The sequence below is a fragment of the Vineibacter terrae genome (assembly GCF_008039615.1).
GTDB lineage: Bacteria > Pseudomonadota > Alphaproteobacteria > Reyranellales > Reyranellaceae > Vineibacter > Vineibacter terrae.
The window spans coordinates 1-54,165 of sequence record NZ_VDUZ01000035.1 but is presented as its reverse complement, the minus strand read 5'-3'; the positions used below and the strand labels follow the sequence as shown (position 1 = coordinate 54,165).

60 protein-coding genes and 1 tRNA gene (1 of these 61 only partly in view) are annotated in these 54,165 nt (G+C 68.6%); 42 read left to right on the top strand and 19 right to left on the bottom strand.

Going from position 1 to position 54,165, the window contains the following annotated elements; genetic code table 11:
• The 3 genes from lipA to FHP25_RS26710 form a co-directional block, all read left to right on the top strand.
• Positions 1–106, top strand: partial view of a lipoyl synthase gene (lipA, locus tag FHP25_RS26720; RefSeq protein ID WP_147850032.1) — the end only. It extends 860 nt beyond the left edge of the window; only the last 106 of its 966 coding nucleotides appear in the window; its start codon lies off the left edge, out of view; the stop codon is at positions 104–106.
• A 59-nt stretch (positions 107–165) separates the two neighbouring features.
• On the top strand, positions 166–618 hold the full coding sequence (locus FHP25_RS26715; protein WP_147850031.1) for a type II toxin-antitoxin system RatA family toxin: 453 nt from the start codon (positions 166–168) through the stop codon (positions 616–618).
• A 95-nt stretch (positions 619–713) separates the two neighbouring features.
• Positions 714–1,505 (top strand): class I SAM-dependent methyltransferase, encoded by a 792-nt coding sequence (locus tag FHP25_RS26710; protein WP_147850030.1) that lies wholly within the window; start codon positions 714–716, stop codon positions 1,503–1,505.
• Positions 1,506–1,679: 174 nt separating this feature from the next.
• On the opposite strand, the gene FHP25_RS26705 is transcribed toward FHP25_RS26710, so the two are convergent.
• Positions 1,680–2,168: a CinA family protein gene (locus FHP25_RS26705; protein ID WP_147850029.1), complete on the bottom strand. Its 489-nt coding sequence runs from the start codon at positions 2,166–2,168 to the stop codon at positions 1,680–1,682.
• 80 nt (positions 2,169–2,248) lie between these two features.
• Between FHP25_RS26705 and FHP25_RS26700 the strand changes: the two genes are divergently transcribed.
• Positions 2,249–2,884 (top strand): glutathione S-transferase family protein, encoded by a 636-nt coding sequence (locus FHP25_RS26700; protein ID WP_147850028.1) that lies wholly within the window; start codon positions 2,249–2,251, stop codon positions 2,882–2,884.
• Between the two features lie 334 nt (positions 2,885–3,218).
• Here the strand turns inward: FHP25_RS26700 and FHP25_RS26695 are convergent, their stop codons facing one another.
• Positions 3,219–4,400: a bifunctional 2-C-methyl-D-erythritol 4-phosphate cytidylyltransferase/2-C-methyl-D-erythritol 2,4-cyclodiphosphate synthase gene (locus tag FHP25_RS26695; RefSeq protein WP_147850027.1), complete on the bottom strand. Its 1,182-nt coding sequence runs from the start codon at positions 4,398–4,400 to the stop codon at positions 3,219–3,221.
• A 212-nt stretch (positions 4,401–4,612) separates the two neighbouring features.
• Between FHP25_RS26695 and dusB the strand changes: the two genes are divergently transcribed.
• The 12 genes from dusB to FHP25_RS26635 all read left to right on the top strand — a co-directional run bounded on the left by dusB (position 4,613) and on the right by FHP25_RS26635 (position 17,126).
• On the top strand, positions 4,613–5,620 hold the full coding sequence (dusB, locus tag FHP25_RS26690) for a tRNA dihydrouridine synthase DusB (RefSeq protein ID WP_231712485.1): 1,008 nt from the start codon (positions 4,613–4,615) through the stop codon (positions 5,618–5,620).
• Complete coding sequence (locus FHP25_RS26685) at positions 5,620–6,762, top strand: two-component system sensor histidine kinase NtrB (RefSeq protein ID WP_147850025.1); 1,143 nt, start codon at positions 5,620–5,622, stop codon at positions 6,760–6,762. Before dusB ends, FHP25_RS26685 begins: the two co-directional genes overlap by 1 nt.
• Complete coding sequence (gene ntrC / locus FHP25_RS26680) at positions 6,759–8,219, top strand: nitrogen regulation protein NR(I) (protein WP_147850024.1); 1,461 nt, start codon at positions 6,759–6,761, stop codon at positions 8,217–8,219. The genes FHP25_RS26685 and ntrC overlap by 4 nt, the downstream gene beginning before the upstream one ends.
• Positions 8,220–8,330: 111 nt before the next feature.
• Positions 8,331–10,583, top strand: a complete 2,253-nt coding sequence (locus FHP25_RS26675; RefSeq protein ID WP_147850023.1) for a sensor histidine kinase — start codon at positions 8,331–8,333, stop codon at positions 10,581–10,583.
• Positions 10,584–10,621: 38 nt separating this feature from the next.
• Positions 10,622–12,010 carry a nitrogen assimilation response regulator NtrX gene (gene ntrX, locus FHP25_RS26670; RefSeq protein ID WP_147850022.1) on the top strand — a complete coding sequence of 463 codons (1,389 nt, stop codon included), beginning with the start codon at positions 10,622–10,624 and terminating at the stop codon, positions 12,008–12,010.
• A 158-nt stretch (positions 12,011–12,168) separates the two neighbouring features.
• Positions 12,169–13,029 carry a D-amino-acid transaminase gene (locus FHP25_RS26665; RefSeq protein WP_147850021.1) on the top strand — a complete coding sequence of 287 codons (861 nt, stop codon included), beginning with the start codon at positions 12,169–12,171 and terminating at the stop codon, positions 13,027–13,029.
• A complete protein-coding gene (locus FHP25_RS26660; protein WP_147850020.1) occupies positions 13,026–13,673 on the top strand; it encodes an HAD family hydrolase in 648 nt (215 codons plus the stop codon). The genes FHP25_RS26665 and FHP25_RS26660 overlap by 4 nt, the downstream gene beginning before the upstream one ends.
• Before the next feature lie 119 nt (positions 13,674–13,792).
• Positions 13,793–14,050 carry an RNA chaperone Hfq gene (gene hfq, locus FHP25_RS26655; RefSeq protein ID WP_146542625.1) on the top strand — a complete coding sequence of 86 codons (258 nt, stop codon included), beginning with the start codon at positions 13,793–13,795 and terminating at the stop codon, positions 14,048–14,050.
• Positions 14,051–15,448: a GTPase HflX gene (gene hflX, locus FHP25_RS26650; protein WP_231712484.1), complete on the top strand. Its 1,398-nt coding sequence runs from the start codon at positions 14,051–14,053 to the stop codon at positions 15,446–15,448.
• Between the two features lie 141 nt (positions 15,449–15,589).
• Positions 15,590–15,877 carry a co-chaperone GroES gene (gene groES, locus FHP25_RS26645; protein ID WP_147850019.1) on the top strand — a complete coding sequence of 96 codons (288 nt, stop codon included), beginning with the start codon at positions 15,590–15,592 and terminating at the stop codon, positions 15,875–15,877.
• The gene (locus FHP25_RS26640) at positions 15,877–16,725 is read left to right on the top strand and encodes an inositol monophosphatase family protein (protein WP_147850018.1); all 849 of its coding nucleotides are present in this window, start codon (positions 15,877–15,879) and stop codon (positions 16,723–16,725) included. Before groES ends, FHP25_RS26640 begins: the two co-directional genes overlap by 1 nt.
• A gap of 44 nt (positions 16,726–16,769) precedes the next feature.
• A complete protein-coding gene (locus FHP25_RS26635; RefSeq protein WP_147850017.1) occupies positions 16,770–17,126 on the top strand; it encodes a VOC family protein in 357 nt (118 codons plus the stop codon).
• Between the two features lie 3 nt (positions 17,127–17,129).
• Here FHP25_RS26635 and FHP25_RS26630 read toward each other — a convergent pair whose 3' ends face one another.
• A complete protein-coding gene (locus tag FHP25_RS26630) occupies positions 17,130–17,540 on the bottom strand; it encodes a RidA family protein (protein ID WP_178133801.1) in 411 nt (136 codons plus the stop codon).
• Between the two features lie 66 nt (positions 17,541–17,606).
• Between FHP25_RS26630 and FHP25_RS26625 the strand changes: the two genes are divergently transcribed.
• Both FHP25_RS26625 and FHP25_RS26620 read left to right on the top strand, forming a co-directional pair.
• Entirely contained in the window at positions 17,607–18,173 is a 567-nt protein-coding gene (locus FHP25_RS26625; RefSeq protein ID WP_218578618.1) for an AAA family ATPase, read from the top strand.
• 3 nt (positions 18,174–18,176) lie between these two features.
• Complete coding sequence (locus FHP25_RS26620) at positions 18,177–18,692, top strand: GNAT family N-acetyltransferase (protein ID WP_147850014.1); 516 nt, start codon at positions 18,177–18,179, stop codon at positions 18,690–18,692.
• Here the strand turns inward: FHP25_RS26620 and FHP25_RS26615 are convergent.
• Genes FHP25_RS26615 through FHP25_RS26605 form a run of 3 tightly spaced genes read right to left on the bottom strand, consistent with a single transcriptional unit; the run spans position 18,684 to position 20,466 of the window.
• Positions 18,684–19,085 (bottom strand): GNAT family N-acetyltransferase, encoded by a 402-nt coding sequence (locus FHP25_RS26615; RefSeq protein WP_147850013.1) that lies wholly within the window; start codon positions 19,083–19,085, stop codon positions 18,684–18,686. The genes FHP25_RS26620 and FHP25_RS26615 overlap by 9 nt on opposite strands.
• A gap of 22 nt (positions 19,086–19,107) precedes the next feature.
• Positions 19,108–19,569 (bottom strand): VOC family protein, encoded by a 462-nt coding sequence (locus FHP25_RS26610; RefSeq protein ID WP_147850012.1) that lies wholly within the window; start codon positions 19,567–19,569, stop codon positions 19,108–19,110.
• 60 nt (positions 19,570–19,629) lie between these two features.
• Entirely contained in the window at positions 19,630–20,466 is an 837-nt protein-coding gene (locus FHP25_RS26605; protein ID WP_147850011.1) for an alpha/beta fold hydrolase, read from the bottom strand.
• 267 nt (positions 20,467–20,733) lie between these two features.
• Between FHP25_RS26605 and FHP25_RS26600 the strand changes: the two genes are divergently transcribed.
• The 4 genes from FHP25_RS26600 (at position 20,734) to FHP25_RS42685 (ending at position 23,038) form a co-directional block, all read left to right on the top strand.
• Positions 20,734–20,982, top strand: a complete 249-nt coding sequence (locus FHP25_RS26600; RefSeq protein ID WP_147850010.1) for a type II toxin-antitoxin system VapB family antitoxin — start codon at positions 20,734–20,736, stop codon at positions 20,980–20,982.
• The gene (locus FHP25_RS26595) at positions 20,979–21,365 is read left to right on the top strand and encodes a type II toxin-antitoxin system VapC family toxin (RefSeq protein ID WP_147850009.1); all 387 of its coding nucleotides are present in this window, start codon (positions 20,979–20,981) and stop codon (positions 21,363–21,365) included. The genes FHP25_RS26600 and FHP25_RS26595 overlap by 4 nt, the downstream gene beginning before the upstream one ends.
• A 699-nt stretch (positions 21,366–22,064) precedes the next feature.
• Complete coding sequence (locus tag FHP25_RS26590; protein ID WP_178133800.1) at positions 22,065–22,511, top strand: Hint domain-containing protein; 447 nt, start codon at positions 22,065–22,067, stop codon at positions 22,509–22,511.
• A complete protein-coding gene (locus FHP25_RS42685; RefSeq protein ID WP_147850007.1) occupies positions 22,406–23,038 on the top strand; it encodes a Hint domain-containing protein in 633 nt (210 codons plus the stop codon). Before FHP25_RS26590 ends, FHP25_RS42685 begins: the two co-directional genes overlap by 106 nt.
• Before the next feature lie 23 nt (positions 23,039–23,061).
• Here FHP25_RS42685 and FHP25_RS26580 read toward each other — a convergent pair.
• Positions 23,062–23,151: transfer RNA gene (locus FHP25_RS26580), tRNA-Ser, on the bottom strand.
• A gap of 194 nt (positions 23,152–23,345) precedes the next feature.
• Positions 23,346–23,774 carry a hypothetical protein gene (locus FHP25_RS26575; protein ID WP_147850006.1) on the bottom strand — a complete coding sequence of 143 codons (429 nt, stop codon included), beginning with the start codon at positions 23,772–23,774 and terminating at the stop codon, positions 23,346–23,348.
• A gap of 214 nt (positions 23,775–23,988) precedes the next feature.
• On the opposite strand from FHP25_RS26575, the gene FHP25_RS26570 reads away from it, so the two are divergent.
• On the top strand, positions 23,989–24,870 hold the full coding sequence (locus FHP25_RS26570; protein ID WP_147850005.1) for a lytic murein transglycosylase: 882 nt from the start codon (positions 23,989–23,991) through the stop codon (positions 24,868–24,870).
• A 75-nt stretch (positions 24,871–24,945) separates the two neighbouring features.
• On the top strand, positions 24,946–25,935 hold the full coding sequence (locus FHP25_RS26565) for a L,D-transpeptidase family protein (protein ID WP_147850004.1): 990 nt from the start codon (positions 24,946–24,948) through the stop codon (positions 25,933–25,935).
• 27 nt (positions 25,936–25,962) lie between these two features.
• On the opposite strand, the gene fdxA is transcribed toward FHP25_RS26565, so the two are convergent.
• From fdxA to FHP25_RS26530, 7 genes are read right to left on the bottom strand one after another with little or no spacing between them, the layout of a single operon-like run.
• Positions 25,963–26,295: a ferredoxin gene (fdxA, locus tag FHP25_RS26560; RefSeq protein WP_147850003.1), complete on the bottom strand. Its 333-nt coding sequence runs from the start codon at positions 26,293–26,295 to the stop codon at positions 25,963–25,965.
• A gap of 11 nt (positions 26,296–26,306) precedes the next feature.
• The gene (locus tag FHP25_RS26555; protein WP_147850002.1) at positions 26,307–27,083 is read right to left on the bottom strand and encodes an enoyl-CoA hydratase-related protein; all 777 of its coding nucleotides are present in this window, start codon (positions 27,081–27,083) and stop codon (positions 26,307–26,309) included.
• On the bottom strand, positions 27,080–28,267 hold the full coding sequence (locus FHP25_RS26550) for a CaiB/BaiF CoA transferase family protein (protein ID WP_147850001.1): 1,188 nt from the start codon (positions 28,265–28,267) through the stop codon (positions 27,080–27,082). The genes FHP25_RS26555 and FHP25_RS26550 overlap by 4 nt, the downstream gene beginning before the upstream one ends.
• 15 nt (positions 28,268–28,282) lie before the next feature.
• Positions 28,283–29,632: an FAD-dependent oxidoreductase gene (locus tag FHP25_RS26545; RefSeq protein ID WP_147850000.1), complete on the bottom strand. Its 1,350-nt coding sequence runs from the start codon at positions 29,630–29,632 to the stop codon at positions 28,283–28,285.
• A 37-nt stretch (positions 29,633–29,669) separates the two neighbouring features.
• The gene (locus FHP25_RS26540) at positions 29,670–30,518 is read right to left on the bottom strand and encodes an ABC transporter permease (RefSeq protein WP_147849999.1); all 849 of its coding nucleotides are present in this window, start codon (positions 30,516–30,518) and stop codon (positions 29,670–29,672) included.
• Entirely contained in the window at positions 30,518–31,306 is a 789-nt protein-coding gene (locus tag FHP25_RS26535) for an ABC transporter ATP-binding protein (RefSeq protein ID WP_147850075.1), read from the bottom strand. The genes FHP25_RS26540 and FHP25_RS26535 overlap by 1 nt, the downstream gene beginning before the upstream one ends.
• 47 nt (positions 31,307–31,353) lie before the next feature.
• Positions 31,354–32,394, bottom strand: a complete 1,041-nt coding sequence (locus tag FHP25_RS26530) for an ABC transporter substrate-binding protein (RefSeq protein ID WP_178133799.1) — start codon at positions 32,392–32,394, stop codon at positions 31,354–31,356.
• A 199-nt stretch (positions 32,395–32,593) separates the two neighbouring features.
• Here FHP25_RS26530 and FHP25_RS26525 point away from each other — a divergent pair, with 199 nt between their 5' ends.
• From FHP25_RS26525 to mazG, 12 genes are all read left to right on the top strand, one after another.
• The gene (locus FHP25_RS26525) at positions 32,594–33,517 is read left to right on the top strand and encodes a LysR family transcriptional regulator (RefSeq protein WP_147849998.1); all 924 of its coding nucleotides are present in this window, start codon (positions 32,594–32,596) and stop codon (positions 33,515–33,517) included.
• 134 nt (positions 33,518–33,651) lie between these two features.
• Entirely contained in the window at positions 33,652–34,542 is an 891-nt protein-coding gene (locus FHP25_RS26520) for a septal ring lytic transglycosylase RlpA family protein (protein WP_231712487.1), read from the top strand.
• 17 nt (positions 34,543–34,559) lie between these two features.
• Positions 34,560–35,840 (top strand): D-alanyl-D-alanine carboxypeptidase family protein, encoded by a 1,281-nt coding sequence (locus FHP25_RS26515; protein ID WP_147849996.1) that lies wholly within the window; start codon positions 34,560–34,562, stop codon positions 35,838–35,840.
• The gene (gene tmk, locus FHP25_RS26510) at positions 35,837–36,490 is read left to right on the top strand and encodes a dTMP kinase (RefSeq protein ID WP_147849995.1); all 654 of its coding nucleotides are present in this window, start codon (positions 35,837–35,839) and stop codon (positions 36,488–36,490) included. Before FHP25_RS26515 ends, tmk begins: the two co-directional genes overlap by 4 nt.
• A gap of 217 nt (positions 36,491–36,707) precedes the next feature.
• Positions 36,708–37,811 carry a DNA polymerase III subunit delta' gene (locus FHP25_RS26505; RefSeq protein ID WP_147849994.1) on the top strand — a complete coding sequence of 368 codons (1,104 nt, stop codon included), beginning with the start codon at positions 36,708–36,710 and terminating at the stop codon, positions 37,809–37,811.
• Positions 37,812–37,853: 42 nt separating this feature from the next.
• Positions 37,854–39,428, top strand: coding sequence for a methionine--tRNA ligase (gene metG / locus FHP25_RS26500; RefSeq protein ID WP_147849993.1), 1,575 nt, complete (start codon positions 37,854–37,856; stop codon positions 39,426–39,428).
• A gap of 1 nt (position 39,429) precedes the next feature.
• The gene (locus FHP25_RS26495) at positions 39,430–40,275 is read left to right on the top strand and encodes a TatD family hydrolase (protein WP_147849992.1); all 846 of its coding nucleotides are present in this window, start codon (positions 39,430–39,432) and stop codon (positions 40,273–40,275) included.
• Between the two features lie 85 nt (positions 40,276–40,360).
• Positions 40,361–41,131, top strand: coding sequence for an MBL fold metallo-hydrolase (locus FHP25_RS26490; RefSeq protein WP_147849991.1), 771 nt, complete (start codon positions 40,361–40,363; stop codon positions 41,129–41,131).
• Between the two features lies 1 nt (position 41,132).
• Positions 41,133–41,840, top strand: a complete 708-nt coding sequence (locus FHP25_RS26485) for a hypothetical protein (RefSeq protein WP_147849990.1) — start codon at positions 41,133–41,135, stop codon at positions 41,838–41,840.
• Positions 41,841–41,942: 102 nt separating this feature from the next.
• Positions 41,943–42,803, top strand: coding sequence for a lysozyme inhibitor LprI family protein (locus tag FHP25_RS26480; RefSeq protein ID WP_147849989.1), 861 nt, complete (start codon positions 41,943–41,945; stop codon positions 42,801–42,803).
• A 106-nt stretch (positions 42,804–42,909) separates the two neighbouring features.
• The gene (locus FHP25_RS26475) at positions 42,910–44,448 is read left to right on the top strand and encodes a S10 family peptidase (protein ID WP_147849988.1); all 1,539 of its coding nucleotides are present in this window, start codon (positions 42,910–42,912) and stop codon (positions 44,446–44,448) included.
• 47 nt (positions 44,449–44,495) lie between these two features.
• On the top strand, positions 44,496–45,314 hold the full coding sequence (mazG, locus tag FHP25_RS26470; RefSeq protein ID WP_269434410.1) for a nucleoside triphosphate pyrophosphohydrolase: 819 nt from the start codon (positions 44,496–44,498) through the stop codon (positions 45,312–45,314).
• A gap of 49 nt (positions 45,315–45,363) precedes the next feature.
• On the opposite strand, the gene FHP25_RS26465 is transcribed toward mazG, so the two are convergent.
• Both FHP25_RS26465 and FHP25_RS26460 read right to left on the bottom strand, forming a co-directional pair.
• The gene (locus FHP25_RS26465; RefSeq protein WP_147849987.1) at positions 45,364–46,299 is read right to left on the bottom strand and encodes a diacylglycerol kinase catalytic domain-containing protein; all 936 of its coding nucleotides are present in this window, start codon (positions 46,297–46,299) and stop codon (positions 45,364–45,366) included.
• A 14-nt stretch (positions 46,300–46,313) separates the two neighbouring features.
• Positions 46,314–47,279 carry an SPFH domain-containing protein gene (locus FHP25_RS26460; RefSeq protein ID WP_147849986.1) on the bottom strand — a complete coding sequence of 322 codons (966 nt, stop codon included), beginning with the start codon at positions 47,277–47,279 and terminating at the stop codon, positions 46,314–46,316.
• Between the two features lie 121 nt (positions 47,280–47,400).
• On the opposite strand from FHP25_RS26460, the gene FHP25_RS26455 reads away from it, so the two are divergent.
• Positions 47,401–48,108: an NUDIX hydrolase gene (locus FHP25_RS26455; protein WP_147849985.1), complete on the top strand. Its 708-nt coding sequence runs from the start codon at positions 47,401–47,403 to the stop codon at positions 48,106–48,108.
• Between the two features lie 93 nt (positions 48,109–48,201).
• Here the strand turns inward: FHP25_RS26455 and FHP25_RS26450 are convergent, their stop codons facing one another.
• Positions 48,202–48,735 (bottom strand): CYTH domain-containing protein, encoded by a 534-nt coding sequence (locus FHP25_RS26450; RefSeq protein WP_147849984.1) that lies wholly within the window; start codon positions 48,733–48,735, stop codon positions 48,202–48,204.
• Between the two features lie 57 nt (positions 48,736–48,792).
• On the opposite strand from FHP25_RS26450, the gene FHP25_RS26445 reads away from it, so the two are divergent.
• The 4 genes from FHP25_RS26445 to FHP25_RS26430 all read left to right on the top strand — a co-directional run bounded on the left by FHP25_RS26445 (position 48,793) and on the right by FHP25_RS26430 (position 52,322).
• On the top strand, positions 48,793–49,929 hold the full coding sequence (locus FHP25_RS26445; RefSeq protein ID WP_147849983.1) for an alanine racemase: 1,137 nt from the start codon (positions 48,793–48,795) through the stop codon (positions 49,927–49,929).
• 3 nt (positions 49,930–49,932) lie between these two features.
• The gene (locus FHP25_RS26440) at positions 49,933–50,907 is read left to right on the top strand and encodes an alpha/beta hydrolase family protein (protein ID WP_147849982.1); all 975 of its coding nucleotides are present in this window, start codon (positions 49,933–49,935) and stop codon (positions 50,905–50,907) included.
• 29 nt (positions 50,908–50,936) lie between these two features.
• A complete protein-coding gene (locus FHP25_RS26435) occupies positions 50,937–51,941 on the top strand; it encodes an alpha/beta hydrolase family protein (RefSeq protein ID WP_147849981.1) in 1,005 nt (334 codons plus the stop codon).
• A gap of 141 nt (positions 51,942–52,082) precedes the next feature.
• A complete protein-coding gene (locus FHP25_RS26430) occupies positions 52,083–52,322 on the top strand; it encodes a YMGG-like glycine zipper-containing protein (protein ID WP_218578615.1) in 240 nt (79 codons plus the stop codon).
• 66 nt (positions 52,323–52,388) lie between these two features.
• Here FHP25_RS26430 and FHP25_RS26425 read toward each other — a convergent pair whose 3' ends face one another.
• Entirely contained in the window at positions 52,389–53,156 is a 768-nt protein-coding gene (locus tag FHP25_RS26425; RefSeq protein WP_147849980.1) for an SDR family NAD(P)-dependent oxidoreductase, read from the bottom strand.
• Positions 53,157–53,245: 89 nt separating this feature from the next.
• Here FHP25_RS26425 and FHP25_RS26420 point away from each other — a divergent pair, with 89 nt between their 5' ends.
• Positions 53,246–54,010 (top strand): SDR family NAD(P)-dependent oxidoreductase, encoded by a 765-nt coding sequence (locus tag FHP25_RS26420; RefSeq protein ID WP_178133797.1) that lies wholly within the window; start codon positions 53,246–53,248, stop codon positions 54,008–54,010.
• The last annotated feature ends 155 nt before the right edge of the window (positions 54,011–54,165 follow it).

The window sequence follows — 54,165 nt, the reverse complement described above, 5'->3', positions numbered from 1 at the left end:
CCTGATGGTCTCGGCGACCCCCCTGACACGGTCGAGCTACCACGCTGGCGATGATTTCGCGCGGCTGCGCGCCGCACGGCAGGCCAGGCTGGCGGCCTCGGCATGACGGGACGGCAGCACCAGGCACCGGCGCGCATGATCCGAAGCAGCTCGGCGCGCTGACCGATGCCGACCCACAGCGAGCGACGCGTGCTGCCGTACACGCCCCAGCAGCTTTACGACCTGGTGAGCGACGTCGAGAAGTATCCGGAGTTCCTGCCCTGGTGCATCGCGGCGCGGGTGCGTGAGCGCAGCGAGCGGCTGATCGTCGCCGACCTGGCGATCGGCTTCCGTGTCTTTCGCGAGCGCTTCACCTCGAGGGTGACGCTGTCGCCGGACGCTGCAGGCGGTCCGCGCATCGACACGGTCTATGCCGACGGCCCGTTCAAGCACCTGATGAACTATTGGATCTTCCATCCCCATGCCAAGGGATGCGAGGTCGACTTCCACGTCGAGTTCGAGTTCCGCTCGAAGCTGCTGCAGGCCACGATCGAGCTGCTCTTCCACGAGGCCGTGCGACGCATGGTGGCTGCCTTCGAAAGCCGCGCCGCCAAGCTCTACGGCAAGGTTGCCGCATAGGCGCCGGCAGCCTTTCACGCTGCGGCCGCTTGTCGCGGACCGCGGTCAGCCTCATCCTGGCCGGCCGCAGCACCCTTATTGCCGGAGGCCACGCGATGCCGACCCCGATTCCGTTCGAGCCGCATCGGTTCCAGTCGACGGCGGCATACTATCTTGCCGGGCGCCCGGCCTACGCGCCGCGCCTGATCAAGCGCGTGGTCGAGCTTTGCGGCCTGCGCGATGCCGACAGGGTGCTGGACCTGGGCTGCGGACCCGGCCAGCTTGCCGTCGCCTTCGCGTCCTTCGCCGGCAGCGTGACGGCCATGGACCCCGAGCCCGAGATGCTGCGCGTCGCGGCGGCGGCCGCGGCCGCGGCGAAGGTGGATGTGTCGTTCGTCAACGGCAGCTCGTACGATCTGGCGCCGTCGCTGGGCCCGATCCGCATCGTCACGATCGGCCGCGCCTTCCATTGGATGGATCGCGTCGACACCCTGCGGCGGCTCGACACCATGATCGTGCCCGACGGCGCCGTCGTGCTGTTCGGCGACAGCCATCCCCGGGTGCCGGACAATGCCTGGCTCGACGACTATCGGGCGCTGATCGATCGCTTCGCTGCCGACGACATGCACCGCAGCCTGCGTCGCTCGTCGGATTGGATCCGGCACGAGGCGGTGCTGCTCGATTCGGTCTTCAACCAGCTCGAGACCGTCGGCATCATCGAGCGGCGCCAGACCGCGGTCGAGAGCCTGGTCGAGCGGGCGCTCTCCATGTCGAGCACGTCGCGCGGCAAGATCGGCGAGAAGGCCGACGGGCTGGCCCAGGCGATCCGCGAGGTGATGACCGTGCACGCCCGCAACGGCGCCGTCGTCGAGGTCGTCGAATCCGATGCGCTGATCGCCCGCCGCTGAGCTTCTCTCATCCCAAGCGTCCTTCGAGGGCAGGGCGATTGCGCCCTTCCGTCATCCCGAGCGCAGCGAGGGATCTCCCGCGAATGGCGCACCGTGCGCCTTGCCGCAGGGGATCCCTCGCTGCGCTCGGGATGACGGAAAATGTAGCCGCGTGAGCTGAGGTCGACAGACGCCTCACCCCAGGCTGCGTCCCAGCAGGGCGAGGGCGGTGGCCAGGGCGGCGGCGCGCACGGCATCGCGATCGCCGGGGAACACGTGGCGCTCGACCAGGGTCGCATGGCCGCGCCGCGCGGCGCCGAAATGCACCAGCCCCACCGGCTTGTCGGCCGTCGCCCCGCCGGGGCCGGCGATGCCCGTCACCGACACCGCGACATCCGCCAGCGATTCGCGCAGCGCCCCTTCGGCCATGGCGCGTGCCACGGGCTCGCTCACCGCGCCGTAGGCGAGCAGAGCGAGGCGGGGCACGCCGAGCTGCTGCTCCTTGGCGTCGTTGGTGTAGGTCACGAAGCCGCGCTCGACCACGTCCGAGGAGCCGGCGATGGCCGTCAGCGCCGCGGCGACCAGGCCGCCGGTGCAGGATTCGGCGGTCGCGATCCTGAGGCCGGCGCGGCGGTAGCGCTCGAGCAGGTCGGTTGCGGTCTGGCGAATGGGCTGTGAAAACATGACATCCCCTGTCCAAGGCCTGTGTGTAAGCTCCCAGGGAGGGCTTGTCGAACCCGGGCACCGCCCGCAAGGAGGACTGCATGATCCTGGTCGGCCAGTACGACTCGCCGTTCGTACGCCGCGTCGCCATCTCCCTGCACAAGCTGGACCTGCCGTTCGAGCGTGACACGCGCAGCGTCTTCGCCGATGCCGCGGCGATGCGCCGGGTGAATCCGCTGGGGCGCATTCCGTCGCTGGTGCTCGATGACGGCGAGGTGCTGATCGATTCGGCGGCGATCCTGGATCACATCGATCAGGTCGTCGGCCCGGACCGTGCGCTGTTGCCGTCTGCCGGCGCCGCCCGGCGCCAGGCGCTGCGCATCAGCGCGCTGGGCGCCGGTGCCGTCGACAAGGCCGGCGCCATCGCCTACGAGCGCCTGCTGCGGCCGGCCGACAAGATCCACCAGCCCTGGCTCGACCGCTGCGCCGAGCAGCTGGCGAGCGCGCTGGGCGTGCTGGAGACGCTCGAGCCGGCGCCGTGGCTGCTGGGATCGCGCCTGATGCAGCCCGACATCATGGTCGGCGCCATGCTCGGCTATCTGAAGCTGCGCGTGCCCGACGCCTTTCCCACCGGCCGCTATCCCGCCCTGGAGCGCTTCTCCGATCGCTGCGAAAGCGAGGCCGAGCTCCAGAAGACACGGCCCGCTGCCGACGAGGTGATGCCCAGCGGGGTGTGACGGCATTTCTTCCTCCCCTGGCGCTTGCGCTGGGGGAGGTGGCCGAAGGCCGGAGGGGGAGCGCACGTGGTGTTTCGATTGAGAGACCACGTCGGCTCCCCTCCGCCCCTTCGGGGCACCTCCCCAACTTCGTTGGGGAGGGAAGATGTTCCACGCCGTAGCAGCTTCTGGCCGAAAAAAATCGGCGACGCCTGATTTCGTTCCGTTGTCCGCGGCCGCGGCGGCGCCATATAGGGCGCCTCGCGTGGTGGCATCGGCGGAGGCGGGGGTGGCGCAGCCGACTTTCTGTCGTTGTTGTCGTTTTCGTCACGCGTTTCTCGAACGCGCGACGCCGTCAGTCCTCGACCGGGACCTCGACCGTGGCGGCGGCCTGCACGGCGATGCCTTCGCCGCGGCCGGTGAAGCCGAGCTTCTCGGTGGTGGTGGCCTTGATGCCGACCCGGCCGGCGGCGATCCCCAGGATCTCCGCGACCCGCGCCCGCATGCGGTCGCGATGGGGGCCGACGCGGGGCGCCTCGCAGATCAGCGTGACATCGACGTTGACGATGCGCCCGCCGGAGCGCTCGACCACCTCGGCGGCGTGGCGCAGGAAGCGCTCCGAGGCCGCGTTGCGCCATTGCGGGTCGGAGGGCGGGAAGTACTGCCCGATATCGCCGGCCGCGACGGCGCCCAGCAGCGCGTCGGTCAGGGCGTGCAGCGCCACGTCGGCGTCCGAGTGGCCGACCAGGCCCTGCGTGTACGGGATCTCGACGCCGCACAGGGTGACCGCCGTGCCGGGGCCGAAGGCGTGGACGTCGAAGCCGGTGCCCATGCGGGTCTCGCGGCGCAGCGCCAGCTCGCGCCGGGCCCGGGCGAGGTCGTCCTCGGTGGTGATCTTGAAGTTGCGCTCTTCGCCTTCGACCATTGCGATTTCCAGTCCGGCACGCTCCGCCACCGCCACGTCATCGGTCAGCGCCGTGTCGTCGCTGTCGCCCAGCGCCGCCACGGCGCGGTGGGCCGCCAGCAGGGGCGCGAAGCGGAAGGATTGCGGCGTCTGCGCCCGCCACAGGCCCTGCCGGTCGACCGTGGCGGCGACTCGGCCACCTTCGACCCGCTTCAGCGTGTCGGCGACCGGCACCCCGGCCACCGCGCCGGCGATGCCGCTGGCGGCGACCGCCTCGATCGTGCGGCTGATGACGTCGGCCGACACCAGCGGGCGTGCCGCGTCATGGATGGTGACGATCTGCGGCGGCTCGTCGGTGAGCGCCTCCAGCCCGTTCAGCACCGAACGCTGGCGCGTCGGGCCGCCAATGCAGGCGGGGCGCAGCACCAGCCCTGCCGTCTGGGCGTCGTAGAGCACGCGGTCGCCCGCGGCGATCACGACCTGGACGGCTTCCACAGCGGGATGGCCCGAGAATTGCTCTAGCGTCTGACGCAGGACTGATCGGGCGCCGATCGCCTGATATTGCTTGGGCAGGGGGCCGCCGAGCCGGTGGCCACGGCCAGCGGCGACGATCAGGGCAACGGTGCGCGGCATTCCGGCGGGAATACTACCGGGCGGAAGCGATGTCGACGGTGTTGCGTCTGCGGATCAGTGAGAGTAGAAAGAGCGCACAAATTTTGTGCAAAATAACATATGCACAAAATTTGATCACAATGACCAAAGCCGCAGCACCCCTTTCGATGCCCCCATCGTGCTCGTCCCCTGACGTCGCAGCCCCTCGGATCGGCCCCATCCAGGTCGGTCCGGTGCGGATCGACGATCCCGTCATCCTGGCACCGATGTCCGGTGTCACCGACCTGCCGTTCCGTGCGCTGGTGAAGCGTGCGGGGGCTGGCCTGGTCGTGTCGGAGATGATCGCCAGCCAGGCGATGATCCGCGAGAACCGCAAGACGCTGCTGATGGCGTCGCGCAGCGCCGAGGAGGGCACCATGTCGGTGCAGCTCGCGGGCTGCGAGCCGCAGGTGATGGCCGAGGCCGCGAAGCTCAACGAGGACCGCGGCGCCGACATCATCGACATCAATTTCGGCTGCCCCGTGAAGAAGGTGGTCAACGGCCATGCCGGCTCGTCGCTGATGCGCGACGAGGCGCATGCCGCGCGCATCCTGGAGGCCACCGTCAAGGCGGTGAAGCTGCCGGTGACCCTGAAGATGCGCAAGGGCTGGGACGAGCGCAGCCAGAACGCGCCGAACCTGGCGCGCATCGCCGAGCAGTGCGGCATCCGCATGATCACGGTGCATGGCCGCACCCGCTGCCAGTTCTACGAGGGCCAGGCCGACTGGGCGTTCGTGCGCCAGGTCAAGGCGGCGACGACGCTGCCGGTCATCGTCAACGGCGACATCGTCACGCTCGACGACGCGGCGACGGCGCTGGCGCAGTCGGGCGCCGACGGCGTCATGATCGGACGCGGCGCCTATGGCCGGCCGTGGTTCCTCAACCAGGCCATCCATTTCCTGCGCACCGGCGAGCGCGTGCCCGAGCCGCCGCTTCATGAGCAGCACGCGATCCTGCTGCGCCATGTCGAGGCGATGCTGTCGCACTATGGCGAGCAGACCGGCGTGCGCATGGCCCGCAAGCATATCGGCTGGTATTCGAAGGGGTTGCCGGGGTCGGCCGAGTTCCGGTCCGCCATCAACCGGACCGGCGATGCCGCCGGCGTGCGCGCGCTGCTGGCGGACTTCTACGAGCCCCTGATCGCGCGTGGCGTGACGCGCGCGGTCGTCGCCGAGCTGGAGCCGGTGAGGGAGGCCGCTTGATGGTGAATGCGGCCGTCCGCTGTGACGATCGGCAGGGCGCGCCATCGGCCGCCGCCATCCTCGACGCGCTTGTCGAGGCCGTCATCGTGGTCGACCGGCATGCGCGCATCGCGCATGCCAACACCGCCGCCGAGCAGTTCTTTGGGCTCAGCGCCGCCATGCTGCTGGGCCGCTCGCTGGCCGATTTCCTGCCCACCGATTCACCGCTCTTCTCGCTGCTCGACCAGGTGATGAAGTCGGGCGCGGCGGTGTCCGAGAACGGCGTGACGCTGTCCTCGCCGCGGCTGGGCAACCGGTTCGTGGCGCTGCTCATGGCGCCGCTGCACGACGGCGGCGGCGGGGCCGTGGCGATCTCAGTGCTGGAGCAGTCGATCGCGCGCAAGATCGACAACCAGATGCTGCATCGCGGCGCGGCGCGCTCGGTCGGCGCCATGGGCTCGATGCTGGCGCACGAGGTGAAGAACCCGCTGTCCGGCATCCGCGGCGCCGCCCAGCTGCTGGAGCAGAATGTCGGCGATGCCGAGCGTGAGCTGACGCAGCTCATCTGCGAGGAGACCGACCGCATCGTGGCGCTGGTCGACCGCATGGAGGCGTTCGCCGACGGCCGGCCCGTCGAGCGTGCCGCGATCAACATCCATCAGGTGCTGGGCCATGTGCGCAAGGTGGCCGAGCACGGCTTCGGCCGCGGCGTGCGGTTCGTCGAGGTCTACGATCCGTCGCTGCCCGATGTGTGGGGCAATCGCGACCAGCTCATCCAGGTGTTCCTGAACCTGGCCAAGAACGCCTGCGAGGCGGCTTCGGGCGAGGGCGCGGAGGTGATCCTGTCGACCGCCTATCGCCAGGGCGTGCGGCTGGCCGTGCCGGGCACCCGCACCCGCGTCCACCTGCCGCTGGTCGTCTCGGTGCAGGACAACGGCCCGGGCATCTCCGAGGAGCTGCGCGAGAACCTGTTCGACGCGTTCGTCACAAACAAGGTCAACGGCACCGGTCTCGGACTCGCGCTGGTCGCCAAAATCGTCAATGACCACGGAGGGGTAGTCGAGTTCCAAAGCGAGCCAAGGCGTACCGTCTTCAATGTCATGCTGCCCATGCGGCCGCGGACAGCGGACGTCGCGGCACGGTCCCGGAGCCCCTCGTCATGAGCCGTTCGCCCGCCACCATCCTCGTCGCCGATGACGATCGCGCGATCCGCACCGTCTTGCAGCAGGCGCTGGGCCGCCTCGGCCACGACGTGCGCACCACCGGCACCGCCACCACGCTGTGGGAGTGGGTCAAGGACGGTGACGGCGACCTGATCATCACCGATGTCGTGATGCCCGACGAGAACGGGCTCGACCTCGTGCCGCGCATCAAGAAGCTGCGGCCGGAGATGCGCATCATCGTGATGAGCGCGCAGACCACGCTGCTGACGGCGGTGAAGGCGACGGAGCGGGGCGCGTTCGAGTACCTGCCCAAGCCGTTCGACCTCAAGGAGCTGGTGGCGGTCGTCAACCGCGCGCTGGCGGTGCAGTCCGAGCGGCCGCGCAGCGCCGCCGAGGCGGTGAACGGCGAGGAGCGGCTGCCGCTGATCGGCCGCTCGCCGTCGATGCAGGACATCTACCGCACGCTGGCGCGCCTGATGGCGACCGACCTGTCGGTGATGATCAACGGCGAGTCCGGCACCGGCAAGGAGCTGGTGGCGCGCGCGCTGCACGACTACGGCAAGCGCCGCAATGGGCCGTTCATCGCCGTCAACATGGCGGCGATCCCGCGCGAGCTGATCGAGAGCGAGCTGTTCGGCCACGAGCGCGGCGCCTTCACCGGCGCCACGCAGCGCTCGCCCGGCAAGTTCGAGCTGGCGGCCGGCGGCACGCTGTTCCTCGACGAGATCGGCGACATGCCGCTGGAGGCGCAGACCCGGCTGCTGCGCGTGCTGCAGGAGGGCGAGTACACCACTGTCGGCGGCCGCACGCCGATCCGGGCCAATGTGCGCATCGTGGCGGCGACGCACCAGGATCTGCGCCGCGCCATCAGCCAGGGCCTGTTCCGCGAGGATCTGTTCTACCGCCTCAACGTCGTGCCGATCCGCCTGCCGCCCTTGCGCGAGCGGCTCGACGACATCCCGGAGCTGGTCAACCATTTCCTGGCCAAGGCGGCGGCCGACGGGCTGCCCGACAAGGTGCTCGACCCCGGCGCCATCGCTCGCCTGAAGGACTATCGCTGGCCGGGCAATGTGCGCGAGCTGGAGAACCTGGTGCGGCGCCTGGCGGCGCTCTACGCCCAGGAGGTGATCACCGCCGAGGTGATCTCGGCCGAGCTGGCCGACATGCCGCCCAGCGACGCTGCCGCCGTGGCGCCAGCGGTGGTGGCAGGGGAGAACATGGCTGACGCGGTCGAGCGCCACCTGCGCGACTATTTCGGCACCTTCAAGGGCACGCTGCCGCCGCCCGGGCTCTATGACCGGATCCTGGCCGAGGTCGAGCGGCCGCTGCTGTCGCTGACCCTGGCCGCCACGCGCGGCAACCAGGTGAAGGCGGCGCAGCTTCTGGGCCTCAACCGCAACACGCTGCGCAAGAAGATTCGTGACCTGGATGTGCAGGTCGTGCGGGGCCTGCGCTGACGGCGCCCGGATCCCGGCTGTGGGCGACTGGCGGTAGCAGGCGGTTGTTGTTCCGGGCTAAGCTGGCGGCCTCGGCGTCCACCCCCGGTGCCGACAACGCATAGCTATGCAATGAGTTCCGGCCCCTCGCTCTCGCTACGGCTCTATCGCTGGTTCGGCCGCTTCCTGTCCAGCCGCGCCACGGCCTATGGACTGGCGATCCTCGCCATCGTCGCGGGCGCCCTGACCTACGCCGCCATCACGGGTTTGCTGCCGTCGCGCTTCTCGTCGCGCCACGCAACCCGGGTGATGCTGGCGATCGATCTGGCGATCCTGCTCGCGCTGGCGAGCGTGGTGGTCGGCCGGCTCACGCGGTCCTTCGTCGAGCGCCGCCGTGGGGTCGCCGGCGCCCGCCTGCATCTGCGGCTCGTCCTGCTGTTCGGCCTGTTCGCGGTGGCGCCAACGTTCGTCGTCGCCATGGTCTCGGGCTACTGGCTTTCCGTCAGCCTGCGCGAGTTCGTCAGCGCGCCGCTGAGCCAGGGCCTGGAGAGCGCCCACGCCATGGTCGACGCCATGCGCACGGGTGTGCTGAGCGATGTCGATGAAATTTCCAAAGCGCTGCAAGCGGAAGGGATCGACACCCTGGCGGACGGCGAGAAGGCAAAGGCGCTCCTTGGGCAGGCCGCGCAGGGGCGGAACCTGCTCGAGGTGTCGATCATAGATTCCGACCGCAAGATCGTGGCGTCGTCGGTCGCGTATGGACGCGGTCCGGCGGCCGGGATGATCCCGCCGCCCGAGACCTTCGCGAAGGCCGCAGCCGAAGCCCGGCCGGTGTTCGCGATCGCGCCGACCGGCGTCTACATCATCCTGCAGCTTTTCACGGACGGAAACCTGTTCCTGGTCACCGTCCCGGCGGTAGACCCGGTGCTGTGGCAGCACAGCGATCGCATCGAGCTTGCCCGCACGTTCTACACCAACGAGCTGGATACGAACTTCGACCGCAACCAGTTCAAGATCTTCGGGATCTACGCGTTGATCGCGCTGCTGATGCTGTTGTCCGCCGTATGGATGGCGGTCACCTTCGCGTCGCGGCTGACCGGGCCGATCGCCTCGCTGATGTCGGCGGCGGAGAGCGTGCGCCGCGGCAACCTGTCGGCGCGCGTGACCGAGACGCCCACCGACGACGAGCTCGGCCGCCTGGTGCGGGCCTTCAACCGCATGGCGGCGCAGATCGACGAGCAGCGCCGTGAGCTGATCGACACCAACCGGCAGCTCGACGAGCGCCGGCAGCTTACCGAGGCCATCCTGGCCGGCGTGTCGGCCGGCGTGCTGAGCGTCGACATGAACAACCGTGTCGAGCGCGCCAACCGCTCGGCCGTGGAGCTGCTGGGCAAGGTGGCCGAGGACATCGAAGGGCATGCCGCCGCCGATATCCTGCCCGAGCTGGACAGCATGCTGGAGCAGGTGCGCGCACGGCCGGATCGCCTGCTGCAGGCCCAGGTCGAGATCCTGCGCGCCGGCCAGATGCGGTCCCTGCACGTGCGCATCGCGGCCGAGCAGTCGGGTAGCGAATCGCGCGGCTTCGTCGTCACCTTCGACGATGTCAGCGACCTGATGTCGGCGCAGCGCATGGCGGCCTGGGCCGACGTGGCGCGCCGCATCGCGCACGAGATCAAGAATCCGCTGACGCCGATCCAGCTCTCGGCCGAGCGCCTGAAGCGGCGCTACCTGCGCCAGATCGCCGAGGATCCCGAGACCTTCACCACCTGCACCGACACCATCATCCGGCAGGTTGGCGACATCGGGCGCATGGTCGACGAGTTCTCCTCGTTCGCGCGCATGCCGCGCGCCATCCTGGCCGAGGAGGACCTGAAGGAGATCTGCCAGCAGGCGCTGTTCCTGCAGCGCAACGCGCAGCCGCAGATGCTCTTCGAGGCGTCGCTGCCGGAAGCGTCGCTGTCGTGGCGCGTCGACCGCCGCCAGATCGGCCAGGCGCTGACCAACCTCCTGAAGAATGCCGGCGAGGCGATCGAGGGCCGCGACCCGCCGAAGGACGGCGGCAAGCTGCCGCCCGGCCAGATCGCGCTGGCGCTGCGCGAGGATGCCCGCTCGGTGCGAATTGTCATCGAGGACAACGGCCGCGGGCTGCCCAGGAACGAGCGCGCCCGGCTCACCGAGCCTTACGTCACCACGCGCACCAAGGGCACCGGGCTTGGCCTGGCGATCGTCAAGAAGATCATGGAAGAGCATGGCGGCCTGCTGATCCTGGAGGATCGCGAGGGTGGCGGTGCCCGCATCTCTCTGGTATTCCAGCGGCCGGAGAGGAAGGCCGCACCCGGCACGCGCGACGTTGCGGCCGCGGTTTCACCAGCGGCTGGAGACTGAGTCCGACGGAGCGATCCCGAGGACCAACAAGATGGGCCATGGCGCACGACATCCTGATCGTCGACGATGAACGCGACATCTGCACGCTGATCGCAGGCATCCTGGAGGACGAGGGCTATGCGGCCCGCCGTGCCCACAGCAGCGCCGAGGCGTTGTCTGCCGTCTCGCAGCGCCGTCCGTCGCTGGTCATCCTCGATGTCTGGCTGCAGGGCAGCGAGCTGGACGGCGTCGAGGTGCTGAAGGTCATCCGTCGCGACGATCCGCACGTGCCCGTGGTCATGATCAGCGGCCACGGCACCATCGACACCGCCGTCGCCGCCATCAAGGCCGGCGCCTGGGATTTCATCGAGAAGCCGTTCAAGGCCGACCGCCTGCTGCTGGTGGTGCAGCGCGCCATCGAGGCGGCGGACCTGCGGCGCGAGAACGCCCTGCTGCTGCGCCGCGCCGGTGGCGAGGAGATCCTGGTGGGCGAATCGCCTACGATCGCCCAGCTCAACACGGCCATCGAGCGTTTCGCGCCGACCGGCGGCCGGGTGCTGATCTCCGGCCCGGCCGGCGCGGGCAAGGAGCTGGTGGCGCGGCTCATGCACCGTGGCTCCAAGCGCGCCAAGGGGCCGTTCGTGAGCGTCAACTGCGCCGCCCACTCGGAGGACCGGCTGGAGCTGGAGCTGTTCGGCATCGAGTCCGGCGATGGCGTCGACGGGCTGCGCGTGTTCGGCGCCTTCGAGCAGGCGCATGGCGGCACCCTGCTGCTGGAGGAGGTGGGCGACCTGCCGGTCGCCACCCAGGCCAAGGTGGTGCGCGTGCTGCTGGAGCAGGCCTTCTTCCGCGACGGCGGCAAGACCAAGGTCGAGGTCGACGTGCGCGTCATGGCCTCGACGTCGCGCGACCTGCAGGCGGAGATCGCCGCCGGCCGCTTCCATGAGGACCTCTATCACCGCCTCAACGTGGTGCCGATCAACGTGCCGCCCCTGGCCGAGCGCCGCGAGGACATCCCGGCGCTGGCGCGGCATCTGATGGCCCGCGTCGCGGAGGCTGCGGGCCTGGCGCCGCACGCCATCGGCGAGGACGCCATCGCGGCGCTGCAAAGCTACGACTGGCCCGGCAACGTGCGTCAGCTGCGCAACGTCATCGAGCACCTGCTGATCGTGGCGCCGCAGAACGGCGGCGCGCCGCTGCGTGCCGAGCAGCTGCCGGCCGACTTCGGCGACATATCGCCCTCGGTGCTGCGCTGGGAGAAGGGCGGCGAGGTCATGCAGCTGCCGCTGCGCGAGGCCCGCGAGGTGTTCGAGCGCGAATACCTGATGGCCCAGGTGACGCGTTTCGGCGGCAACATCTCGCGCACCGCGTCGTTCGTCGGCATGGAGCGCTCGGCATTGCACCGCAAGCTGAAGTCGCTGGGAGTCGGCAGCGACGACAGGACGTGAACACGGGTTCATCCCTTCCCCACGTCAGTGGGGAAGGTGGCCGAAGGCCGGATGGGAAGCCGACGTGGTCTTGCAAGCTGGAACCACGTCAGCTCCCCTCCGCCCCTTCGGGGCACCTCCCCAGCTTCGCTGGGGAGGATGAATAACGAGGGGAGATCATGTCGCGGGTCGCGTATGTCAACGGACGCTATGTGCCGCATCGTGAGGCGCGGGTGCATGTCGAGGATCGCGGCTATCAGTTCGCCGACGCCGTCTACGAGGTGATCGGCGTCGTCAATGGCCGCTTCCTCGACGAGGAGCCTCATCTCGACCGCCTCGACCGTTCGCTGAAGGAGCTGCGCATCGCCTGGCCGATCGCGCGCGGCGCGTTGAAGCTGGTGCTGCGCGAGACCGTGCGGCGCAACCGCGTGCGCAACGGGCTGGTCTATTTCCAGGTCTCCCGCGGCGTGGCACGGCGCGATTTTGGCTTCCCCAAGCGTGTGCGACCCAGCCTGGTGGTGACAGCGCGCGCCACGCCGCCGGTGTCGGCCGATCCTGGTCCCGGTGTCGCGGTCATCACCGTGCCGGACATCCGCTGGAAGCGGGTCGACATCAAGACCACGGGCCTGCTGGGCGGCGCGCTGGGCAAGCAGAAGGCGCGCGAGCAGGGCGCCTACGAGGCCTGGCAGGTGGATAACGACGGCCTGGTGACCGAAGGCACGTCCAGCAATGCCTGGATCGTCACATCCGCCGGCGAGCTGGTGACACGGCCGATCGGCCACGAGATCCTGGCCGGCATCACGCGCCAGACCGTGAAGAAGGTGGCTGCCGATCTGCAGCTGGCCGTGGTCGAGCGGCCGTTCTCGGTCGCCGAAGCGCTGGCGGCGCGCGAGGCGTTCATGACCAGCGCGACCTCGTTCGTGACCCCGATCGTGCGCATCGACGGCAAGCCGGTCGGCGATGGCAGGCCCGGCGACGTCGCGCGCCGGCTGCGCGCCGAGTATCTGCGCGCCGTATCCGTCGCGGAGCCGTTCGTTTGACCGGCCTCGCCGCGCCGCGCGCGCTGATCTTCGATTGGGACAACACGCTGGTCGACACCTGGGGGGTGATCACGACCTGCTACAACGTGACGCTCGGCCATTTCGGCATGCCGTCCTGGACCGAGGCCCAGACGCGCGAGCGCGCCCACAAGTCGCTGCGCGATACCTTCCCGACCCTGTTCGGCGATCGCTGGGAGGAGGCCCGCACGGTCTTCTTCCGTACCTTCGACGCCGTGCATCTCGAGCGGCTGCGGTCCAAGGACGGGGCCGAGGCCATGCTGGATGCCTTGTCGTCGCGTGGACTGTACCTGGCGGTCGTCAGCAACAAGACAGGTTCGGCGTTGCGCAAGGAAGCGACACACCTGGGCTGGGATCGCTTCTTCGGCAGGATCGTCGGCGCCACCGACGCGCCGTACGACAAGCCCGCGCCCGATCCGGTGATGATGGCGCTGCAGCCCGCCGCCCTGGCTGCGGGCGAGCATGTCTGGTTCGTGGGCGACACGGCCATCGACCTCGAATGCGCCCACAACGCGGGTTGCGTGCCCGTGCTGATCCGTGACGACACGCCGACAGCGCACGAATTTGTGACATATCCCCCGAGACTTCATGTGCGCAACTGCCATGCTCTGCTGGCATTGATATAGGGCACGTCGACCCTATATGATTGTGCAGTGCGGCATGGCGGTGGACCTCTCACCATGCCCGGCGCGGCCACCCCAGTCGGGTGGCCGCAAACAAACAGAAAAGGCAAAGGGCCCAAAACATGAGCGAAAAAGCCCAAAACGTTCAGGATGTCTTCCTGAACCACCTTCGGAAAACCAAAACCCCGGTCACGATCTTCCTGGTCAACGGCGTCAAGCTGCAGGGGATCATTACCTGGTTCGACAATTTCTCGGTCTTGCTGCGGCGCGACGGCCACTCCCAGCTGGTCTACAAACACGCGATCTCGACCATCATGCCGGTCACACCGATCTCGTTGTTCGAAGGCGACAAGCAGCAGGCGGCAGCAGTCGAGGCCTGATTGGTCGCGCGCGACCATAGCGAGTCCCCCAGCGCACCCGTCAACGGAGACGACGACGGTCTCCGTCGGCGGCGTGCGCCCAACGAGCAGGGGCCGGAGCAGCCGACTGCTGCTGCGATCGTCTGTCCGATCCTGGCCGAGGCCCGCGGCAACGGCGTCGCCGAGCGCGACGCTGCAGCCCGGCTGGCAGAGGCCGTCGGCCTTGCCGAGGCGATCGCGCTCGACGTGCGCCTGCAGGAAAGCCTGGTGGTGCGGCGCCCGACACCCGCGACGCTTCTTGGGTCGGGTGCCGTCGAGCGCCTGAAGCAGGCGATCGCCGAGGCGGACGTTGCCGTCGCGGTCGTCGACGCCCGCCTGACGCCGGTGCAGCAGCGCAACCTGGAGCGCGCCTGGGCCTGCAAGGTCATCGACCGCACCGGCCTCATCCTCGAGATCTTCGGCGAACGTGCGCGCACGCATGAAGGCGTGCTGCAGGTCGAGCTTGCGGCGCTCGACTACCAGCGCAGCCGCCTGGTGCGATCCTGGACCCACCTCGAGCGCCAGCGCGGCGGCTTCGGCTTCCTCGGCGGCCCCGGCGAATCACAGCTCGAGATCGACCGCCGCCTGATCGGCGGTCGCATCCTGAAGATCAAGCAGGAGCTCGGGCAGGTGCGCCGCACGCGCGCGCTGCATCGGGCCGGCCGCAAGCGCGGCGCCATCCCCACCGTGGCTTTCGTCGGCTACACCAATGCCGGCAAGTCGACGCTGTTCAATCGTATCGCCGGCGCCGGCGTGTTCGCCGAGAACCTGCTGTTCGCGACGCTCGATCCTACGATGCGCGCGGTGCGCCTGCCCAACGGCCAACGCGCCATCCTGTCGGATACGGTCGGCTTCATCGCCGACCTGCCCACGACGCTGGTGGCGGCATTCCGCGCCACGCTCGAGGAGGTGCGCGAGGCCGACCTGATCGTGCATGTGCGCGACGTGGCGCATCCCGACAGCGAGCAGCAGAAGCACGACGTCGAGGCGGTGCTGCACCAGCTCGGGCTGGAAGAGCGCATGGCCGACGGCGATGTCATCGAAGCGCTCAACAAGATCGACCTGCTCGATACGGAGGCGCGCCGGCGCCTGGAGGCTGTGGCGGCCACCGGCGCCGAGCGCCGCCGCGCCTTCGCGATCTCGGCGGTGACCGGTGAATGGGTCGATGCGCTGCTCACCGCCATCGGCGAGCGCCTGTCGGCCGCGGACCACGCCCTGGAGGTCGATGTGCCGTTGTCCGACGGCGCCACGATCGCCTGGCTCTACCGCCACGGCGAGGTACGGGCCCGGCGTGACACCGACGACGTTGCGCATTTCACAGTGGCGCTGGACACCGAAGCCAAGGCGCGCCTGGCAGCCCGGCTGGGGCAGGGAGCGTAGCTGGGAGCGCCGGCTTCCAGCCGGCTCATGATCCGGCGCTTCGCGCCGGTGCCGGCAGGATGCCGGCGCTCCCGGTAACCCGACTTGACGCCGCTGCCGTCGGTTTCTACAACCGGCGCGCCTTGCGTCAGGGAGAAATCGATGCAGTTCCAGCCGTTGCATGACCGTGTTCTGATCGAACCGTCGACCGCCGAGACCAAGTCCAAGGGCGGCATCATCATCCCGGACACCGCGCAGGAGAAGCCGCAGCAGGGCAAGGTCGTGGCCGCCGGCAAGGGTGCGCGGCTGGACGACGGCCGCCTGGTCCCGCTCGACGTCAAGGTCGGCGACACGGTGATCTACGGCAAGTGGTCGGGCACCGAGGTGAAGATCGGCGGCAAGGACTTCGTGATCCTCAAGGAAAGCGATGTCATGGGTGTCGTCGCCTGATGCTGCGTGATGGCGACCTCGACCGGGTCGCCGAGCTGATGCGCGAGTGCGCGGCGGCCGAGCTGCTGCCGCGTTTGCGTAATCTGGCCAAGCACGATATCCGCGAGAAGACGCCGGGCGACTTCGTGACGGTCGCTGACGAGATGTCCGAGCAGCGGCTGGCTTCGGGCCTGGCGAAGATACTGCGCGGCGTGCCGGTGGTTGGCGAGGAGGCGGTTGCCGCCGAGCCCGGCCTGGTGGCGCATATCGACAGCGCCGAGGCGGCCTGGATCGTGGACCCGCTCGACGGCACGGCCAATTTCGCACGCGGCAACGATCGCTTCGCGATGATCGTGGCGCTGGTGCGTCAAGGCGAGACCATCGCCGGCTGGATCCTCGAGCCGGTGCGGGATCGGTTGGCGGTCGCGGTCCATGGCGGTGGCGCGCGCCTCGACGGCGAGCCGAAGCGGCTGCCCGCGACGTTGCCGTTGAAGCAGAGCGTCGGTTTCGTCGGCGCCAAGTTCAAGCGCGAGCTTCTGCGCCGGACCCGGCCGGCGGTGGTGGACGGGTTTCGGCGGCTCACCACCTTCGGCTGTGCCGGCATGGAGTACGTCGACATCCTGGCCGGGCGCGGCCACTTCTCGTTCTACCGCTGGACCAAGCCCTGGGACCATGCTGCCGGCGCGTTGATGGTCCAGGAAGCGGGCGGGGTAGCCAACCGCCACGACGGCCAACCCTATGGCCCGGCCCAGCCGCTGAACGCCGGCATCCTCACGGCCTCCGATCCGGCCCGCTGGCAGGAGCTGCGCACGTTGTTCACCGAGGCCGCGGCGCCGCTGCTGGAGAGAGGGCGCGCCGGGCCAGGGTGATCTTGTCTGGCGGTTCGACGGCACGACCTGCGAAGGAGAGTCTCATGGCGACGTCACCGAACGACCGCCGCATCGACTACATCGAGCTGGGCGTTGCCGACCTGGAACGCAGCAAGGCGTTCTACGGTAGCGCCTTCGGCTGGACCTTCACCGACTATGGGCCGACCTATTGCGAGTTCGCCGACGGCCGCTTGACCGGCGGCTTCACCACCGCCACGCCGGCCAGGCCGGGAGGTCCGCTGGTGATTCTCTACGCCGACGATCTGGCCGACATGCAGCGTCGCGTCGAGGCCGCGGGAGGCCGGATCTCCAAGCCGATCTTCAGCTTTCCCGGCGGCCGTCGGTTCCACTTCCTCGACCCCGACGGCTATGAGCTCGCCATATGGTCGAAGGACAGATAGAGGCTACGGCAGCACGGCCTCGGCCTCGATCTCGACCTTGGCATTGGGATCGATCAGGCCGGTCACGCCCACCAGCGTCATCGCCGGGAAATGGCGGCCGAGCGTGGCCTGCCAGGCGGCGCCGATGGCGGGCCCGGCATCCCTGAACTCGGCCACGTCGGTGACGTAGGCGCGCAGCAGCACGATGTTGCGGATATCGCCGCCGGCAGAACGCACGACGGTGATCACGTTGGCCAGCGCCAGCTGCCATTGACCGCCGATATCGAGGCCGGCCTCGACGGACGCGCCCGGCTTCTGGCCGACCTGGCCCGAGACGCGAATCGTGCGTGTCGCCGTGGCGGCGACCGCCTGCGTGAAGCCGCGCGGCCGCGGCCAGCCCTCGGGCAGGATGGGCGTGTAGGCGATATCACTCATGCGCGTTCTCCTCGGACCGGGTGGATCGGCGATCATATGAGGTCCGGCGTCGGAAAGGTAAGCACCATGTCTACGCGATTGTTCGTTTTGACCGGTGGCCCGGGATCGGGGAAGACCACGCTGATCGAGGCGCTGCAGCGGGCGGGCTTCGCCTGCATGGTCGAAGCGGGACGCAGCATCATCCAGGACCAGATGGAGATCGGCGGCCGGGCGCTGCCGTGGGGCGACCCGGTGCTCTTCGCCGAGATGATGCTGTGCTGGGAGATGCGATCCTACCGCAGCGCCCAAGGCCATGCCGGACCGGTGTTCCTCGATCGTGGCGTGCCTGACGTGGTCGGCTATCTGCGGCTGGTCGGCGCGGCGGTGCCGGCGCACATGCAGAAGGCGGCCGCCACGTTCCGCTACGAGCCGCGTGTCTTCATCATGCCGCCGTGGCCGCAGATTTTCACGCAGGACAGCGAGCGCAAGCAGACGCTGCGGGAGGCGGAACGGACCTACGACGCGATGGTCGAGACTTACACCGGCCTGGGCTACACGCTGATCACCGTGCCGCGCATGCCGGTCGACGATCGCGTGCGCTTCCTCATCGACGCCGCCGGCATCGGCGACGCAGGGCGCGTGGAGGAGGCTTGAGCCATGCCAGGGATAACGATCCGCCGTTTGATGGCGGCGGATGCCGCCGACTATCGCGCCATCCGGCTCGAGGCCCTGCAGCGCGCGCCGCAGGCTTTCGGCTCGACCTATGTGGCGGAGGCGGCGCGGCCGGTCGCCGCCTTCGCCGAGCGGTTGACGGGATCCGTCGTCTTCGGCGCGTACGCCGCGGCCGGAATCGTGGGCATGGCCGGGCTTGCGCGAAGCCCCGGCCCGAAGGAGAGCCACAAGGGCTTCCTGTGGGGCATGTATGTGCGTGCCGAGATGCGCGGACAGGGCGTCGGCGCCCTGCTGGTCGAGGCCGTCATTGCCGCCGCCGCGGCCACGCTGGATCAGATCACGCTGAGCGTCGTGCAGGAGAACGCGGCGGCCAGGGCGCTCTACGAACGCTTCGGCTTCACGGCCTACGGCGTCGAGCCGCGCGCGCTGAAGACGCCGGATGGCTATGTCGATGAGGTGCTGATGGTGAAGTTTCTGCGCCGGCCGGAAGGCTCATCGTAGCGCGATCAGGCCGGCGTCGGTCGGCCGGAAGCCGCAGGCCTCCAGGTAGAACGCGCGCAGATGCGGATCGAAATCGACATGCAGCCACTCGCAGCCGGTCGTCCTGACATGACGGACCGCCTCCTCGACGATCAGGGTCGCCAAGCCGCGGCGACGCCATGCCGACGAGATCATGGTGTCGAGCAGGAAGGCGTGCACGCCGCCGTCCCAGGCCACGTTCACGAAGCCGACGAGGCCGCCCGCGGACCGCATGCACACCCAGCCGAGGCTGTGGCGATTGACCTGCCCCCACCAGTCATCGTTCAGGAGCCGATGCTCGAAGCACTCGGCGTGCAGGGCATTGAGCTCGTCGTTCTCGAACACGCCGCGCCACTGCAGGATCGGATCGGCCATGACCGCTTTTGTCTTCCGTGGGCTAGCCGTTTTGCGTGCCGTCGGCGTAGCCGCCGCCGATCCGCGAGCCGGGCGCCAGCAGGCCTTGGCCGGGCACATGGTTGATCTCGAGCCGCGTGCCGTCCGGGTCTTCGAACAGAACCGAGTAGTAGCCCGGCGCGAAGGCGTCATCGCGCGGCGGATGGACGATGCGCGCGCCGATCTTGACCAGGAAGGCATGCGCCTCGTCGATGTCGGCACGCTCGCGGGCCCGGAAGCAGTGGTGATGCAGGCCGACCGTGCCTTGCCGGAAGCGCTGGCCGGCATGGTCCGGGGAAGGCGCATGGATTCCGAAGCCCGTGCGCCCGCCGACGCCGTAGAAGGTGTTCGCCGTGTCGGCCACGATGGTCATGCCGAGGAACGGCAGCAGCTGCGCGTAGAAGGCGCGCGCAGCCGTGAAATCGCCGGCGGTGATGAACGTATGGGCAACACCGTTGATCTGCATGGGCGGTCCTCCTTCCGCTCATCTACAGCACGGGACGACGATAGGCGATAGGGCAGGCCTTCAGGCCTTGATGAAAGCGAGCAGGTCCGGGTTCACGATATCGGCGTGGGTCGTGCACATCCCGTGGGGCAGCTTCTCGTAGACCTTGAGCGTGCCCTTCTTGAGCAGCTTCACGGAGAGCAGCGCCGAGTCGGCGATGGGCACGATCTGATCGTCATCGCCGTGCATCACGAGCGTCGGCACCTCGATCGCCTTGAGGTCCTGGGTGAAATCGGTTTCCGAGAAGGCCTTGATGCCGTCGTAGTGCGCCTTGGCACCGCCCATCATGCCTTGGCGCCACCAGTTCTGGGCCACCGCCTGAGACACATGCGCGCCCGGCCGGTTGAAGCCGTAGAAGGGGCCGCTCGCGATGTCGAGGTAGAAGCCGGCGCGGTTGGCCGCGAGCTGCTGGCGGAAGCCGTCGAACACCTCGATCGGCGTGCCGTCCGGATTGGCGGCCGTCTTGAGCATGATCGGCGGCACGGCGCCGATCAGCACCGCCTTGGCGACGCGGCCGGATGGCTGGCCGTGGCGGGCGACATAGCGCGTCACCTCGCCGCCGCCGGTGGAATGCCCGATATGGACGGCGTTCCTCAGGTCGAGATGCTCGACCACGGAAGCGATGTCCGCAGCGTAGTGATCCATGTCATGGCCGTCGCTGACCTGGGCCGAGCGGCCATGGCCGCGCCGGTCATGCGCCACGACGCGATAGCCCTTGCCGAGGAAGTAGAGCAGCTGCGCATCCCAGTCGTCGGCGCTCAGCGGCCAGCCGTGATGGAACACGAGCGGCTGGCCGTCCCGCGGCCCCCAATCCTTGTAGAAGATCTCGACGCCGTCCTTGGTGGTGATCGTGCTCATGCCTGCCGTCCTTCCTGTCGCGCGGGTGAGGTCCGATGTGGGCAGGTGTCCTTCGTCGAGCAGCTGGACTACCGGGCGACGGCGAGCAGAAGCCCCTGAGTGGCGGAGGGGTAGGATAGCGATGAGAGCTATATCCACGCTACGGCCACCTGGGCATGTTGCAACATTCCATATGCAGGTTCCGCGCGATACGGGGCTTGCCCCTTGCATGACATTCATGGGGTAGAATGGTAGAAGAAGTAATATTTTGTAGATAAGGAGGCGGCGATGGGCCTTAACATCAAGGATCCGGAAGTTCATCAGCTCGCCCAGGCGATCTCTCGCGCTACCGGTGAGAGCATGACCCGGGTCGTCAAGGAGGCGCTCCGGGAGCGATATGCCCGCATCGAGCGCAGGAAGGGAAGGGCCAGTGTCGTGGAGTTGCTGGCGATCGCCGATCGGGCTGCCGCTCATGTGAAGCGCCCCTACGTCGATCATGCCCAGCTGCTCTATGACGAGAACGGCCTGCCGAAATGATCCTCGATACCTCGGCGCTGGTGGCAATTCTCTACCGTGAAGCCGAAGCGGTCGATTTTGTACGACTCATCCACGATGCTGAGGTGTGCCGTATCAGCGTTGTGAATTACGTCGAGTTGTCCATGGTGATCGAAAGTCAGCTCGGCCCGGAGGGTATGCGCCAGACCGAGGCCTTCTTTCGCCGCGCCGGCGTCGTGATCGAGCCGGTGACGGTCGATCATGGCGAGCTTGCCCGCCAAGCCTTTCTTGACTTCGGGAAGGGACGCCACAAGGCGGGCCTGAATTTTGGCGATTGCTTTTCCTACGCGCTGGCGAAGGCCACAGGCGAACCGCTCTTGTTCAAGGGCACTGATTTTAGCCAGACCGACATAAAGGCGGCTTAGGGCTGGCGGAGTATTTCTGTGTCCCCCCTTGGACGGACAACGGCGCGCAACAGCGTCGGCAGGCAAATGACGCAGCCGAAGCCAACAACCCGCAAAGGCCCATGCCCGCCGAAAATCACACTGGTCCACTACAACGCCCCGCGCGGGGAAGAGCACCACTATCAGATCTGGTCGCTGGACGGCCGCGGGCGCGGCTTCGATGGCCGCTGGGATGTCTTGGCGTCAGATGACCCTGAAGGTGCGGTGCGCATCCGGCGCTCGCAATCTACGTGGCAGGGATCCGCTACGGTTGCCCGGACCATGTCCCGGTGTTCGCCGGCGCGGTGGCTTTGGTGCCCCAAGCGGCCCTGGACGAGTTCGGCCCAGTGCCGAGTCCGTACGGCTAGATCGACATCTCACCCACGGGCCCGGCGGCTTCGGCTGCCGGGCTTCTCGCACCAGGCTCGGCCGGCGGGCCTCCCCTGATCGATCTGAATGGACTACTCCGATCGCCCGCATTGCGCGCCGACGGGGCTTGCCGAATGCTCCCAGGGCTGCTGGCCACGCAGACCAGGTCAGCAGGTGAACAGCGCGGACAAACTTGGGCCCGCCCGGTTCGCCGTGGCGGGCTTTCTCTTTGAGGCGACCCGTCATGTTTCGTTCAGGGGCCGGTTCTTTTGTGAACCAGCCCACGTTTCGTGTCAGCGGGGGGAAGATGGCATGAGCGTCAGAAGTGCGAAGGCTGATCGCGCACGACGCAATGCACTGAAGTCAGCCATGCTGGTGAGCGCGTTCTTGGTGACCAGCGCTCTGCATAGGCAGGCATCGGCAGACCCAGGCAACAACGGTAACGGCAAAGGAGGCTGTGGCAAAGGTCAGCAGACCAACGGATGCGGCGGCAATGGCGGCCATTGCTTTGCGCAGGGCACGCTTGTCCGGACGCGCGAGGGCCACCGGCCGATCGAAACCCTGGCAGCGGGCGACATGGTAGCGGTGCGTTCGGGGGACTTCGCGCCGATCAGGGCAATGGTCAGTCACACCCTGAACAGCGTGTCCGGGAAATGGGTTGGCGAGTCGAACCTGCCGGTTCTCATACAGCGTGGTACTCGCCTAACGCGGACCTTTGCCTCACGGCTTGGCATCCCGTCTACGTTGATGGTTTCCTGATTCCAATCGGCGATTTGGTCAATGGGACCAGCATCACCTTCGAGGCGGCGGGCGGCCGGGATACGCTCGACTTTTTCAATATCGAACTCGATCGCCACGACATTCTGGATGTGCAGGGCGCGTTCTGCGAGTCGCTGTGCCGAGCGGTGACCGAGCGCTGCGCACCGCTTTTGCGCCTTACCGGCGGCCGCAGCCAGCTTCGGTCGCGCATGCGTAGCGTGGCATCTATCGTGGTCGATCGGCGACAGCCAATCGACATCATTCGCGACAAGCTAGCTAGAGGAGCGCAGGGACGCCTTCGCGCGCGCAGCCTGACGTTTCTCCAGGCCGATCCGGTCGCGACCAGGCGCCTTGGCGCCTTCACCGAGAAAGTTGGCACCCGAATTGGCACCGGACGCACGATAACAGGCCAGGACGGGCAGGGACCAGCGGTCGCGGATCCTGCAACCGGGCGGGTTTTCTCGCAACTGAGGGGGTGTGGGCTAAGGTGTGGGCCTGAAAGGTGGTCCGTCGCTCAAGTGCCGTAGATGCGGGCATCTTTGAAGGATGTTGGCGGATGGGGTGGGATTCGAACCCACGGTGAAGTTGCCCCCACGCCGGTTTTCAAGACCGGTGCCTTAAACCGCTCGGCCACCCATCCGGACTGAACAATCGCGAGCGAGGGCCGGGACTTAGCAGGCAATGTCGACCGACCGCAAGACGCCCGGACAGCGCGGCTGGCCTCGCCGTGGTTGGAGCGTTGGCCAGCGCAGCACGGTGATCCGCTCCTTCCGCCAGTTCTTCCGGCGGAAGGGGTGGACGTTCCCGGTCGATCGAGGCCGTTGCCGGAAGCGTTCAGGCGGCCGGCAGCTCCGGCGCCAGCGCGATGCCGGGCATCCGGCTCGTGAGCTGCACCAGCACGCTGGCCGGGGCCGGGGCGGGCAGCTGCTCGACGATCGTCCAGTGCAGCGTGCCGCCATGGAACTGCCGGATGTTGCCGGTCACGATCCGGCCGGTTCCCGTCTGGCCAGCCGCCATCTCGATCGTGGGGATGTCGGTGAGCACGGCGGTGTTCTGCTTGGGATTGCCGACCTCCCGCTCCCAGAGCCAGATCAGGTCGTCATCCTTGACCTCGAACGGACCGCAGTCGGAGAAGCCGGCATGCTGCCAGGCGCGCTGGTCGTCGCTCTCGACGAACCACTGGCACTGGTCGAGGTCCAGCCTGAGGCAGGCGTAGCCACGGGTTTTGCCGTGAGCATCATAGACGACGAGATCGAGACGCATGGGAACCTCCGGGGATGTGCATCGAGCGGCCGGCGTCAGCGGCAGGTTGAGCCAGGCGTCGATGACGCATCGAGGTTGGCACCCGATCTGTTTCCGCACGACTGCACGGCTGCGCCGAATTGTTTCGTGCATTGCGCAGCCGCAGCCGCAGCCGCAGCCGGCGCCGGGCGCCCCGCGGCTGGCGGCCATGGATCGACCATGCTATGGCGCCGTCATGATCAGTCGTCGCTCATTCACTGTCCTCGCCGCAGGCGCTGCCGCCTTCCCGATCATTCCCGCCGCGGCCGATGCCGGCTTCCAGACCTGGCTGCAGGGCGTGCGCCGCGAGGCGCTGGCGCAAGGCGTCGACGCCGGCACGCTGGACCGCGCGTTCCGTGGCGTCGAGCCGATCCCGCGCGTGCTCGAGCTCGACCGCTCGCAGCCGGAGTTCAAGCTGACATGGCAGGAGTATCTCGATCGTGTCGTGTCCGAGGAGCGCGTCGCGCGCGGCCGTGAGCTGGCGCGCGCCAACGCGGCGCTGCTGAACCGCATCGGCGACAGCTATGGCGTGCCGCCCAAGGTGATCGTGGCGCTGTGGGGCATCGAAAGCCACTACGGCACCAAGATGGGCACGTTCTCGGTCGTGGGGTCGCTGGCGACGCTGGCCTACAACGGGCGGCGGCCGAAATATTTCCGCGCCGAACTGCTGGCGGCGCTGAAGATCCTGGCCCAGGGCCACATCACGCCTGACCGCATGGTGGGCTCCTGGGCCGGCGCCATGGGGCAATGCCAGTTCATGCCCACGAGCTTCCTGGCCCTGGCCGTCGATGGCGATGGCGACGGCAAGCGCGACATCTGGGGCAGCAAGGCGGATGTCTTCGCCTCGGCTGCGAACTTCCTGCGCAAGTCGGGTTGGCAGCAGGGCGTCGGCTGGGGCGAGGAGGTGACGGGCAAGCCGGGCGCGACCGCGCCGGCCGGCGGCCGCGTCGTGACCCCCGAGGGCGCCGGCGGCCGCACCTACCTCACAACGGCGAACTTCAAGGCCATCCGGCGCTGGAATCCGTCCGATTTCTTCGCGCTGGCCGTCGGAATCCTGTCCGACCGCATTGCTGCCTAGCGCTCGCCGTCCACCACCCGCGACCAAATTTCAGGTACACTGCTCCGACAGGGCAGGGGTGGGGGTAGTCGACGTATGGCTGAGCAAGATCGCGTGATAGGGGGAAGCCGTGCCCTGTGCTTCGCCCTCGCCGGGGCGCTGCTGCTGGTGCTGGCAGGCTGTGCCACGACCACGCCGTCAACGCCGGGGCCCACCGGCGGGCAGCAGGTGGCCGAGGCGCCGCCCAGCGCCTACATCAAGATGATGCGCGAGCACGGCATCAACGTCGCCGTGCCGACGCGCGGCAAGTTCATCATAGTGAACATCCCGTCCTACGAGCTGGTCGCTTTCAAGGACGGCGAGCCGGTCCTGCGCAGCCGCGTCGTGGTCGGGCAGCCGGCGACGCGCACGCCGGAGCTGAACTCGTCGATGTTCGCCGTGCGGTTCAACCCGTCCTGGACGCCGACACCGTCGATGATCCGCAACGAAGCCGCGGTCTACATCCCGCCCGGACCGAACAATCCGCTCGGCCGCATGATGCTGGAGCTCGACAACGACCAGTTCATCTATCTGCACGACACCAACCAGAAGGGCCTGTTCAAGCGGGAGCGGCGCGCCTTCAGCCACGGCTGCATCCGCGTGGAGCAGGTGCGGGCGCTGGCCGCCTGGGCGCTGGGCGTGACCGAGGACGAGATCGGCAAGATGATCGCCCGCGGCTCGACCTACTCGGTCCCGCTGCCGGAAGAGATCCCGGTGTTCCTGGTCTACTACACGCGCTTTCCCGACGAGCGCGGCCAGATCGCCAGCTATCCCGACGTCTATGTCAACTGGCAGGCCGAGGAGCGGGCCTACCTGGCGCGCGCCGCGGCCCGTCGCATGGCGGTGCCGACACCGGTGAAGCCGGCGGCGGCGCCGGCCCCGCCACCGGCGGCCGGGGAAAGTCCTGCACCGCCGGGTGAACAGCCTCCTGCGGCGCCGACGGCGCCTTCGGAGCCACCCCAGCCCACAGCCGAAGCGCCACCGGCGACAGCACCGACCGCGGCGCCTGCGCCGGCGGCCGAGACGCCCAAGCCGACGAGTGACTGAGCAGCGTGCCAATGCCGGCGATGCGTGTCACGTCGTGGGCGGCGCGCGTGATGCGACCTCCGGGTGGTCGAGCACGCTGACATGGTGCGGGCCGGCACCGCCGGGCGCGCCCCAGCCAGTGACGGCAGGGCCGAAGAACTCCAGATTGGCAGCGCGGAACGCCTCCTCCACGGCCGGCAGCTCGTCATCGGCATAGATCGCCTGCACGGGGCAGACCGACAGGCAGATGCCGCAGTCGATGCATTCGTCGGGCTGGATGTACATCATCCGCCCGCCTTCGTAGATGCTGTCGACCGGGCAGACCTTCTGGCAGGCGCCGTCCTTCACATCGATGCAGGCCGAGGCGATGACATGCGTCATGGCGTGCTGCCTCAGCGTCCCTGCCACTGTGGCGGACGCTTCTCCTGGAAGGCGCGCACGCCTTCCTCCTGGTCGGTCGACCGCAGGGCTTCGATCAGTGCCGGCAGGCGCAGCGCCTGGGCCTGGACGGCGGGCAATCCGGCGCCGGCGCGCACCATCTGCTTGATGGCCCGCACCGAGAGCGGCGCGCAGGCCAGGATGTCCGCCACCCAGCGGCCGACCGCCGCGTCCAGCTTGTCCGGCGCCACGACCTCGTTGACCAGGCCCAGGCGCAGCGCCTCGTCGGCGCCGATGCGTCGGCCGGTCAGCAGCAGTCCCATGGCCTGGACGTGGGGCAGGCGGCGCGCCAGCAGGGCGATGCCGCCATCCAGCGCCAGGCGGCCGACCCGCGGCTCCGGCAGGCCGAAGCTCGCCGTCGCCGACGCGACGACGATATCGCAGCCCAGCACCATCTCCATGCCGCCGCCCAGCGCGTGGCCGTTGACGCGCGCGATCACCGGCACATCGAGCGTCTCGCGCAGCGCAATGCCGCCGAAGCCGCCGGGACGGGGGGCGGCCCAGTATTCAAGCCCGCTCAATCCCGGCCCGCCCTTCATGTCGGCGCCGGTGCAGAAGGCGCGCTCCCCGGTGCCGGTCAGCACGACGGCCCGGACAGCGCGGTCGCGTTCGATCGCCTCCCAGATCCGCACGAGTTCGGCCTCCGTCGCCAGGTCGACGGCGTTCATCCGATCGGGCCGGTCGATCGTCACCCGCGCGACATGGCCCTCGACGCTGAAATGCACCGTCATGCCAGCACACCCGTGTCGCGCAGCCGGCGGATGCGGTCGGGGGAGAAGCCGGCCTCCGTCAGGATCGCCTCGCCATCGGCACCGAGCACCGGCGGCGCGTGACGAATCTGGAAGGCCGACGGATCCATGGTCAGCGGCGATCCGATCAGTGCCAGCGGGTCTTCAGCTCGATGCGAGACAACGCTGCCGTTGACCCGCGTCTGCTCGTGCGCCAGCGCCTGCGACAGCTTCAGGACCGGCGCGCACAGCAAGTCCTCCTCATCCAGCCGGGCCAGCCAGTGCTCCGTCGTGTTGCTGGCGAAGCGCTCCCTGAACAAGGCATGCAGCGCCGCCTTGTGCGCCATCTGGCCGTCGAAGGTGGCGTAGCGCGGGTCGGCCGACAGGTCCGGGAGCCCGAGCGCAGCGCAGATGTCCTGCAGCGGATTGGCCTTGAACGCACCGACCAGCACGACGGCGCCGTCGGTGGTCTTGAAGGCGCCGGTCAGCGGATAGGCACCCCAGCTGAAATCGCGGCCGCGCTGCAGCCACATCGCGGCTTCCTGCATCTGCATCGCCAGCATGGATTCGAACAGCGACACCGACACCTGCTGGCCGCGGCCCGTCTTCTCGCGCTGCAGCAGCGCCAGCAGGATCGCCTGCACCAGGTGCATGCCGGCCGAGTAGTCGCACAGCGAGGTGGCGTAGATGGTGAGCGGCTCGTCGTCGTTGCACTTGCGCATCATCACGCCCGACAGCGCCTGGGCCAGGATGTCCTGGCCGCCTTTGTAGGCCAGCGGCCCGGCCTGGCCGAAGCCGGAGCCGAAGGCGCAGATGATGCGCGGGTTGATCTCGGCCAGCTCGGCGTAGCCGAAGCCCATGCGCTCCATCACGCCGGCGCGGAAATTGTTGACCACGACGTCGGCGCCGCGCACCAGATCGTAGATCACCTGCCGGCCGTCCTCGCCACGCAGGTCGAGCGCGATGGAGCGCTTGTTGCGGTTGAGGCTGCGGAACACCGGGTTGTTCGGTCCGTCCGGATCGCCCGGGATCGAGCCGCGCGACAGGTCGCCGGCACCCGGCCGCTCGATCTTGATCACGTCGGCGCCGTAGTCGGCCAGCACCTGGGTGGCGCTCGGCCCCAGCATCACTTGCGAGAAGTCGATCACCCGCACGCCCGACAGGGGCTGGATCGCGTCGCTCTGCATGCTCTGTCGCTCCCGTTACGCGGCGGCTTGCGCCACATACGCATTGGCCGCCGGCTGGTCGCCCGGATCGGCGCCCTGGGCGCGCAGCACGGCCTGCAAGCGCGCCACGTCGATCTTGTCGACGGTGACGTCGGCTTGCAGCGCCAGCGCCGCGGCCACGCCCGTCGCCTCGCCCATCGCCATGCAGGGCGGGATCTCGCGCGAGATGCGCTGGGCCGCCGACGTCGCCGAATAGTGCCGGCCGGCCACCAGCAGCTGTGCCACGTGGCGCGGCAGCAAGGTCCGGTACGGGTAGTAGTAGTCGCGGCCGCGCGCGACGGAGTCGGCGAAGTGGCGGCGTTGCATGACGTCCTCCTTCGACATCACGTAGGCGCCGTCGAGCAGCCGCGTCTGGCGCACGCCGATCTGCGGCGCCACGTCGACGACGAAGGCGTTCTCGAAGCCCGGCATCTTCTGCCGCACATACGCCAGCAGGGCTGCGATGCGGTCGCGCCCCTGGAAATCGGCCCGGGTCAGGTCGTCGATCTTCAGGCCGTCGAAGCCAGCCATGTGCGGGCAGTTGCACCAGACGATGCCGGGCAGGGGGGTCTTCAGCCACCACTTGTCCCACGACCCGCCCATGATCCGCTTGGCCTCGCGATCGATGGCGTTGAATGCCTCCGGCTCCTCGTATTCGAAGCGCTCCGCCGTGTCGGTGTCGACGCCGCCCAGCCGGAACACGGTGGTGACGATGAAGGCGCCCTGGATGAACGGCGCGCCGGCCGAGGCCGCGACGTCGAGGTCGCCGGTGGCGTCGACCACCACCGATCCCATCACCGCCTGGCGGCCCTCCTTGGTATCGCAGATGACACCGGTGATGCGGCCGCCCTCGACGATGGCGCGCGAGAACCAGCTGTGCAGGCGCAGCTGAATGCCGGCTTCGCGCACCATGTCGTTGGCGACACGCTTGTAGCCGTCGGGATCGAACGCGCTGGCATAGCAGATCGGCTGCGGCTTCACGTGCGAATGGAAATCGAACACGCCCCAGCGCGACCATTTCCGCCACATCGCCTCGTCCGAGCGTCGATCGGCTTCCGGCGGCGTGACGCACAGGCCGATGCGTTCCATGCGGTCGATCATCTCGCCGCACAGGCCGCGCACGCTGATCTCGGGGCCGTTGCACATGTCGTCCAGCACCAGGACCATGCCGCCCGATGCCAGGCCGCCGAGATAGGCGTAGCGTTCCAGCAGTACCACCGACAGCCCGTTGCGGGCGCCGGCCACGGCGGCGGCGATGCCGGCCGGGCCGCCGCCGACGACGACCAGGTCGGCGCGGGCCACGACAGGGACATGGCCTTCCGGCTCGGCGATGTGAACGGATGTCATGCGAGTGGCTCCAAGCTTCGGGGGCAGGGGCGCGCAATCAGGCTGCGTGACCGACGTTCCATTTCAGCAGACGACGCTCAGCCCAGCTGATGACGCCGAAGAACGTGGCCGAGAACGCCGAGCCGACGACGATCGTGGCGTAGAGCAGGGGCGAGTCGAAATTGTAGGTCGCCTGGATGATCAGCGCGCCGATGCCGGCGGTGGCGCCGATCCATTCGCCGACAATGGCGCCGATCACCGCCGTCGAGGCCGCGATCTTGAGCGCGGAGAACAGGTAGGGCAGGGCGTTCTTCAGGCGCAGCTTGATGAACACCTCGCGCGGCGAGGCCGACAGGATGCGCATCAGCTCAAGCTGTTGCGGGCTCACGTCGCGCAGGCCGCGGGTCATGTTGACCAGGGTGGGGAAGAAGCAGATCAGCGCCGCGATGGCGATCTTCGGCTCCATGCCGTTGCCGAGCAGCAGCACCAGGATCGGCGCCTTGGCCACCACCGGGATGGTGTTGATCATCACCGCGACCGGGAAGAACGCCTCCTCGAGCGTGCGCTTGTAGACGAAGGCCGTGGCGATCGCGATTGCCGCCGCGTTGCCCAGCAGGAAGCCCGACAGCGCCTCGATGGCGGTCGGCAGCAGATTGGACATCAGCATGCCGAACTTGGCGGCCAGCACCTTGGCCACCATGCTGGGCGCCGGCGCGATGAACGGCTTGATGTCGAAGACGACGACCGCGATCTCCCATACCACCAGCAGGCCAACGACGGCCGCGATGGGCAGCAGGCGCCGCCGCCAGGCGAGCATCCGTTGTGTGCCTTCGAAGCGAGCCTGCGCTTCGGCATCCTCGGCGAAGGCGCCGCCCATCTGCAGGGCGTCTGTTGCGCGCAAGGACATCAGCAGGTTTCCAGGACACGGCGCAGGTGCGCGACAAGCTCGACGAAGGCGCGGGTCTCGCGCATCGCGATCTGGCGGGGCGCCGGCAGGTCAACGGGAACCAGCTCACGGACACGGCCGGGACGGGCTGCCAGCAGCAGCACCTCCTGGCCCAGGAATGCCGCTTCATAGATCGAGTGGGTGACGAACAGGATCGTCGTGCCCGTCTCCTCCCACACCCGCAGCAGCTCCTCGTTCAGGCGGTCGCGGGTGATCTCGTCCAGCGCGCCGAACGGCTCGTCCATCAGCAGCAGCTTCGGATCGTTGACCAGCGCCCGGGCGATCGACACCCGCTGGCGCATGCCGCCCGACAGCTCGTGCGGGTAGGCGTTCTCCCAGCCGGCCAGGCCGACCAGCTCGAGGAGCTCACGCGGACTGCGCTTGCCTGGCTGCGCGCGGCCACCGCCGACCTCGAGCGGCAGCTCGACATTCTGCTGCGCCGTGCGCCACGGCAGCAGGGCTGCGTCCTGGAACACGAAGCCGATGTCGCGCCGCTCACGCGCCACCGACGCATCGCCGCCCAGGACCCGCACTGAACCGCTAGACGGGGCGATCAGATCCGCCACCACGCGCAGCAACGTGGACTTGCCGCAGCCGGAAGGGCCGAGCAGGGTGACGAAGCCGCCGGGCTGGACCGAGAGGTCGACGCCGTCGAGCGCGGTCACGGTGCCGCGCTCGGTGGTGAAGCGGACCGTGATCCGGTCCAGGGTGATGGCGGGGGTAGCATCCCCTGCCGCGGTCGGCGCCATCCGGTCGGATGGACGGTCGAGGGCAAGAGCGGGCACGGCGCGTTCCCTCAACCGATCTTCGGGCGTTTGTCGCGCGTCGCATCGAGCAGCGCCGTGGTCATGACCGTCGTCACGGCGGGCGGCCCGGCGGAGAACTGGCTCAGGGCGGCGTAGAGGTCGATCTGCTCCTGCCACACCGCGGCGTCGAAGCAGCCCCAGCCGTTCTCCCGGGTCTTGTCGGTGAAGATGTAGCTCAGCAGGATCTTGGACGCGGTGAGCTCGTCATCGCGCACCAGGTCGGGGTATTCCTGCATGAAGAGGTCGACAGCCTTCTCCAGGTTGTCGTGGGCGTATTGCCAGCCGCGGCCGGCGGCGCGCAGGAAGCCGGCCAGCAGCGGCCCCTTGGCCTCCAGGGTCTTGGTGGTCGCGTAGTAGGGCATGGCGTAGAGGCGCACGCCGTGGTCCCACAGACGCATGGTGATCATATCGGGGCCCAGCGGCTTCAGCGCGGTGCGGTTGGTTTCCCAGCCCGTGACGCAGTCGACCTGCCCGGTGAGCAGCGGCGACATGTCGGCGCCGATGACCACGACCTTCACATCGCTCTCGGCGATCTTGTGCCTGCGCAGCAGCGCCGACAGCAGCACGCGGCCGGTGGCCTGGATGCCGACCTTCTTGCCGACCATGTCCTGCGGCGACTTGATCGGCTTGGCCGGCAGCGAGAAGAAGCTGTACGGATGCTGCTGAGCGCCGACGGCGAAGCACTTCACCGGAATGCCCTGGGAAGCCGCCAGCAGCAGCGACGGGCTTGACGAGACCTGGCCGATCTCATAGCGGCCCGACGCGACGATGGCGACGCCATCGATGCTGGGACCGCCCGGCTGGATCGTGAAGTTGATGCGTTCTTCCTCGAAATAGCCCAGCCGCTTGGCGACGATCTCGCCGAGCTGGTTGTTGTTGGCGAGCCAGCCCAGCTGCATGTTGATGGCCTGGGTGCCGGCCGGCTGAGCGAAGGTTCTGGCCGGCAGGATCAGCGGGCAGGCCAGGCCGGCGGTCAGGACAGCGCCGGTTCTGAGGACATGCCGTCGGGTGGCGGACGACGTGATCGCCATGATGCGCACCTCCCTTTCATGGGTCGCGTGGACCCCAGCTTCCTTGCCGACGGCGCTGCTGTTTTTCCTCGCTTCGGTCGACCGGTCGCCCTCGGATCGATTGACTTTAGGAGGGGTTCGGTGAACATCGGAAGAATAGAATTTCGCACGAGGTGATGCCTTTTTGGCATCGCTCTGATGCAGGGGAGATGGTGAGGCCATGCACGCGGTGGTGCTGCGCTACCTCGACAGCGTTGCCCGTCTGGGGTCGATCCGGCGCGCGGCGGCCGCGCTGAACGTGGCCTCATCCGCGGTCAACCGGCAGATCCTCAAGCTCGAAGACGAGATCGGCGTGGCGCTGTTCGAGCGGCGGGGCAACGGTGTGCGCCTGACCGCCGCGGGGGAACACCTTCTGCGTCACGCGCGCCATACCCTGTCCGAGTGGCAGCGCACATGCAACGATATCGCGGCGCTCAAGGGCGACATACACGGCGAGGTCAGGGTCGTGACGATCCCGTCGCTGCTCGTGCGCGTCGTGCCGCGGGCGATCGAGGCCGTGGCGGCCCAGCATCCCCATATCTCGTTTCGGGTGATCGATGCCGACCCGGCCGAGCACGTCGAGGAGATGCGCGCGGGCCGGCCGGATATCGCGCTGCTGTTCATCGACAAACGCCAACGCAGCTATGAGGTCATCGCCCGGTTGCGCACGGCGTTGGGGGCCATCATGCGGCCCGATCATCCGCTGGCGTCGACGGGCACGCTCACCTTGACGCAGTGCGCCGACTATCCCGTGGTGATGCTCAACGATCCATGGCTGCTGGACGCCGTGTCGGAAAGCGAGTTCGTCCATAGCGGGGCCCAGTTCGCCGCGCGCATCCTGTCCAATTCCCTGACCGTGATGAAGGCGGCGATAGCCTCCGGCCTCGGCATCGGCTTCTTCACCCCAACGGGCTTTGTGGATGAAATCCAGCGCGGGGAGCTGATCTGCGTGCCGCTGGTCGAGCCGGGCCTGGCGAGCAGCGAGATCGGTCTGTTCGTTCACCGCAGCCGCGCCACCGCACCGCATGTGCATGTTCTGGCCACCGAGCTGGTTCGCCACCTGGACGATCTGATGCAGGACATCCGCGCCATCGAGCCGCGCTGAACATCCCTTCTCTCCGCCTGTAGGCTGGCCGGCACCCCACCGGTATGGTAAAAAGCCAATCAATGAACACCATATCACGTTGCCCGCAGTCCCCTCCTGCGTGGCTGGTCGTGGCGCCTGCGCTATTGGCGTTGGTGCTCGGCGGTTGTGGCACCCGTGCCGGCTCGCCCGACACGAGCCGAGGCAGCTACAAGGTCGGCAATCCCTACACGATTGCCGGCCGAACCTATTATCCGGCCGAGAACTGGTCGTACGCCGAGACCGGCCAGGCGTCGTGGTACGGTCCCGGCTTCCACGGCAACAGCACCGCCAACGGCGAACCCTACAATCAGAACCTGCCGTCGGCGGCGCACCGAACGCTGCCGATGCCCAGCATCGTGCGTGTCACCAACCTGGACAACGGCCGCGTGGCGGTGGTGCGCATCAACGACCGCGGACCGTTCGCGCGCGAACGCATCATCGACCTCTCGAAGGCGGCGGCCGAGCAGCTCGACATGACCCGTGCCGGCACGGCCGCCGTGCGGGTCGAGCTCATGGAGCGCGAAAGCCGCGTCGTGAAAGACGTCGCGATGGGCGGCGGCAGCGCCGCCGAGCAGCTCGCCGCGATCCAGCGCCCGTCGTCGCAGCCGGCGCCTGTGATGGTCGCCGCGGCGCCTCCGCCACCACCGCCGGCGCCGGTGGCCGAGGTGCCGCCGCCACCGCCACCATCATCGCCGGCCGCGTTCGTGCAGGCGAGCGCGCCGCCCGCGGTCGCTCCCGCCGTCGTGCCGGCCGTGGCGACCGTGCCGCCGGCCGGCGGCTATTTCGTGCAGGCCGGGGCTTTCGCCAGCCTTGATAACGCCGAGCGGCTGCGCACGACCTTGGCGCGCTTCGGCGACACATCGATCGGCCAGACCGTCAGCACCGGTGGTGTGACGGTGTATCGCGTGCGGATTGGCCCCTATGCCAGCCCGGACGAGGCCTATAACGTGCAGGGATCCTTGCAGCGCGCCGGACATAGCGACTGCCGGGTCGTATCCGAATAGGGAGCCGGAGGAGATCGATGCCGCATCGCCCGCCCGTACTGTTGGCGGCCCTGCTGGCCGCGCCGCTCCTGCTGGTCGCGGCGCCGCTGGCCGCCCAGGCCCAGCAGCAGGAAGCGCAGGCCACCAAGCCCGGCGCCAAGCCGAAAACGCCGCCGGGCCACAGGGGCGCCGGCGCGTCGCCCAAGGCCGGGCCGCCGCTTGACGCATTGCCGCCGTCGCAGATCGGCATCGGCACCCTGGCGCGCTTCGCCTACCTCATCGATGCCACGACCGATGCGGTGCTCCTGTTCAAGGACGCCGACAAGCCGATGATGCCGTCGTCGATGGCCAAGATGATGACGGTCTATCTGGTGTTCGAGGATCTCAAGGCCGGCCGCTTGAAGCCCGACACCAGGTTCCGGGTCAGCGAGCGGGCACGCAGCATGGGCGGCTCGCGCATGTTCGTGGAGATCAACTCGGAGATCACGATCGACGACCTGATCAAGGGCGTCATCACGCTGTCGGGCAACGACGCCTGTGTCGTGCTGGCCGAAGGCATGTCGGGCACCGAGGAGACGTTCGCGGCCCGCATGAACAAGCGGGCGAAAGAGCTGGGCATGACCGGCTCGGTGTTCAAGAACGCGAGCGGCTGGCCCGTCGAGGGCATGTATGTCACGGCCCGTGACCTGGCGATCCTCGCCAAGCGCACCATCGAGGATTTCCCGGAGTACTACCGCTACTACAACATGACCGAGTTCACCTGGAACAACATCCGCCAGGAGAACCGCAACCGGCTGCTGGGCATGACGCCCGGCACCGACGGCCTGAAGACCGGACATTCGGAGGACGCCGGCTACGGGCTCACGGCCTCGGCCATCCGTGACGGAAGGCGCCTGATCCTGGTGGTCAACGGGCTGAGCGACATGCGCTCGCGCACCAGCGAGTCGGCGCGGCTGATGGAGTGGGGCTTCCGCGAGTACAGCAACAAGGTGGCGTTCCGCACCGGCGAGACCGTGGCGCTGGCCGATGTCTGGCTCGGCGAGGCGGGCAAGGTGCCGCTGGTTGCCGCCAAGCCGATCGCCGCCACCGTGCCGGTCGGGCAGGAAGCCGGCGTGCGCGTGAAGGTCGAGTACGAGGGCCCCGTGCGCGCGCCGATCCGCAAGGGCGAGCGGATCGGCAAGGCGGTCGTGCAGGCGGCGGCAGGCGCCAGTCCGGTCGAGATCCCGCTCTATGCCGGCGACGACGTGCCGCGGCTGGGTCCGGTCGGCCGCGCCTTCGGCGTGATCAAGCACTACCTCTTCGGCTGGATGTCGTCATGACCCAGCCTTCCCCCGGAGGGGGAAAGGGCACGTTCATCACCCTGGAAGGGGGCGAGGGCGCGGGCAAGTCGACGCATATCCGCTTCCTCGCCGAGCATCTGCGCGCGCGGGGCGTGGACGTCCTCACCACCCGCGAGCCCGGCGGCGCGCCGGGCGCCGAGCTGATCCGCAAGCTGCTGGTCGAGGGCCCGCCCGACGCCTGGGACAGCACCACCGAAGCGCTGCTGATGTTCGCAGCGCGCCGCGATCACCTCGAGCGGACCATCCGCCCGGCCCTGGCGCGCGGCCAGTGGGTGATCAGCGACCGGTTCGCCGATTCCAGCCGGGCCTATCAGGGCTACGGCCACGGCGTCGCGCACGAGCGCATCGAGACGCTGTACCGGCTGGCGGTAGGCGACTTCGCGCCTGACCTCACGATCATCCTCGATCTGCCGGTCGCGACCGGCCTGGCGCGCGCCGCGGCGCGGCATGGCGTCGAGGACCGCTTCGAGCGCTTCGGCCCCGCCTTCCACGAGCGCGTGCGCGAAGGCTTCCGCGCCATCGCCAACGCCGAGCCGCAGCGCTGCGCCCTCATCGACGCCGACGCGCCGATCGAGGCCGTGCGTGCCCGGGTGCTTCAGGTCGTGACGGAGCGGCTGGGTATCGGCTAGGAAGAATCGCCCTTCTCCCCGCGAAGGCGGGGAGAAGATGGACGCCGCGCAGCGGCGGCCGGATGAGGGGCTTTTTTGATGCCGCTGCAGATCGCGGTGCAGGAAAGGTGAGGCGCTCTTTGGACGTCGTGCATCCCGTAGGATCGCGAAGCCCCTCATCCGGCGCTTCGCGCCACCTTCTCCCCGCCTTCGCGGGGAGAAGGGAAAGTGTTGCCTGATGGCACGGCGGCCCGAGAAGGACGAGGCTGTGGCGCCGCCGTGGCCGGCGCCGCGGCTCAACCCGCGGCTGATCGGCCATGCTGGCGCTGAGGCCACGCTTCTGGCGGCGCTGGCTGCCGGCAAGCTGCCGCATGCCTGGCTGATCGCCGGGCCGCGCGGCATCGGCAAGGCGACCCTGGCGCATCGCTTCGCGCGCTTCCTGCTCGCCGGCGATCCCGGCGGCGGCCTGTTCGGCGGCCCGGCCTCGCTCGAGACGGACATGGCGACGCCGGCCGTGCATCGCGTCGCGGCCGGCGGCCATGCCGATCTGCGCGTCGTCGAGCGCAGCCTGGGCGACCGGGGCCGGCTGCGCAGCGAGATCGTGGTCGAGGATGTGCGCGGGCTGGGCGGCTTCATGCGCCTGACGCCGGCCGAAGGCGGCTGGCGGGTGGCGATCATCGACGCGGCCGATGAGATGAACCGCAACGCCGCCAACGCGGTGCTCAAGATCCTCGAGGAGCCGCCGCCGCGATCCGTGCTGCTGCTGGTGGCGCATGCCCCCGGGCGGCTGCTGCCCACGATCCGCTCGCGCTGCCGGCGCCTGAACCTGCATGCGCTGACCGAGGATGCGGTCGTCGGGCTGATGGCCGACTACATGCCCGGCACGGCCGCGGACGAGAGCCGGGCGCTGGCGCGCCTCGCCGACGGCAGCATCGGTCGCGCGCTCGAGCTGGCGCGCGCCGGCGGGCTGGAGCTCTACCGCGCCATGGTCGACCTGCTGGCCGGGCTGCCGTCGCTCGATATCGCCGCCGCGCACGCCTTCGCCGATCGCGTGGCGCGCCGCACAGAGGAGGGCGACAGCGACTATCGCACCGTCGCTTTCCTGCTCGACTGGTGGCTGACGTCACTGATCCGTCACGGGGCCGCGGGCGGCGGGCATGAGGCGCTTGTGGCCCGCGAGGCTGGCCTGCGCGAGCGGTTGCTGGCGGCAGCCGGCCTTGATCGCTGGATGCAGGTATGGGAGAAGGTCGCCCACCTGTTCGCCCGTGCCGATGCCGTCAATCTCGATCGCAAGCAGGTGGTGCTCGGCAGCTTTCTCGCCCTGCAGGCGGCGACCCGCTGAACACGTGGTGGGTGACCGGGAACTGAGGCAGAGCATGCGGCCATGAGCGGGAAGACGTACTACATCACCACGCCGATCTACTACGTGAACGACGTGCCCCATATCGGGCATGCCTACACGACGCTGGCTTGCGACGTGATGGCCCGCTTCATGCGGCTGGACGGCTACGACGTGCATTTCCTCACCGGCACCGACGAGCACGGCCAGAAGGTGGAGAAGGCGGCGGCCGCGGCCGGCATGGCGCCGCAGGCGTTCACCGACAAGGTGAGCCAGGCCTTCCGCGACCTGATCCCCAAGATGGGCTACAGCCCCGACAACTTCATCCGCACCACCGAGCCGCGCCACTACCGCGCCTGCCAGGCGCTGTGGGAGAAGCTGGTCGCGGCCGGCGATCTCTATCTCGGCAAGTATGCCGGCTGGTACTCGGTGCGCGACGAGACCTATTTCGCCGAGTCGGAGACCGAGGTCGGGCCCGACGGCAAGCGCCGTGCCATCAGCACCGGCGCCGATGTCGAGTGGGTGGAGGAGGCGAGCTACTTCTTCCGGCTCTCGGCCTGGCAGGACCGGCTGCTGGCGTTCTACGAGCAGAATCCCCGCTTCATCGCGCCGGAGAGCCGGCGCAACGAGGTGATCAGCTTCGTGAAGGGCGGCTTGCAGGACCTGTCGGTGTCGCGCACGACCTTCAAATGGGGCGTGCCGGTGCCGAACGATCCGGCGCACATCATGTACGTCTGGCTCGACGCGCTCACCAACTACATCACCGAGACCGGCTATCCCGATCCGAGCGCGCCCAACGCGAAATACTGGCCCGCCGACCTGCACATGGTGGGCAAGGACATCGTGCGCTTTCACGCCGTCTACTGGCCGGCGTTCCTGATGGCGGCCGGCGTCGCGCCACCCAAGCGCGTCTTCGCCCATGGCTGGTGGACCATCGAAGGCCAGAAGATGTCCAAGTCGCTGGGCAACGTGGTGGCGCCGGCGGCGCTGGTGGACACCTACGGGCTCGACCAGACGCGCTACTTCCTGCTGCGCGAGGTGCCGTTCGGCAACGACGGCGACTTCCAGCGGCGCGCCATCGTGCAGCGCATGGATTCGGATCTCGCCAACACCTACGGCAATCTCTGCCAGCGCGTGCTGTCGATGATCAACAAGAACTGCGCTGCCGCCGTGCCGGTGGCGGGCCCGCTGCAGGCCGCCGACAGCGCGCTGCTCGATCGCGCCGCTGCGCTGCTGCCGCAGGTGCGGACGTTGATCGGCGATCAGGCCTTCAACGAGGCGCTGATCACCATCTGGGATGTGATCGGCGATGCCAACCGGTACGTCGACGCGCAGGCGCCGTGGGCGCTGGGCAAGACCGATCCGGCTCGCCGCGACACGGTGCTGTGGGTGCTGGCGGAAGCCATCCGGCGCATCACGCTGCTGGTGCAGCCCTTCATGCCCACCGCCACCGCGAAGATCCTCGACCAGCTCGCGGTGCCGGCCCAGGCGCGCAGCTTCGCGGCCATGGACACGGCCCTGGCCAGCGGCACCGCGCTGCCGGCGCCGGAAGGCGTCTTCCCGCGCTTTGTGGATCCGGAGGCGCCGGCCAAGCCGGCCCGGGCGGCGAAGAAGGCCTGACATGCTGATCGACAGCCACTGCCATCTCGATTTCCCCGAGCTGGCGGCCGAGGAGGATGCCGTGGTCGCGCGGGCGCGCGACGCCGGCGTCGGCGCCATGCTGACCATCGGCACCCGGCTCGACGCGTTCGACAAGGTGCGCGCCGTCGCCGAGCGGCATCCCAACATCTGGTGCAGCGTCGGCGTGCATCCGCACGAGGCGAAGGAGGAGGGCCAGCGCACGCCCGATCGGCTGATCGCGCTGGCGCAGCATGCCAAGGTGATCGGCATCGGCGAGACCGGGCTCGACTACTTCTATGAGCACAGCCCGCGGGCCGAGCAGGCCGAGAGCTTCCGCGCCCATATCGCCGCCGCCCGCCGCAGCGGCCTGCCGCTGATCGTGCACACGCGCGACGCCGACGATGACACCGCCGCGATCCTGCGCCAGGAGATGCAGGCGGGCGCCTTCACCGGCCTGATCCACTGCTTCAGCTCGGGGCGCGGCGTCGCCGACGCGGCGCTCGAGCTGGGTCTGTCGATCTCGATCTCGGGCATCGTCACCTTCAAGGCGGCCGAGGATCTGCGCCGCATCGTGCGTGATATCCCGCTCGACCGGCTGCTGGTCGAGACCGACGCGCCCTATCTCGCGCCGGTCCCGCGGCGCGGCAAGCGCAACGAGCCGGCCTTCGTCGCCCATACGGCCGCCAAGGTCGCCGAGCTTAAGGGGATTTCGATCGCCGAGCTGGAGCGCGCCACCACCGACAATTTCTTCCGCCTGTTCACGAAGGCGGACCGCAGCGTCGTCCTCCCCAGCGAAGCTGGGGAGGTGCCCCGAAGGGGCGGAGGGGAGACGACGTGGTCCCCATAGACAAGCACCACGTCAGCTCCCCATCCGGCCTTCGGCCACCTTCCCCACGCTGCGCGCGGGGAAGGGATACATTCGGCGTCACACCATGCGCGTGATCATTCTCGGCTGCGGCACCTCGGGCGGCGTGCCGCGCATCGGCGGCAAGGACGGGGCTGGAGAGTGGGGCGCCTGCGACCCGGCCAATCCCAGGAACCGGCGGCGGCGCTGCTCGATCCTGGTCCAGGACCAGGGCAAGTCGATCCTGGTCGACACCTCGCCCGACCTGCGCGACCAGCTGATCGATGCCCGCGTGACCCGCATCGACGCCGTGCTGTGGACGCACGACCATGCCGACCAGACCCACGGCATTGACGACCTGCGGGCGCTGACCCTGCGCCACGGCCCAGTGGAAGGGTGGGGCGATACCCGCACCCTGGGCATCCTGAAGGATCGCTTCGGCTACTGCTTCGAGACGGCGCGCGGCAGCATCTACACCGCGCTCTACCGCGCCTGCCTGATCGACGGGCCGTTCGAGGCCGCCGGCATCACCGTGACGCCGTTTCATCAGCATCACGGCAGCATCATGTCGCTGGGGTTCCGGTTCGGCCCGATCGCCTACGCCAACGATGTCGTGAAGCTGGACGAGGCGGCCTTTGCCGCCATGGCAGGGGTCGACACGCTGGTCGTTGACGCCATGCGCTACACGCCGCATCCCACGCATGCCCATCTCGACCTGACCTTGTCCTGGATCGAGCGCATCCGGCCGCGGCGGGCTGTCCTGACCAACATGCATGTCGACCTGGACTATGATGAGCTGCGTCGCCGGCTGCCGCCGCATGTCGAGCCGGCCTATGATGGCATGGTCATCGAGGCCTGATATGGCGAATGTGTTATGGAAAATAATCCGTGGCACGGCGCTGACCGCCTGGCTGGCCGGCGCATCGCTGGCGCCCGTCGGCGCGCAGTCGCCGGGCCCCGGCCTTGATCCCGGCGACTCCACCTTCAAGCTTTTCGCGCTGTCGACGAACGCCCGCAGCCTCCAGGACACCGACGACCGGATCAATCGCGAATGGACCGGCAGCTCCACCGAAACCTTGGCCGAGCTGCTGAGCGCCGTGCCGGCCGAGGGCTATGGCCTGATCCGGTCGAAGGCCGTGTCGATCGACCTCAAGGTGCCGCTGGGCTGGCATGCGATCGAGGACCACGAGCGCCTGGCGATCTTCAATCCCGACCGGACGGTGCGGATCATCATCTGGCGCGTCGACCTGGACTACGAGGGCGTGCCGGACGCCGAGAAGTTCATGGCCGGCAAGAGCGCGGCGCTGCGGTCGCGGTTTCCATCGGTCCAGGCCTCGAGCCGGACCTTGTCGGACGGGCAGGTGCTGGGCGTGTTCAACAACGTGCCGGCACGCAAGGGCGACCGCGAGGCGCGATCGATCCTCGACCTGATGACCCCCAATCCGCAGAACCCCAAGCGGGCGCTGCTGATGACATTCGGCACGCCCATGTCCAAGGCGCAGGAATTCCTGCCTTTGCTAGCACTTATGGCACGAGGCACGAATGTGACATGGAAAAAAGACTATTAAACCCTGATATGAAAGTAATATATCATATTTTCCATAATATATATTATACGACAATAGGAGTTTAGGACATAATCATCCAGATGAGCTTGTTGAGGTTCTGGTTTGAGAAAGCTTGAGATTCTGTTCATTGCGCCCTTTGTCATCGTTTGGAGCCTGTTTGCCGTTCCGCCGGCGGCTGACGCCATGGATTGCGGACAGGCCTCCGCCCCCGCCGCGCGTGCGATCTGCGGCGACCAGCAGCTTCAGGCCGCGGACGCGGCTATGGGCGAAGCCTATGAGAAGCTCCTCCAGGCGGCCGATGACGACGCTGACATCCGTGCCATGCTGGTTGACAGCCAGAAGCGCTGGCTGGCCGAACGCGACAAGCTCTTCGATCGCCGGCTGGCCTCGGCGGACAAGGATGCGCAGCGCGCCATCATGCTGTCGGCAATCCAGGACCGCACCCGGGTCCTGACCGAACCATCTGGCAGCCCTCCGCAGCAGCCGGCGCTGATCGTCATTGCGCATGGACAACGCAAATTCACTGCCCGCTACACCGGCGGCTCTTTTGCCGGTTTCGACACCAGCTGCGAATTCCTGCCGGTCCAGGACAGCTACGCCTACGGCTGCTTCGCCAGCCGGCAGTACCAGAACTACAGCCGCGTGTGCACGGCGAGCCGGTACTGGGCAACCGGCCGCGTCCATGAAAAGCGCTCTGTCGCCGAGATCAGCGACGACAAGGCGCGGGTGATCGCGACCTGCTCCGTCGACGGTGCCGAGGGCGATACGACTTGTCCGGGCGGTTCAGGTGAGGACCGGCGCTGGGATACCCTGCCCAAGGCCGACGCTGCCGCGCCCATGCCGTCGCTGCCGAAGATCGACGCCGAGGCCGGCCCGGACGAGGACGCGCCATGGCTGCGCGCCTGCCTGACCGATCGCAGCTACCCGCTGAGCGACCCCACCAGCGACGGCACCCGGAAATAACTCCCAGGCGCGCTGAACGACCCCTCCTACGCTCCGCTGATCGCTTGCGCCGAATAGCGGCGTGGCACATGGTGCCGTCCATCCATGGACAACCGGGAAGCAGGTCATGGCCGATCCTCGTCCGGCGCGCGTGGCGGGCGTCGTCTCCTGTGCCGTGCTCATCTGGTCGGCGGTCGCGCTCGCGCAGGATGTGACGCCCTCGCCGCCAGCAGCCAGCCCGAAGACCGCAACGGCAGGCGCACGCGGCGACTCCTCGACGGTCGCCGAGCATCTGCGCCTGCCGCCCGATGTCACGACGCAGCATGAGCTCACGCTTCCCGACCGGAAGCTGTCGTTCGCCGCCACCGCCGGCTCGGTCCGCCTCTATGACGACAAGGGTGAGCCGCAGGCCGATATCGCCTTCACCGCCTATCGGCTCAACGGCGCCGATCCGCAGACGCGCCCGGTGACCTTCCTGTTCAACGGCGGACCCGGCAGCGCCTCGGCCTGGCTCCAGTTCGGCAGCGCCGGTCCCTGGCGCCTCGACATGGGCAAGGATGCGCTGACGCCGTCGGCGCCAGCCGAGCTGCAGCCCAATGCGCAGACCTGGCTCGACTTCACCGACCTGGTGTTCATCGATCCGGTGGGCACCGGCTACAGCCGGTTCCTCACCAGCACCGAGGCGGTGCGCAACCGCTTCTTCTCGGTCGACGGCGACGCCGCCTCGGTGGCGCTGGGCATCCGCCGCTGGCTGGAGAAAGCCGGCCGCCTGACCTCGCCGAAATTCGTCGTCGGCGAGAGCTACGGCGGCATTCGCGGCCCGCGGGTGGTGCGCAACCTGCAGACGGAGCAGGGCGTGGGCGTGAAGGGCCTGATCCTGGTGTCGCCGGTGCTCGATTTCCGCGATTTCGGAGGGTCCAGCCTCCTGCAGTATGTCGCGCGGCTGCCCACCATGGCGGCTGTCGCGCGCGAGCAGAAAAACCCTGTCACGCGGGCCGACATGGTCGATGTCGAGCAGTACGCCAGCACCGACTTCCTCCTCGACCTCGTCAAAGGCGAGGCCGATGTCGAGGCGACGACGCGGCTGGCCGATCGCGTCGCGGCGCTGACCGGGATCGACCAGGCCGTCAGCCGCCGTCTGGCCGGCCGTTTCGACCAGGCCGAGTTCCGCCGCGAGTTCGATCGCCGCAACGGCCGGGTGCTGGGGCGCTACGACGCCTCGGTGTCGGGCATCGACCCCTACCCCGGCTCGAGCTGGTTCCTGTTCGACGACCCATCGGGAGATCCGCTGGCCGCGCCACTGACCAGCGCCGCGGTCGACCTCTATGCCCGCCGGCTGAACTGGCGGCCGAACGGATCCTACAATCTGTCCAACCGCTCGGTGCTGCGCGCCTGGAACTATGGCCGCGGCATCAACCCGGTGGAGTCCGTCAGCCAGCTGCGGCGGATCCTGGCCATGGACCCCAAGCTAAAGCTGCTGGTGACGCACGGCCTGTTCGACCTCGCCACACCCTATTTCAGCTCGAAGATCGTGCTCGACCAGCTGCCCGCCTATGCCTCGCCCGATCGGGTCAAGCTCGTGGTCTATCCCGGCGGCCATATGTTCTACTCGCGCGACTCCTCCCGTCAGGCGTTTCGCGAGGAGGCCCAGGCGCTGATGAAATAGCGCCGGGCGGACGTATTCCACACGCGCTGTCAAATCAAGGGAACAACGTGCCTTCCGACAAACCGACGCCCGATAGCCTCCCGCGCGAGCCGCTCGAGCGCCTGCTGGCCGTGATGGCGTGGCTGCGCCATCCGGTGCATGGCTGTCCGTGGGACCTGAAGCAGGATTTCGCCAGCATCGCGCCGTACACCCTCGAGGAAGCCTACGAGGTCGCCGACGCCATCCGCCGCGGCGACCGGTCGGACCTGCGCGAGGAGCTGGGCGACCTGCTGCTGCAGGTTGTCTATCACGCCCGCATGGCCGAGGAGGAAGGCGCCTTCGCCTTCAGGGATGTCGCGCAAGCCATCGCCGACAAGATGGTCAATCGGCATCCGCATGTCTTCGGCGATGCCCATGTCGAGGGCGATGAGCACCAGAGCGGTGTCTGGGAGCAGATCAAGGCGCAAGAGCGCGGGGCGCGCCAGGCCGCCACCAGCGTGCTGGATGGGGTTGCGCTCGCCCTGCCCTCCCTGGTCCGGGCCGAGAAGCTGCAGAAGCGGGCAGCCCGGGTCGGCTTCGACTGGGGCGCGGCCGGACCGGTGATCGACAAGATCGAGGAGGAGATCGACGAGCTGCGCGCCGAGGTGGCCGCCAAGGCCCCGGCAGCCCGGCTCCAGGACGAGATCGGCGACGTGCTGTTCGCCGTCGCCAACCTGGCGCGGCATTTGAAGATCGATCCTGAAGCCGCCTTGCGCGCTACCAACGAGAAGTTCGACCGCCGCTTCCGGCATGTCGAGCGCCGCCTTCACGAGGCCGGCCGCTCTCCCGAGCAGGCGTCCCTCGGCGAGATGGAGGCGCTCTGGCAGGAAGCGAAGGCCACCGAGTAGTCGGCCGGCCGCACGGTCGACCTGCCGCGGCGCTTGCGATGCAGGTGGTTCACACCACCAGGTGTCCCCTCTTGTCCGCGACGCCGATCTCGGCCCGCACGCCGCTGTTGAAATCGAGGAAGTCGGCTTCGATGCCGTCGCTGAAGATCACGCCGTTCTCGGGCATCTGCGACACCAGGGTCAGCGTTGCCGGCGCCTCCAGCCGGCCGAACACCAGCGAGGCGCGGGTCGTGCGGCTGGGAAACGGCTCGCGCACCGCGAAGTGCAGCCGCTCGGCATCCCAGGGGAAGGCCGGTGACGGCTCCTGCAGCGCGTCGGCCGGCAGCAGCACCCGGGTGGTGGCGCTCCAGCCGGCGTAGATGCTTTTCAGCCAGCCGCTGGAGCCCAGGCCGGTCGACACGATCACGCCGCTGGAGGACTGTGCCTCCTCGTGCTCGCCCAGCCGGATGGTGTAGCGCGCCGAGATGTGCGAGCGCGGCCCGATGAAGAGGTCGTTGACGCCGTACAGCGTCTGGCCGGTGTTGAGCCGGGCCTGCGCCATCACCACGTGCCGCACCTGCCGGCGGCCGGCCAGCGTGTCGCGCGCGATGCGGTCGAGATCGGCCACCCTGAACGGCAGGAGCACGCCGTCCCAGCGCGCCGGGTCGGGGTTGATGCCGATCACCGGCTGGGTATCGAGGTATTTCAGCGTGTTGGCGACCAACCCGTCCTGGCCCAGCACGACGATCAGGTCATCGGGCCCGAAGACGAAGTTGGGCAGGAACTTGCGCTCCAGCCGCTGCACCCGGCCGACAGCCGCCAGGGCGATGGCGGCGCGGGCCACCGCGTCGCGGTAGCCCGTCTGCTCGACCAGGTAGTCGCTGAAATCGGCGCCCAGGCGCTCGACGTAGAACTGCGCCTGCCGTTCGGTGTTGAAGCGCGCGACCAGCTCGTCCAGCCGCGTCGGGCGGGTGATCAGCACGATGCGGCGGTCGTCGGCGGCCATCGCCACCTCCCCTTCTACGCCGGCTGGGGCCGGCTCAGAAGCTCGCCCAGCAGGTCGGGCGAGACATTGAGCTGGCCGATCTTGCCGGCATTGCCGGCCAGGTCGCGGAAGGCGGCGGCGATCGTCTGCTCGGGCCGCATGCCCGATGTGGCGAGCGCCTCCAGCACCCGTGGATCGACGCTGGCCGCCGCCCGCATCAAGGCTTCAATGCCGTGCGCCTTGGCTTCCGCCTCCTGGCGTGCGTTGGCGGTGGCGAGCTCGACCAGGCGGGCGTTCTTCTCCTCCAGCGTGATCCTGCCCACCATGTCGGCTTCGGCGATCTCCTGGCGCTTGACCTGCACCGCGATCTCGGTGCGCAGCTCATTCTCCTTGATCGCCCGCTCCTGCTCGACGGCGGCGTTGCGGCGGGCATAGATCGCCTCGTCGGCCCGCTTCAGCAGCGCCTCGCGCGCCTCGGCCTCCAGCGCCCGTGCCGTCTCGGGCTTGGGCTTGATCGCCAGGATCGAGAACCCCAGGATCTCGAGCCCCAGCGCGGTGACCACGGGATCAGCGCCCAGGCTGCCGCCGACGCGCGCCGCCAGCGCATCGCCGACCGCCAGCGCCTGGCCCAGCGGCAGCGCGCGGATCTCGGTCTTGAGCGACGCCTGCAGCCGGTCGAGCAGCCGCTGCGGCAGCTTCTGCGGGTCCTCCGAGGCGTAGCGGCCGGCGGCATTCAACGTGAAATCCATCAGCTCGGCGATGCGCTCGGGCTGGGCGATGCGCCAGGTGAGCTGACCCTGGATGCTCACCATCTGCCAGTCGGCGGTGGTCTCCTCGAAGATGAAGGGTGAGTCGCCGCTGGCCGTCGGCACCACCACCAGCGACGTCGCCGGCGCGAAATAGAAGAAGGACAGTCCCGTGCCGGCGCTGACGCGCTGGCCGTTGCGATAGCGGATCACGTACTGGGTCGGCTGGGTCTTGAGGAACCGGACGCCGAACATCGTCGCCTCCTGCGGAAGGGTTCACGGCCTCAATGTAATGGCCTTAGTTGTAAATATCAACTAACTTAGTTATATAAAATATTTATCTTAGAATATAATGAGAACTAAGTAGGATGGCGCCATGAAGCAGCCTCAAACCGGACCGGTCCCGGCGCCTGCCGAGCGGCCGTTGCTCACGGTCGACGTGACGATCCTCACGCTGCGCGACGACAGCCTGCAGGCGTTGCTGGTGCGCCGCGCCGAGCCGCCGCATGCCGGCCGCTGGGCGCTGCCCGGCGGCTTCATCCGGCCCGACGACATCTCGCTGGAAGGTGCGGCGCGCCGCGTCCTGCTCGACAAGGCAGGCATCGAGACGCCCTACCTCGAGCAGCTGGGCAGCTACGGCGATGCCAAGCGTGATCCGCGCGGCTGGTCGGCGACGGTCGCCTATGTCGCCCTGATCGCGTCCGACCGGCTCGAGCCGCGGCACGGGCGCAACGCCGATGCCGCGTCATGGTGGCCGATCGTGGGCACATCGGTGGCGCCGACCCTGGCGTTCGACCACGCCCGGATCCTGGCCGCCGCCATCGGGCGCGTGCGGGCCAAGGTCGAGTACACGACCTTGCCGGTGCACCTGCTGCCGGCGAAGTTCACCCTGCCCGACCTGCAGCGCGTCTACGAGCAGCTGCTGGACCGCAAGCTCGACAAGTCGGCGTTCCGCAAGCGCATCGCCGAGGTCGACTTCCTCGAGCCGGTCGAAGGCGAGCGGCGCGCGGCCAGCAACCGGCCAGCCCAGCTCTGGCGGGTCAAGCCCGACCACCGCACCGTGTTCTTCGACCGCACGATCTAGTCCTGGCCGGGCCGCGCCGCTCCAGCGGCGCTCTTCAGCAACGTAAAACCGAAGAGGCGCCGCTGGAGCGGCGCGGCCCGACCCCTGAGCCCCCTACCCCGTGCCCAGCACCGCCTGCATCTGCCGGGTGGCGTAGTCGGGATCGGCGAGCTTCTTGGAGGCGAAGCGCTCATCGCCGCGGGGCACGAGCAGGATCACATGGGGGGCCAGGATCGCCGGCGTCTCGGGTGGATCGTCCCGTCCGGCGGGCATCTCGACCTCGGCCAGCGCGAAGTAGGTGCGGCCTTCGACCTTGAAGAAGTCGACGTCCCAGCCGCAGTCGCCGGCGGCGAGGTGGAAGCGTACCTTCTCGAGCGTCTCGCCGCGCAAGGTCCACAGGCGCTGGAAGTCGACCTCCGATACCGTCGTCTCGATCTCGACCATCTCGGCGCCGATAGGACGCTTGAAGGAGAAGATATGCTCCACCGCGTCAGGCGTTTCGAAGCGCCGGATGCGCAGGCCCGGCGCATCGAGATAGGCTTGCCGGATGGCGCGCCGGGTCCAGGGTGGGCAGGCGGCGGCCAGCGCCTGCTCCAGCCGGCCCTCGGGGTCGCGCAGCACGAGCTTGCGTTCGTTCTCGATCGGCATCTGACCCATCCGCTTTTTCGTTTGCGCTGCCGCGCCGTGGCGTGGCGAAATGCCGGCATGACGGACACGCTCGACACCCTGCCGACACCTTGCCTCATCCTCGATCGCGCAGTCCTGCGGCGCAATGTCCGTCGCATGACCGATCGCCTCAAGCCGGCAGGCGTCCAGCTGCGCCCGCACCTGAAGACCGCCAAGTCGGTCGAGGTCGGCCGACTCGCCACCGCCGCATTCGATGGCCGTATCACGGTCTCGACCCTGGCCGAGGCCAGGTATTTCGCGGCCGGCGGCTTCAAGGACATCCTGTACGGCGTCGGCATCGTGCCCTCGAAGCTGGCCGCGGTCACGCAGCTGCGCCGCGGCGGCACCAACCTGCGCGTCGTGACCGACAACATGCCCGTCGCGCGCGCCATCGCCGAAGCGGCCAAGGCCGGCGACAGCTTCTCGGTCTTCATCGAGATCGACAGCGGTGGCGGCCGCGCCGGGCTGCCCTATCCCGGGCTGCCGGACCTGATCGATATCGCACGTATCCTGCACGGCGCAGCCAATGTCGAGCTGGCGGGCGTGATGACACATGCCGGTCATTCCTATCACGAGAACACGCCCGACGGCATCGCCAAGGTCGCCGAGCAGGAGCGGCTGGCGGTGGTCACGGCGGCGCAGGCCCTGCGCGACGCCGGCATTCCCTGCCCGATCGTCAGCGCGGGCTCGACCCCGACCGCCATGCACGCCCGCCACTTCGACGGCATCACCGAGATGCGCCCGGGCGTGTTCGTGTTCAACGATCTCGACCAGGCCGGCATCGGCTCGTGCGGCTCAGGCGACATCGCGCTGTCGGTGATGGCATCCGTGATCGGCCACTACCCGCACCGCAACCAGCTGCTGATCGACGCCGGGGCGCTGGCGCTGAGCAAGGATATCAGCGCCCAGGAGTTCATGCCCAAGGCCGGCTACGGCTTCATCAAGGATGCGCCGGTGGCCGATCTGGCGGTGGTGGCCTGCTCGCAGGAGCACGGCTTCGTGCAGGCCGATGCGCCGCTGCCCTATGACAAGCTCCCCATCGGCAGCAAGGTGCGGGTATGGCCCAACCACGCCTGCATCACCGCCGCCGCCTATGACCGCTACTACGTGATCGACAGCGAGCAGAGCGACGGCCGCGCCGTCGTGGCGACCTACGACCGGATCAACGGCTGGTAAGGCATGCAGGCGCTGCTGGCTGCCGCCGCGCTCGCGCTCTGCCTGGTCGTCGGCACGGCCGCAGCGCAGCTTCCGGTCGGCGCCCGGACCATCGCGGTCGCCGATTTGCCCGGCGAGCCGGCGATACCGCTGACCGTGTGGTACCCGGCGATGGAGAATGGCGTCACCGAAGACGGCGAGCCGGCCGCGGTCGCTGCCGCGCCGGCGCCGGGGCGCCATCGCCTGGTGATGCTGTCGCATGGCTCCGGCGGCGTGCCGCTGAACCACCGTGACCTGATCCTGCACCTGGCGTCGAGCGGCATCATCGTCGCTGCGCCGCTGCATCCCTACGACAATGCAGCCGACCGCAGCGGACCCGGCACCGACCTGCAGCTGCTGGGGCGGCCCCGCCACATCGGGCGCAGCATCGATGCGCTGCTGGCGCATCCGACCTTCGGGCCCCTGATCGACAGGGCGCGCATCGGCATCGTCGGCTACTCGGCCGGTGGCTTCGCCGCCCTGGTCGTGATCGGCGGCGAGCCGAACTTCGCGCTGGGACCGGCGCATTGCGCCCAGGCCGAGCACGACAGCGGCTTCTGCGGCTGGATGCGGCGCGGCGGCATCCAGCGCCTGCGCCCGGACTGGACGGCCGTGCACGACCGGCGCGTGCGCGCCGCCGTGCTGCTGGCCCCCGCCTACGGCATCTTCTTCGACCGCAAGGGCCTGGCCGATGTCGCCGCCGCGATACGGCTCTATCGCGCCGAGGCCGACGACGTCGTGCGCCATCCGTTCAATGAGGAAAGGCTGCGCCGCGTCCTGCCGCGGCCGCCGGAGTATGCGGTGGTGCCGGGCGGTCATTTCGTGTTCGTATCGCCCTGCCGGCGCTCGACGCCGGGCGGCCTGTGCCGCGACGCGTCCGGGGTCGACCGGCCTCGCCGGCTGCGCCGTATGAATGCCGAGATTCAGGATTTCTTCGATCGCAGCCTCGGTCGGGATTGAGCCCGCGGGCCTGGTCTGGAGCACGCCGCATGCTGGGTAGAATCGCCATCCTCCTCGCCGCCTTGTCGGTGCTGCTGTCGGCGCACGCCGGGGCGCAGACGCCTTCCAAGGTGCCCTTCAAGGTCGGCATGCGCGAGGCCGTCTACAAGGACGAGTTCGAGCCGGCCGGGATCCGGACCCAGGTGTGGTACCCCACGCAGCTGGCGCCCGAGCCGTGGAACATGTACGGGATCTATGAGATCAATGCCCGCAAGGATGCGGCGCCCGTCCCCGGACGCCGGCCGCTGATCGTGATCTCGCACGGCAGCTTTGGCGAGCCGTTCGGGATGCATGATCTGGCTGAGTACCTCGCCGCGCGCGGCTACATCGTCGCCACCCTCAGGCATCCGCACGACAACAACGAAGACTCCTCCGGCACCCATTCCGATCTGCAGCTCGTCGGCCGTTCGCGCCACGTCGCGCGCGTCATCGATGGCGTGCTCGCCGATCCCGTGTTCGGTGCGATGGTCGATCGGGACAAGATCGGCATGATCGGCTTTTCCGCCGGCGGCTTCACCGCCCTGACGGTGCTGGGCGCGGAGCCGGACTTCAAGCGGCTCACCGAGTACTGCCAGACCAACCCTGACGACGGCGTCGCCTGCAGCGGCGGGCTCGAAGGCAAGGTGCGCATCGAGCGCCCGGACTGGAAGCAGACACCGGATGCGCGGGTGAAGGCGGCCGTGATCATGGCGCCCGGATGGGGCTTCATGTTCTCGCGCAAGACGCTGCAGACCGTGACCAAGCCGGTGCTGATCTACCGCGCCGCCAGCGACAGCGCGATCCGCCATCCCTTCAGCGAGGAGTGGATCGCGGAGAATCTCGGGCGCAAGCCCGAATACCAGGTCGTGCCCGGCGAGCACCTGATATTTCTCGCGGCGTGCGACTACGGCGTCGTGGCGGACATCTGCCGCGACGGGCCCGGCATCGACCGCCGTGCCATTCACGCCGAGATCAGCGCCGGCGTGCTCGACTTCTTCGAGCGTTCCTTGCGATGACTTGAATCAAGGCGAATTGCGGCCAAACGATCCTGTTTTGGTCATGATGATACCCCGGCGCTGACCAGATTACCTCCCACGTTCAACGTGCTGACGGCGCGCCGGTGCTTGCTCACAGCCGGCGTGTCCAAGGAGGGAGTGATGATCAAGAATGCAATGGCCTTGTCCATCGTCGCCGTGTTGGCCGCAGCCTGCGGCGACACCTGGGGCCAGCGTGCCGTGACCGGCGGCGCGATCGGCGCCGGCACCGGTGCCGTGGTCGGCAGCGCGACGGATATGGGGCCGCTGCCCGGTGCGTTGATCGGCGGCGCGATCGGCGCCGGCGTCGGCGCGGCTACGGCCCCGCCCAAGCGTCGCTATTACCGCGACCGCTACTATTGATCCGGCGCCGCGGACAGTCCGCGGGTGATCGCTCGGGCGGCCTCGATCGGCCGCCCGAGCCGTATCTCACAGCGTGCTGACCGTATGGCCGCCGTCGACCACGATGTTGGCGCCGGTCATGAAGGCGCCGGCTTCTGAGGCCAGCAGCAGCAGCGCGCCATCGAGGTTCTCCGGCTTGCCCAGGCGCCGCTGCGGAATGCGCTCGATCAGGCGCAGGCCGGCCGGCGTCTTCCAGAACGCATCGTTCATCTCGGTCTCGATGTAGCCCGGCGAGATGGCATTCACCTGGATGCCGTGCCGTGCCCACTCCATCGCCAGCGCCCGTGTCAGATGCAGCAGGCCGGCCTTGGCGGCGTTGTAGGGCGCGACCTGGCCGATGGTGCGCAGGCCCAGGATCGAGGCGATGTTGATGATGCGCCCGCTGCGCTTCGCCGCCACCATGCGCTGCGCCGCCGTCTGCGCCACCAGCCAGGCGCCGCGCAGGTTGGTGTTCACCACCTCGTCCCATTCCGACTCGGGCATCGTCAGCGCCGACTTCACGATCGAGATGCCGGCATTGTTGACCACGACATCGATCGGTCCCAGCGCCGCCTCAGCCTCGGCATAGCCGGCCCGGATCGACTCGCCCGACATCACGTCCATCGCCACGGCCGCCGCCTTGCCGCCGCCGGCGCGCAACGTATCCACCAGCGTGTCCAGGCGCTCGCGCCGGCGCGCCGTCACCGCCACGGCCGCGCCGCTGGCCGCCAACGTGCGGGCGAAATGCAGGCCCAGCCCCGACGAGGCGCCCGTCACCAGCGCCACCTTGCCGGCTAGGTCGAATATCTTGGACATGCGTGCGCCACCCCTGTTTCATGCCGGCCGTTGGGGCGCCTGTTATAGGCGCCCCTTCCCGTCTCGCAAACCCATTCGCGGGGGCAATCATGGATCTTGGATTGAAGGGCCAGCGCGTGCTGGTCACGGGCGGCAGCAAGAGCATCGGCCGGGCCATTGTGGATACGTTCGTCGCCGAGGGCGCGACGGTGGGCTTCTGCGCCCGCGACGCGGCGCTGGTGCAGCAGCGCGAGGTGGCGTGGAAGGAAGCCGGCGGCAAGGTGACGGGCACGGCGCTGGACGTCACCGATGAGCCGGCGCTGAAGGCCTGGATCGACGGCTTCGCCGCGGCCAATGGCGGCCTCGATCATTTCGTCGCCAATGTCAGCGCGCTGGGCATCGAGGATTCGGCCGAGGGCTGGCGGCGCAGCATCGAGATCGACCTGGTCTCGACGGTGAACGCGCTGCGCCTGGTGCGGCCGCACCTGGAGAAGAGCGCCCCCGGCGGCTCCATCACCGTGATCGGAACGGTGTCGCTGGTCGAGGTGTCGGGCCCGACGCAACCCTACCGCTCGGTGAAGGCGGCGCTGGTGCCGCTGGTGAAGTCGCTGGCCGTCGATCTCGCGCCCAAGGGCGTGCGGGTGAACATGGTGTCGCCCGGCACGATCCTGGAGGACGGCAACACCTGGGGCCGCCAGCGCGACGCCAACAGCGAGCGCTACCAGCGCATGCTGGCGCGCAACCCGATGGGCCGCATGGGCCGGCCCGACGAGGTCGCCGATGCCGTCGCCTTCCTGTCGAGCCGGCGCGCGAGCTTCGTGAGCGGCGCCAACTTCATCGTCGACGGCGCCGTGACCTCGCGCGTGCAGTACTAGGGCCTGTTTTCAAACCGAGTCACATCTCACTTGTCACTCGGAATGAAATTTGATTCAAAGCTGTTCTTTGCGTGAGTTGCAGCAATGAACAGGCGGCCGCTGAGTGATGAGCAATGGTCGGTGATCGAGCCCCTGCTGAGGACGGATCGTAGCAA

Coding starts and splice junctions, on each gene's coding strand:
- FHP25_RS26715 (WP_147850031.1), top strand. CDS start 166: ATGCCGACCCACAGCGAGCGACGCGTGCTGCCGTACACGCCCCAGCAG.
- FHP25_RS26710 (WP_147850030.1), top strand. CDS start 714: ATGCCGACCCCGATTCCGTTCGAGCCGCATCGGTTCCAGTCGACGGCG.
- FHP25_RS26705 (WP_147850029.1), bottom strand. CDS start 2,168: ATGTTTTCACAGCCCATTCGCCAGACCGCAACCGACCTGCTCGAGCGC.
- FHP25_RS26700 (WP_147850028.1), top strand. CDS start 2,249: ATGATCCTGGTCGGCCAGTACGACTCGCCGTTCGTACGCCGCGTCGCC.
- FHP25_RS26695 (WP_147850027.1), bottom strand. CDS start 4,400: ATGCCGCGCACCGTTGCCCTGATCGTCGCCGCTGGCCGTGGCCACCGG.
- FHP25_RS26685 (WP_147850025.1), top strand. CDS start 5,620: ATGGTGAATGCGGCCGTCCGCTGTGACGATCGGCAGGGCGCGCCATCG.
- ntrC (WP_147850024.1), top strand. CDS start 6,759: ATGAGCCGTTCGCCCGCCACCATCCTCGTCGCCGATGACGATCGCGCG.
- FHP25_RS26675 (WP_147850023.1), top strand. CDS start 8,331: ATGAGTTCCGGCCCCTCGCTCTCGCTACGGCTCTATCGCTGGTTCGGC.
- ntrX (WP_147850022.1), top strand. CDS start 10,622: ATGGCGCACGACATCCTGATCGTCGACGATGAACGCGACATCTGCACG.
- FHP25_RS26665 (WP_147850021.1), top strand. CDS start 12,169: ATGTCGCGGGTCGCGTATGTCAACGGACGCTATGTGCCGCATCGTGAG.
- hfq (WP_146542625.1), top strand. CDS start 13,793: ATGAGCGAAAAAGCCCAAAACGTTCAGGATGTCTTCCTGAACCACCTT.
- groES (WP_147850019.1), top strand. CDS start 15,590: ATGCAGTTCCAGCCGTTGCATGACCGTGTTCTGATCGAACCGTCGACC.
- FHP25_RS26640 (WP_147850018.1), top strand. CDS start 15,877: ATGCTGCGTGATGGCGACCTCGACCGGGTCGCCGAGCTGATGCGCGAG.
- FHP25_RS26635 (WP_147850017.1), top strand. CDS start 16,770: ATGGCGACGTCACCGAACGACCGCCGCATCGACTACATCGAGCTGGGC.
- FHP25_RS26630 (WP_178133801.1), bottom strand. CDS start 17,540: ATGAGTGATATCGCCTACACGCCCATCCTGCCCGAGGGCTGGCCGCGG.
- FHP25_RS26625 (WP_218578618.1), top strand. CDS start 17,607: ATGTCTACGCGATTGTTCGTTTTGACCGGTGGCCCGGGATCGGGGAAG.
- FHP25_RS26620 (WP_147850014.1), top strand. CDS start 18,177: ATGCCAGGGATAACGATCCGCCGTTTGATGGCGGCGGATGCCGCCGAC.
- FHP25_RS26615 (WP_147850013.1), bottom strand. CDS start 19,085: ATGGCCGATCCGATCCTGCAGTGGCGCGGCGTGTTCGAGAACGACGAG.
- FHP25_RS26610 (WP_147850012.1), bottom strand. CDS start 19,569: ATGCAGATCAACGGTGTTGCCCATACGTTCATCACCGCCGGCGATTTC.
- FHP25_RS26605 (WP_147850011.1), bottom strand. CDS start 20,466: ATGAGCACGATCACCACCAAGGACGGCGTCGAGATCTTCTACAAGGAT.
- FHP25_RS26600 (WP_147850010.1), top strand. CDS start 20,734: ATGGGCCTTAACATCAAGGATCCGGAAGTTCATCAGCTCGCCCAGGCG.
- FHP25_RS26595 (WP_147850009.1), top strand. CDS start 20,979: ATGATCCTCGATACCTCGGCGCTGGTGGCAATTCTCTACCGTGAAGCC.
- FHP25_RS26590 (WP_178133800.1), top strand. CDS start 22,065: ATGAGCGTCAGAAGTGCGAAGGCTGATCGCGCACGACGCAATGCACTG.
- FHP25_RS42685 (WP_147850007.1), top strand. CDS start 22,406: ATGGGTTGGCGAGTCGAACCTGCCGGTTCTCATACAGCGTGGTACTCG.
- FHP25_RS26575 (WP_147850006.1), bottom strand. CDS start 23,774: ATGCGTCTCGATCTCGTCGTCTATGATGCTCACGGCAAAACCCGTGGC.
- FHP25_RS26570 (WP_147850005.1), top strand. CDS start 23,989: ATGATCAGTCGTCGCTCATTCACTGTCCTCGCCGCAGGCGCTGCCGCC.
- FHP25_RS26565 (WP_147850004.1), top strand. CDS start 24,946: ATGGCTGAGCAAGATCGCGTGATAGGGGGAAGCCGTGCCCTGTGCTTC.
- fdxA (WP_147850003.1), bottom strand. CDS start 26,295: ATGACGCATGTCATCGCCTCGGCCTGCATCGATGTGAAGGACGGCGCC.
- FHP25_RS26555 (WP_147850002.1), bottom strand. CDS start 27,083: ATGACGGTGCATTTCAGCGTCGAGGGCCATGTCGCGCGGGTGACGATC.
- FHP25_RS26550 (WP_147850001.1), bottom strand. CDS start 28,267: ATGCAGAGCGACGCGATCCAGCCCCTGTCGGGCGTGCGGGTGATCGAC.
- FHP25_RS26545 (WP_147850000.1), bottom strand. CDS start 29,632: ATGACATCCGTTCACATCGCCGAGCCGGAAGGCCATGTCCCTGTCGTG.
- FHP25_RS26540 (WP_147849999.1), bottom strand. CDS start 30,518: ATGTCCTTGCGCGCAACAGACGCCCTGCAGATGGGCGGCGCCTTCGCC.
- FHP25_RS26535 (WP_147850075.1), bottom strand. CDS start 31,306: ATGGCGCCGACCGCGGCAGGGGATGCTACCCCCGCCATCACCCTGGAC.
- FHP25_RS26530 (WP_178133799.1), bottom strand. CDS start 32,394: ATGGCGATCACGTCGTCCGCCACCCGACGGCATGTCCTCAGAACCGGC.
- FHP25_RS26525 (WP_147849998.1), top strand. CDS start 32,594: ATGCACGCGGTGGTGCTGCGCTACCTCGACAGCGTTGCCCGTCTGGGG.
- FHP25_RS26515 (WP_147849996.1), top strand. CDS start 34,560: ATGCCGCATCGCCCGCCCGTACTGTTGGCGGCCCTGCTGGCCGCGCCG.
- tmk (WP_147849995.1), top strand. CDS start 35,837: ATGACCCAGCCTTCCCCCGGAGGGGGAAAGGGCACGTTCATCACCCTG.
- FHP25_RS26505 (WP_147849994.1), top strand. CDS start 36,708: ATGGCACGGCGGCCCGAGAAGGACGAGGCTGTGGCGCCGCCGTGGCCG.
- metG (WP_147849993.1), top strand. CDS start 37,854: ATGAGCGGGAAGACGTACTACATCACCACGCCGATCTACTACGTGAAC.
- FHP25_RS26495 (WP_147849992.1), top strand. CDS start 39,430: ATGCTGATCGACAGCCACTGCCATCTCGATTTCCCCGAGCTGGCGGCC.
- FHP25_RS26490 (WP_147849991.1), top strand. CDS start 40,361: ATGCGCGTGATCATTCTCGGCTGCGGCACCTCGGGCGGCGTGCCGCGC.
- FHP25_RS26485 (WP_147849990.1), top strand. CDS start 41,133: ATGGCGAATGTGTTATGGAAAATAATCCGTGGCACGGCGCTGACCGCC.
- FHP25_RS26475 (WP_147849988.1), top strand. CDS start 42,910: ATGGCCGATCCTCGTCCGGCGCGCGTGGCGGGCGTCGTCTCCTGTGCC.
- FHP25_RS26465 (WP_147849987.1), bottom strand. CDS start 46,299: ATGGCCGCCGACGACCGCCGCATCGTGCTGATCACCCGCCCGACGCGG.
- FHP25_RS26460 (WP_147849986.1), bottom strand. CDS start 47,279: ATGTTCGGCGTCCGGTTCCTCAAGACCCAGCCGACCCAGTACGTGATC.
- FHP25_RS26455 (WP_147849985.1), top strand. CDS start 47,401: ATGAAGCAGCCTCAAACCGGACCGGTCCCGGCGCCTGCCGAGCGGCCG.
- FHP25_RS26450 (WP_147849984.1), bottom strand. CDS start 48,735: ATGCCGATCGAGAACGAACGCAAGCTCGTGCTGCGCGACCCCGAGGGC.
- FHP25_RS26445 (WP_147849983.1), top strand. CDS start 48,793: ATGACGGACACGCTCGACACCCTGCCGACACCTTGCCTCATCCTCGAT.
- FHP25_RS26440 (WP_147849982.1), top strand. CDS start 49,933: ATGCAGGCGCTGCTGGCTGCCGCCGCGCTCGCGCTCTGCCTGGTCGTC.
- FHP25_RS26435 (WP_147849981.1), top strand. CDS start 50,937: ATGCTGGGTAGAATCGCCATCCTCCTCGCCGCCTTGTCGGTGCTGCTG.
- FHP25_RS26430 (WP_218578615.1), top strand. CDS start 52,083: ATGATCAAGAATGCAATGGCCTTGTCCATCGTCGCCGTGTTGGCCGCA.
- FHP25_RS26425 (WP_147849980.1), bottom strand. CDS start 53,156: ATGTCCAAGATATTCGACCTAGCCGGCAAGGTGGCGCTGGTGACGGGC.
- FHP25_RS26420 (WP_178133797.1), top strand. CDS start 53,246: ATGGATCTTGGATTGAAGGGCCAGCGCGTGCTGGTCACGGGCGGCAGC.